Source organism: Streptomyces sp. NPDC056480 (assembly GCF_042795405.1).
Classification (GTDB): Bacteria; Actinomycetota; Actinomycetes; order Streptomycetales; family Streptomycetaceae; genus Streptomyces.
This window is the reverse complement of the sequence record NZ_JBHTSA010000005.1, coordinates 117,633-175,303: the sequence shown is the minus strand read 5'-3', so window position 1 is coordinate 175,303 and position 57,671 is coordinate 117,633. Positions and strand designations below refer to the sequence as shown.

The 57,671-nt window shown below is 72.9% G+C and carries 40 protein-coding genes and 1 riboswitch (1 of these 41 only partly in view); of the genes, 17 read left to right on the top strand and 23 right to left on the bottom strand.

Annotation, left to right across the window (positions count from 1 at the left end; all coding sequences use genetic code 11):
* A protein-coding gene (locus ACFQ79_RS04755; protein ID WP_383579383.1) for an enoyl-CoA hydratase crosses the window boundary here: on the top strand, positions 1–405 show its 3' portion. It extends 381 nt beyond the left edge of the window; the window shows 405 of its 786 coding nt (coding positions 382–786); the start codon falls outside the window, past its left edge; its stop codon occupies positions 403–405.
* Positions 406–461: 56 nt separating this feature from the next.
* Here ACFQ79_RS04755 and metE read toward each other — a convergent pair whose 3' ends face one another.
* From metE to ACFQ79_RS04735, 4 genes are all read right to left on the bottom strand, one after another.
* On the bottom strand, positions 462–2,786 hold the full coding sequence (gene metE, locus ACFQ79_RS04750) for a 5-methyltetrahydropteroyltriglutamate--homocysteine S-methyltransferase (RefSeq protein ID WP_383579382.1): 2,325 nt from the start codon (positions 2,784–2,786) through the stop codon (positions 462–464).
* Between the two features lie 161 nt (positions 2,787–2,947).
* Positions 2,948–3,172, bottom strand: a riboswitch (cobalamin riboswitch).
* 68 nt (positions 3,173–3,240) lie between these two features.
* Positions 3,241–3,594 carry a UBP-type zinc finger domain-containing protein gene (locus tag ACFQ79_RS04745; RefSeq protein ID WP_383579381.1) on the bottom strand — a complete coding sequence of 118 codons (354 nt, stop codon included), beginning with the start codon at positions 3,592–3,594 and terminating at the stop codon, positions 3,241–3,243.
* Positions 3,591–5,054, bottom strand: a complete 1,464-nt coding sequence (locus ACFQ79_RS04740) for an ATP-binding protein (protein WP_383579397.1) — start codon at positions 5,052–5,054, stop codon at positions 3,591–3,593. Before ACFQ79_RS04740 ends, ACFQ79_RS04745 begins: the two co-directional genes overlap by 4 nt.
* A gap of 80 nt (positions 5,055–5,134) precedes the next feature.
* Entirely contained in the window at positions 5,135–6,811 is a 1,677-nt protein-coding gene (locus ACFQ79_RS04735) for an FAD-dependent oxidoreductase (RefSeq protein ID WP_383579380.1), read from the bottom strand.
* A gap of 429 nt (positions 6,812–7,240) precedes the next feature.
* On the opposite strand from ACFQ79_RS04735, the gene ACFQ79_RS04730 reads away from it, so the two are divergent.
* Positions 7,241–9,127, top strand: coding sequence for an AMP-dependent synthetase/ligase (locus tag ACFQ79_RS04730; protein ID WP_383579379.1), 1,887 nt, complete (start codon positions 7,241–7,243; stop codon positions 9,125–9,127).
* An 81-nt stretch (positions 9,128–9,208) separates the two neighbouring features.
* On the opposite strand, the gene ACFQ79_RS04725 is transcribed toward ACFQ79_RS04730, so the two are convergent.
* The 10 genes from ACFQ79_RS04725 to ACFQ79_RS04680 form a co-directional block, all read right to left on the bottom strand.
* Entirely contained in the window at positions 9,209–11,443 is a 2,235-nt protein-coding gene (locus ACFQ79_RS04725) for a hypothetical protein (protein WP_383579378.1), read from the bottom strand.
* 141 nt (positions 11,444–11,584) lie between these two features.
* On the bottom strand, positions 11,585–12,991 hold the full coding sequence (locus tag ACFQ79_RS04720; RefSeq protein WP_383579377.1) for a M1 family metallopeptidase: 1,407 nt from the start codon (positions 12,989–12,991) through the stop codon (positions 11,585–11,587).
* Between the two features lie 44 nt (positions 12,992–13,035).
* Positions 13,036–16,944, bottom strand: coding sequence for a Pls/PosA family non-ribosomal peptide synthetase (locus ACFQ79_RS04715; RefSeq protein WP_383579376.1), 3,909 nt, complete (start codon positions 16,942–16,944; stop codon positions 13,036–13,038).
* A 214-nt stretch (positions 16,945–17,158) separates the two neighbouring features.
* Entirely contained in the window at positions 17,159–17,764 is a 606-nt protein-coding gene (locus ACFQ79_RS04710) for a maleylpyruvate isomerase family mycothiol-dependent enzyme (protein WP_383579396.1), read from the bottom strand.
* Positions 17,765–17,809: 45 nt separating this feature from the next.
* A complete protein-coding gene (locus tag ACFQ79_RS04705) occupies positions 17,810–20,113 on the bottom strand; it encodes an alpha-N-acetylglucosaminidase (protein ID WP_383579375.1) in 2,304 nt (767 codons plus the stop codon).
* 415 nt (positions 20,114–20,528) lie between these two features.
* Entirely contained in the window at positions 20,529–21,794 is a 1,266-nt protein-coding gene (locus ACFQ79_RS04700) for a ThuA domain-containing protein (RefSeq protein ID WP_383579374.1), read from the bottom strand.
* On the bottom strand, positions 21,791–24,067 hold the full coding sequence (locus ACFQ79_RS04695) for an RICIN domain-containing protein (protein ID WP_383579373.1): 2,277 nt from the start codon (positions 24,065–24,067) through the stop codon (positions 21,791–21,793). The genes ACFQ79_RS04700 and ACFQ79_RS04695 overlap by 4 nt, the downstream gene beginning before the upstream one ends.
* A 160-nt stretch (positions 24,068–24,227) precedes the next feature.
* A complete protein-coding gene (locus ACFQ79_RS04690) occupies positions 24,228–25,595 on the bottom strand; it encodes a ricin-type beta-trefoil lectin domain protein (protein WP_383579372.1) in 1,368 nt (455 codons plus the stop codon).
* Between the two features lie 339 nt (positions 25,596–25,934).
* Positions 25,935–27,602: an ADP-ribosyltransferase domain-containing protein gene (locus ACFQ79_RS04685; protein ID WP_383579371.1), complete on the bottom strand. Its 1,668-nt coding sequence runs from the start codon at positions 27,600–27,602 to the stop codon at positions 25,935–25,937.
* 124 nt (positions 27,603–27,726) lie between these two features.
* Positions 27,727–28,395, bottom strand: a complete 669-nt coding sequence (locus ACFQ79_RS04680) for a macro domain-containing protein (RefSeq protein WP_383579370.1) — start codon at positions 28,393–28,395, stop codon at positions 27,727–27,729.
* Between the two features lie 264 nt (positions 28,396–28,659).
* Between ACFQ79_RS04680 and ACFQ79_RS04675 the strand changes: the two genes are divergently transcribed.
* The 3 genes from ACFQ79_RS04675 (at position 28,660) to ACFQ79_RS04665 (ending at position 32,581) form a co-directional block, all read left to right on the top strand.
* A complete protein-coding gene (locus ACFQ79_RS04675; protein ID WP_383579369.1) occupies positions 28,660–31,782 on the top strand; it encodes a phosphocholine-specific phospholipase C in 3,123 nt (1,040 codons plus the stop codon).
* A 107-nt stretch (positions 31,783–31,889) separates the two neighbouring features.
* On the top strand, positions 31,890–32,192 hold the full coding sequence (locus ACFQ79_RS04670) for an ArsR/SmtB family transcription factor (RefSeq protein WP_383579368.1): 303 nt from the start codon (positions 31,890–31,892) through the stop codon (positions 32,190–32,192).
* Positions 32,189–32,581 carry a VOC family protein gene (locus ACFQ79_RS04665; protein ID WP_383579367.1) on the top strand — a complete coding sequence of 131 codons (393 nt, stop codon included), beginning with the start codon at positions 32,189–32,191 and terminating at the stop codon, positions 32,579–32,581. The genes ACFQ79_RS04670 and ACFQ79_RS04665 overlap by 4 nt, the downstream gene beginning before the upstream one ends.
* A 102-nt stretch (positions 32,582–32,683) precedes the next feature.
* Here ACFQ79_RS04665 and ACFQ79_RS04660 read toward each other — a convergent pair whose 3' ends face one another.
* The 5 genes from ACFQ79_RS04660 to ACFQ79_RS04640 all read right to left on the bottom strand — a co-directional run bounded on the left by ACFQ79_RS04660 (position 32,684) and on the right by ACFQ79_RS04640 (position 38,297).
* Positions 32,684–33,559 (bottom strand): sulfite exporter TauE/SafE family protein, encoded by an 876-nt coding sequence (locus ACFQ79_RS04660; protein ID WP_383579366.1) that lies wholly within the window; start codon positions 33,557–33,559, stop codon positions 32,684–32,686.
* Positions 33,556–34,143 carry a rhodanese-like domain-containing protein gene (locus ACFQ79_RS04655; RefSeq protein WP_383579365.1) on the bottom strand — a complete coding sequence of 196 codons (588 nt, stop codon included), beginning with the start codon at positions 34,141–34,143 and terminating at the stop codon, positions 33,556–33,558. Before ACFQ79_RS04655 ends, ACFQ79_RS04660 begins: the two co-directional genes overlap by 4 nt.
* A gap of 112 nt (positions 34,144–34,255) precedes the next feature.
* Complete coding sequence (locus ACFQ79_RS04650) at positions 34,256–35,644, bottom strand: rhodanese-like domain-containing protein (RefSeq protein ID WP_383579364.1); 1,389 nt, start codon at positions 35,642–35,644, stop codon at positions 34,256–34,258.
* Between the two features lie 284 nt (positions 35,645–35,928).
* Entirely contained in the window at positions 35,929–37,365 is a 1,437-nt protein-coding gene (locus tag ACFQ79_RS04645) for a choice-of-anchor A family protein (RefSeq protein ID WP_383579363.1), read from the bottom strand.
* 65 nt (positions 37,366–37,430) lie between these two features.
* Positions 37,431–38,297 (bottom strand): peptidoglycan-binding protein, encoded by an 867-nt coding sequence (locus tag ACFQ79_RS04640; protein ID WP_383579362.1) that lies wholly within the window; start codon positions 38,295–38,297, stop codon positions 37,431–37,433.
* A gap of 723 nt (positions 38,298–39,020) precedes the next feature.
* Between ACFQ79_RS04640 and ACFQ79_RS04635 the strand changes: the two genes are divergently transcribed.
* The 5 genes from ACFQ79_RS04635 to ACFQ79_RS04615 are packed head-to-tail and all read left to right on the top strand — an operon-like array spanning position 39,021 to position 43,154.
* A complete protein-coding gene (locus tag ACFQ79_RS04635; protein WP_383579361.1) occupies positions 39,021–40,334 on the top strand; it encodes an ATP-binding protein in 1,314 nt (437 codons plus the stop codon).
* Position 40,335: 1 nt separating this feature from the next.
* The gene (locus ACFQ79_RS04630) at positions 40,336–40,743 is read left to right on the top strand and encodes a roadblock/LC7 domain-containing protein (protein ID WP_229312772.1); all 408 of its coding nucleotides are present in this window, start codon (positions 40,336–40,338) and stop codon (positions 40,741–40,743) included.
* Entirely contained in the window at positions 40,740–41,096 is a 357-nt protein-coding gene (locus tag ACFQ79_RS04625) for a DUF742 domain-containing protein (protein ID WP_383579360.1), read from the top strand. Before ACFQ79_RS04630 ends, ACFQ79_RS04625 begins: the two co-directional genes overlap by 4 nt.
* Positions 41,077–41,700, top strand: a complete 624-nt coding sequence (locus tag ACFQ79_RS04620; RefSeq protein WP_383579359.1) for an ATP/GTP-binding protein — start codon at positions 41,077–41,079, stop codon at positions 41,698–41,700. Before ACFQ79_RS04625 ends, ACFQ79_RS04620 begins: the two co-directional genes overlap by 20 nt.
* Positions 41,697–43,154 carry a cytochrome P450 gene (locus tag ACFQ79_RS04615; protein ID WP_383579358.1) on the top strand — a complete coding sequence of 486 codons (1,458 nt, stop codon included), beginning with the start codon at positions 41,697–41,699 and terminating at the stop codon, positions 43,152–43,154. Before ACFQ79_RS04620 ends, ACFQ79_RS04615 begins: the two co-directional genes overlap by 4 nt.
* A gap of 74 nt (positions 43,155–43,228) precedes the next feature.
* On the opposite strand, the gene ACFQ79_RS04610 is transcribed toward ACFQ79_RS04615, so the two are convergent.
* Both ACFQ79_RS04610 and ACFQ79_RS04605 read right to left on the bottom strand, forming a co-directional pair.
* A complete protein-coding gene (locus ACFQ79_RS04610) occupies positions 43,229–44,281 on the bottom strand; it encodes a hypothetical protein (protein ID WP_383579357.1) in 1,053 nt (350 codons plus the stop codon).
* A gap of 183 nt (positions 44,282–44,464) precedes the next feature.
* Entirely contained in the window at positions 44,465–46,087 is a 1,623-nt protein-coding gene (locus ACFQ79_RS04605) for an MFS transporter (protein WP_383579356.1), read from the bottom strand.
* Positions 46,088–46,134: 47 nt separating this feature from the next.
* Here ACFQ79_RS04605 and ACFQ79_RS04600 point away from each other — a divergent pair, with 47 nt between their 5' ends.
* The 3 genes from ACFQ79_RS04600 to ACFQ79_RS04590 all read left to right on the top strand — a co-directional run bounded on the left by ACFQ79_RS04600 (position 46,135) and on the right by ACFQ79_RS04590 (position 48,889).
* Positions 46,135–46,716, top strand: a complete 582-nt coding sequence (locus ACFQ79_RS04600) for a helix-turn-helix domain-containing protein (protein ID WP_383579355.1) — start codon at positions 46,135–46,137, stop codon at positions 46,714–46,716.
* A gap of 319 nt (positions 46,717–47,035) precedes the next feature.
* Positions 47,036–48,202, top strand: a complete 1,167-nt coding sequence (locus ACFQ79_RS04595) for an alanine--tRNA ligase-related protein (RefSeq protein ID WP_383579354.1) — start codon at positions 47,036–47,038, stop codon at positions 48,200–48,202.
* Between the two features lie 549 nt (positions 48,203–48,751).
* Entirely contained in the window at positions 48,752–48,889 is a 138-nt protein-coding gene (locus ACFQ79_RS04590) for a hypothetical protein (protein ID WP_383579353.1), read from the top strand.
* A 57-nt stretch (positions 48,890–48,946) separates the two neighbouring features.
* On the opposite strand, the gene ACFQ79_RS04585 is transcribed toward ACFQ79_RS04590, so the two are convergent.
* Both ACFQ79_RS04585 and ACFQ79_RS04580 read right to left on the bottom strand, forming a co-directional pair.
* On the bottom strand, positions 48,947–49,432 hold the full coding sequence (locus tag ACFQ79_RS04585) for a VOC family protein (RefSeq protein WP_383579352.1): 486 nt from the start codon (positions 49,430–49,432) through the stop codon (positions 48,947–48,949).
* Positions 49,433–49,570: 138 nt separating this feature from the next.
* The gene (locus ACFQ79_RS04580; protein WP_383579351.1) at positions 49,571–50,245 is read right to left on the bottom strand and encodes a hypothetical protein; all 675 of its coding nucleotides are present in this window, start codon (positions 50,243–50,245) and stop codon (positions 49,571–49,573) included.
* A gap of 306 nt (positions 50,246–50,551) precedes the next feature.
* Between ACFQ79_RS04580 and ACFQ79_RS04575 the strand changes: the two genes are divergently transcribed.
* The 4 genes from ACFQ79_RS04575 to ACFQ79_RS04560 all read left to right on the top strand — a co-directional run bounded on the left by ACFQ79_RS04575 (position 50,552) and on the right by ACFQ79_RS04560 (position 57,538).
* The gene (locus tag ACFQ79_RS04575; RefSeq protein WP_383579350.1) at positions 50,552–52,963 is read left to right on the top strand and encodes a SpoIIE family protein phosphatase; all 2,412 of its coding nucleotides are present in this window, start codon (positions 50,552–50,554) and stop codon (positions 52,961–52,963) included.
* Between the two features lie 92 nt (positions 52,964–53,055).
* Complete coding sequence (locus tag ACFQ79_RS04570) at positions 53,056–53,739, top strand: transcriptional regulator (protein ID WP_383579349.1); 684 nt, start codon at positions 53,056–53,058, stop codon at positions 53,737–53,739.
* A 245-nt stretch (positions 53,740–53,984) separates the two neighbouring features.
* Complete coding sequence (locus ACFQ79_RS04565) at positions 53,985–57,221, top strand: type 2 lanthipeptide synthetase LanM family protein (protein ID WP_383579348.1); 3,237 nt, start codon at positions 53,985–53,987, stop codon at positions 57,219–57,221.
* 116 nt (positions 57,222–57,337) lie between these two features.
* Positions 57,338–57,538, top strand: a complete 201-nt coding sequence (locus ACFQ79_RS04560; protein WP_383579347.1) for a hypothetical protein — start codon at positions 57,338–57,340, stop codon at positions 57,536–57,538.
* Positions 57,539–57,671: the final 133 nt, after the last annotated feature.

The window sequence follows — 57,671 nt, the reverse complement described above, 5'->3', positions numbered from 1 at the left end:
ACGGCCGTCTTCGGCCAGCCCGAGATCAAGCTGGGCGTGATCCCGGGCATCGGCGGATCCCAGCGGCTCACCCGAGCCGTCGGCAAGGCCAAGGCCATGGAACTCTGCCTGACGGGCCGCACCATGGACGCCGTCGAGGCCGAACGGGCCGGTCTGGTGTCCCGGGTCGTCCCGGCCGACGCGCTCCTCTCCGAGGCCCTCGCTGTCGCCGAGACCGTCGCCGGGATGTCGAAGCCGGTCGCCATGATGGCCAAGGAGGCCGTCGACCGCGCCTTCGAGACCACCTTGGCCGAGGGCGTCCGCTTCGAACGCCGGCTGTTCCACGCGGTGTTCGCGACCGCCGACCAGAAGGAGGGCATGTCCGCCTTCGTGGACAAGCGGCGCCCGGACTTCACCCACCGCTGACGGACGGCCCCGTGCCCGGGCCGGGCGCCGACGGCGCCCGGCCCGGACCCACGGGATCAGGGCCTCCCGGAGGCCAGTTCCGCGCGCACCTCACGGGCGGCCGCGACGAGGTTCTCCAGCGAGGCCCGGGTCTCCGGCCAGCCGCGGGTCTTCAGCCCGCAGTCGGGGTTGACCCAGAGGCGCTCGGCGGGGATGGCCTCAAGTCCCTTGCGGAGAAGGGCGGCCGCCTCCCCGGCGCTCGGGACGCGCGGGGAGTGGATGTCCCAGACGCCGGGTCCGGCCTCGCGGGGGTAGCCGTGCTCGGCGAGTTCGTCGGCGACCTGCATGTGGGAGCGGGCCGCCTCCAGGCTGATGACGTCCGCGTCGAGGTCGTCGATGGCCCGGACGATGTCCCCGAACTCGGCGTAGCACATGTGGGTGTGGATCTGGGTGTCCGGCCGCACGCCGCTGGTGGTGAGGCGGAAGGACTCGGTCGCCCAGGCCAGATAGGCGGCGTGCTCGGCGGTGCGCAGCGGAAGCGTCTCGCGCAGCGCGGGTTCGTCGACCTGGATCACCGAAGTCCCGGCCGCCTCCAGGTCGTTCACCTCGTCGCGCAGCGCGAGCGCCACCTGCCGCGCGGTGTCCCCGAGCGGCTGGTCGTCCCGTACGAAGGACCAGGCGAGCATGGTCACCGGACCGGTCAGCATGCCCTTGACCGGTTTCGACGTCTGCGCCTGTGCGTACGTCGTCCAGCGCACGGTCATCGGCTCGGGGCGGGAGATGTCCCCGGCCAGGACCGGCGGCCGCACGTAGCGGGTGCCGTAGGACTGGACCCAGCCGTGCTCGGTGGCCAGATAGCCGGTGAGCTGCTCGGCGAAGTACTGCACCATGTCGTTGCGTTCGGGCTCGCCGTGCACCAGGACGTCGATCCCCGTCTTCTCCTGGAAGGAGAGGACCTCGCGGATCTCGTCCTTGATCCGCTCCTCGTAACCGGCGGCGTCGATCCGGCCGGCCCGCAGATCGGCCCGCGCGACGCGCAGCTCGCCCGTCTGCGGGAACGAACCGATGGTCGTCGTCGGCAGCAGCGGAAGGCCCAGCTGGGCCCGCTGGGCCACGGTCCGTACCGGGTACGGCTGCGAGCGCCGCCCGTCGGCGTCGGTGATGGCGGCGGCACGGGCCCGCACGGCGGGGTCCCGGGTGAGCGCGGACCCGGCTCGGGACGCCAGATCGGCGCGGTTCGCGGCGAGTTCGGCCGCGACGGCGTCCGTGCCCTGGGCGAGCCCGCGCGCCAGGACGGCGATCTCCGCGGTCTTCTGGCGGGCGAACGCGAGCCAGCGGGCGATCTGCGGATCGATCTCCCGCTCGGCGGCGGCGTCGATCGGCACGTGCAACAGGGAGCAGGAGGCGGCGACGTCCACCCGATCGGCGAGCCCGAGGAGGGTACCGAGGGTCCCCAGGGACTTCTGGTAGTCGTTGATCCAGACGTTGCGTCCATTGACGACACCCGCCACCAGGCGCTTGCCGGGCAGCCCGCCGACGCCGGCGAGGTCGTCCAGGTTGGCGGCGCCCGAGTCCGTGAAGTCGAGGGCGAGCCCTTCGACCGGCGCCTTGGCCAGCACGCCCAGGGCGTCCCCGAGCCGCCCGAAGTAGGAGGCGACGAGCAGCTTCGGTCGGTCGGTGGCGCCGCCCAGTCGACGGTAGGCGCGGGCGACGGCGTCGAGCTCCGCCGGTGTCCGGTCCTGCACCAGCGCGGGCTCGTCCAGCTGCACCCAGGCGGCCCCGGCCGCGCGGAGATCGGCGAGCACCTCCGCGTACACCGGCAGCAGACGGTCCAGCAGGGTCAGCGGCTCGAAGTCCGGAGCCGCGCCCTGCGCGGGCTTGGCGAGCAGCAGGTAGGTGACGGGGCCGACGAGCACCGGCCGGGCGGCATGGCCGAGCGCGAGGGCCTCCTTCAGCTCGGCGACCTGCTTGCGGGAGTCGGCGGTGAACACGGTGTCGGGTCCCAGCTCGGGCACCAGGTAGTGGTAGTTGGTGTCGAACCACTTGGTCATCTCCAGCGGCGCGACGTCCTGGGTGCCGCGGGCCATCGCGAAGTACCCGTCGAGCGCGTCCGTCTCGACGGCCGCACGGTGCCGGTCGGGGACGGCGCCGACCATCACGCTGGTGTCCAGGACGTGGTCGTAGTACGAGAAGTCACCGGTCGGCACCTCGTGGAGACCGGCCTCGGTCAGCTGCCGCCAGTTCGACCGGCGCAGCTCGGCCGCGGTCTCCCGGAGCGCGCCGGCGTCGACACGGCCCTTCCAGTACCCCTCGACGGCCTTCTTCAGCTCACGGTTCTCCCCCTGGCGGGGGTACCCGTACACGGTGGCTCGTACTGCCGCGGCCGCGGGCTTCGGTGTCACGGAACTCTCCTTCGCGAGATGTGTCCTGAGCGCCCCGGAGACGGGACGCGGACGCGAAGGAACGGACAGACCGGCGGACCACGACGCGGGAAGCCGCACGTGCCGCTCGATATGCGCGCCGACCCGCCCACGAGGTCACCGGGATCTCCGCACACGGAATCGTCCGCGCGCGGGCAACGGGCAGGTCTTCGGACTCGCGGGCACGCTCTCCGGATCGACCGGAGGGCACCTACTGGCCGTCGCTTCCCAGACCCGTCCGGGCCCAGTGCGTATGACGGCGGTCGTTCCCGCTCACCGCTGCGGGGCAGTCCCGGATTCCCACCGGGTTCCCTCTTACGACGCATCCCGCCTGGCGGACGGGGCGAACCAGCTGCACGGCCACCTTAGGCGGACGAGGGCCTACCGCACACCCCTGACCGCATGCCGGAACGCGACGACCGCACTTCGGCGGCCTTCATCGGTGGAGGTGTTGCCGCCAGTCCTGCGGGACGCGGTCGGCCGGGCCGGGGGCCGGCTGGCCGGCGGGGTGGCCGTCCGGCGGGGCCAGGGCGGGACCCGCGTCGTACAGGTCGTCGGTGGCGTAGTTCCAGAACCAGCTCTCGCCCGGCTCGAAGCTCTGGACGAGGGGATGCCCGGTGGACTTCCAGTGCGCGGTGGCGTGCTGGGCCGGGGAGGAGTCGCAGCAGCCGATGTGCCCGCACTGGGCGCAGCGCCGAAGGTGGAACCACCAGCCGCCCACCGCGTCGCAGTCCCCGCAGCCGGGGCCGGCGGGCGGGACGCTCGGGTCGATTCCCTCGATCTCGGTCATGAGCGCTCCTCCGCGGTGTCAGTGGTGTCAGGGGTATCCGTAGGGTCGGCGGCGGTCAGGGGCAGCAGTACCTGGAACCGGGTGTCGCCCGGGACGGACTCGACCTGGAGGCTTCCGTGGTGCTTGCTCACGACGATCCGCCAGGAGATGTCGAGGCCGAGACCGGTGCCCTCGCCGACCGGCTTGGTCGTGAAGAAGGGGTCGAAGATGCGGCTGCGGATCTCCTCGGGGACGCCGGGGCCCGTGTCGCGGAACTCCACGAGCAGCCGGTCGCCCTCCCGGGCCGTGCGGACCGTCAGGGTGCCGTCGCCGCCGTCGCTCCCGATGGCGGACACCGCGTTGTCGATGAGGTTGGTCCACACCTGGTTCAGCTCCGCCGGATAGGCGGGCACGTCGGGGAGGGAACGGTCGTAGTCCTTGACGACGCGCACCCGGTTGCCGATCTTGCCGGACAGCATCAGGAGCGTGCTGTCGAGCAGTTCGTGGACGTCGACCTCGCGGTGCGGGGCGCGGTCCAGCTGCGCGTACTGCTTGGCCGCGTCCACCAGGTGGGAGATGCGGTTGGTGGAGTCGTCGATCTCGTCCATCAACAGCTCCGTCTCGACCGTGTAGTTGAGCCAGCCGACGGCCCCGGGCAGCACGTCGTCGGCCACGGTCGCCGCCACCTGCTCCAGCCAGTCCGTGTCCAGACCGGCCTGGACGAAGGTGGGCGCGATGCGCCAGCCCTCCGGGATGCCGTGGTCCTCCAGCCAGTCGGCGAGCTCGTCCTCCCGGTCGGCCGCCTCCAGCGGGCTCAGCACCGGCGCCTTGGCGACCCGCTCCGCGGTGCGCTCCTGGATCTCGATGAGGTCGGCGAGCGCCTCCCGGGAGTAGGGCCCCTTGGCGATGACGGACAGCTTGTGCCGCATCTTGCCGACCCGCTCCCGGAGCGACGCCGTCGCCCGGACGGCCGCCGCGGCGGGGTTGTTCAGCTCGTGGGTGAGTCCGGCGGACAACGAGCCGAGCGCGAGGAGCCGTTCGCGCTGACCGATGGCGCGCTGGGTGTTCTTGGAGCCGAAGAACAGCCCTTCGAGGAGGTGCACCGCCATCGGGAACCACTCGGCCATGATGTCCGCGAACGACTGCGCGGGCATGACGAAGAACCGGGTGGGCTCGGTCACGCGCATGGAGTTGTTGTACGTCTGGGGCACGCGGTCGCCCAGGTACGCCTGCATGGCCCCCGCGTACACGCCGCGCTGCGAGGTGCGGCTCACCTCCACGTCGTCGCCGCCGACCCGGCGGTACAGGACGACGGTTCCCTCGATCATCACGTAGAAGCAGGTGGCCGGGTCGCCCTCGGTGTAGACGGGCCCCGGCCCGAACCGTTCCACCCGTCCCTCGGCGCACAGCCGGGAGAGCTGCTCGGGGGAGAGCTTCTCGAACAGGAACAACGAGCCGATCTCGTGCCGGTCGCAGGGCATGACCTCGCCGCCCGCGTCCGAGCCGCCCGCGCCGTCCATGCCCTGCCCGCCCATGCCCTGCGCGCCCCTGTCCTGTCCGCTCATGACTGCTCCAGATACCGGTGGACGAGCATCACGGCCATGGCGCCCTCGCCCACGGCCGAGGCGACGCGCTTCGCGGACTGGGCGCGCGCGTCGCCCGCCACGAACACACCCGGGACGTTCGTCTCCAGGTGGTACGGCGGCCGGTCGAGGGCCCACTCGGCCGGCGGCCGCCCGTCCGGCGTGAGGTCGGGCCCGGCCAGGATGAACCCGTGCTCGTCGCGCAGCACCGTCCCGTCGAGCCAGTCGGTCAGCGGGGCCGCCCCGATGAAGACGAACATCCACTGGGCGTCCACGACTTCGGTCGCGCCGGTCGCGGCATCACGCAGGGTCAGCCGTTCCAGGTGCTCCTCGCCGTGCGCCGAGTCGACGACCGTCCGGGGCCGCACGGTGATGTTCGGCGCCTCATCGATCTGCTGGATCAGGTAGTACGACATCGACGCCGCCAGCGACTCCCCGCGCACGAGGAGCGTCACCGACTTCGCGCCCCGCGCGAGGAACACCGCGGCCTGACCGGCGGAGTTCGCGCCGCCGACGATGTACACGTCCTGGTCCTCGCAGGAGGACGCCTCGGTGAGGGAGGAGCCGTAGTAGACACCGCGTCCGGTCAGGTCCTCGCAGCCCGGTGCCACGAGCTGCCGGTAGGACACCCCGGTCGCGAGGATGACGCTGTGGGCGGCGACCTCCGTGCCGTCCGAGAAACGGACGACGCGGGCCGCGCCGTTCACCTCCAGACCCGTGACCTCGCGTGCGGTCAGGATCTCGGCACCGAAGCGGGTGGCCTGGCGGCGGGCGCGTTCGGTGAGCTGCCCGCCGGAGACGCCGTCCGGGAAGCCGAGGTAGTTCTCGATCCGGGAGCTCTGACCGGCCTGTCCGCCGGTCGCCGAACGCTCGACCAGCACGGTCCGCAGCCCCTCGGAGGCCCCGTACACCGCCGAACCGAGTCCGGCCGGGCCGCCGCCGATGACGACGAGGTCGTAGAAGTCGGCGGCCGGGGTCGTCGCGAGCCCGACCCGGGCGGCCAGCTCGGGCGCGTCCGGCTCGACGAGTACCGTGCCGTCCGGCGTGATCACCAGGGGCAGCCGCCGGCCGTCGGCGCCGGCCGCGTCGAGGAGGCGCCGGCCCTCGGGCTCGTCGGAGGAGTACCAGCGGTACGGCACCTGGTTGCGGGCCAGGAACTCGCGTACGTACGAGGACCGCGCCGACCATCGGTGACCGACCACCTTGGTCGCGGGCACCGGGCGGTAGTCGCTGGCGCGCCAGGCCGTCAGGAGGTCGTCCACGACGGGGTAGAGCTTCTCCTCCGGCGGGTCCCAGGGCTTGAGCAGGTAGTGGTCGAGGTCCACGACGTTGATCGCGTCGATGGCGGCGCCGGTGTCGGCGTACGCGGTCAGCAGGACGCGCCGGGCCCCCGGGTACACGCCGAGGGCCTGTTCGAGGAACTCGATGCCGTTCATCTGCGGCATGCGGTAGTCGGCGAGGATCACGGCGACGAGATCGCCCCGCAGCTTCAGCTCACGGAGCGCTTCGAGAGCGGACTCGCCGGATTCGGCGCGCACGATACGGTAGCCGCCGCCGTAGCGGCGCCGCAGGTCGCGGGCGATGGCACGGGACACTCCCGGGTCGTCGTCCACCGTCAGGATGACGGTCCGTGCCGCGTCGGTGACCTGTGCCATGCGCCTCCGCCCTGCTCGCCTCGGACGGCCGGCACGGCGGACTGCCGACGCCGGCTCCCGCCCATCGTAAGTTCGATCCCGCGGGACCGCTCCGGATGGCGACGGCCCGTGCACCACCGGCGGCCGTGCGCTACGGGCCTCCGGGGGACGGGGCGGGCGCCCCGCGGCCCGAGCCGCCGCCGGATTCCCCCCCCGAGCCCCCGGCTCCTCCGAGCCGCCCCCAACGCCTCCGAGCCCCCGACTCCTCCAAGCCCCCCGAGTCCCCCGAGCCCCCCGGCTCCTCCGCCTCCCCGAATGCCCGCTGACGCCGTACCTTTCTTCGCCCGCTCCCTTACGCACCGGAGCGTTTCCGCCTAGCCTCACCACAGCTCGCAAGTTACCGGCCGGTCAATCAATCGTTGACGGGCGGTCCGGTCCCGGGGGGTTGAGATGAGTTCCGCGCAGCACCTTCTTGAAAGCCGCCCGCGGTCGGTGGCGCACATCTTCCTCTCACGGGTCGAGGCCACGCCCGACCGCGAGGCCTATCGCTACCCCGTGGCGGCCGAGCACGCCGCCGACGGCGCCGAGGAGTGGCGCTCGCTGACCTGGGCCCAGACCGCCGAGCGCGTGAAGGCGATCGCGGCCGGTCTGCTCACCCTCGGGCTGCGGCCGGAGGAGCGCGTGGCCATCTCCTCCTCGACACGGATCGAGTGGATCCTCGCCGACCTCGGCATGATGTGCGCCGGCGTCGCCGCGACCGCCGTCTACCCGAGCACCAACGCCGAGGAGACGGCGTACATCCTCGCCGACTCCGGCAGCCGGGCGATCTTCGTCGAGAACGTCGAGCAACTGGTCAAGGTGGCCGGCCGCACGGAGGACCTGCCCGGGCTCGGCACCGTGATCGTCTTCGACCCGGAGGCGGACCTGCCCCGGGTCGACGGGCTGGACGTGCTGACCCTCGCCGAGCTGGAGAAGCGTGGCACGGCGCACCTCCAGGAGCATCCGGACGCGGTCGACTCCGCGGTCGGGGCCATCGGGCCGGACCAGCTCGCCACCCTGATCTACACGTCCGGCACGACCGGCCGCCCCAAGGGCGTGCGTCTGGTGCACGACTGCTGGTCCTACCAGGCCGTCGCGCAGGAGGTCAGCGGGCTGCTGCTCCCCGACGACGTGCAGTTCCTGTGGCTGCCGCTGTCCCATGTCTTCGGCAACGCCCTGATCGCCGGTCAGGTGAAGACCGGCAGCGTGATCGCGGTGGACGGCCGCATCGACCGGATCATCACCAACCTGCCCGCCGTCCGGCCCACCGTGATGGCGTCCGCACCGAGGATCTTCGAGAAGGTCTACAACGGCATCGCGGCCAGGTCGAAGGCCGAGGGCGGCGTGAAGCACAAGATCTTCCTGTGGGCGGCGCAGGTCGCCCGCGACTACGCCAGGACCGGGCAGGAGACGACGGTGGCGACGGGACGGCGCACGCTGCCCCTGTGGCTCTCCGTGCAGCACGCCGTCGCCGACCGGCTCGTGTACGGCAGGATCCGGGCGGCCTTCGGCGGCGAACTCCGCGGCAGCGCCTCGGGCAGTGCCGCACTCGCCTCCGACATCGGTTACTTCTTCGCCGGCGCGGGCGTGCCCGTACTGGAGGGCTACGGCCTGACGGAGACCAGCGCCGCCGTCACGGTCAACCCCGCCGAGGACTTCCGGGTGGGCACGGTCGGCAGGCCCCTGCCCGGCACCGAGGTGCGCATCGCCGAGGACGGGGAGATTCTCCTGAAGGGGCCCGGCGTCATGCGCGGGTACCACAACCTCCCCGAGAAGACCGCCGAAGTGCTGGAGAGCGACGGCTGGTTCCACACCGGCGACATCGGCGAGATCGACAAGGACGGCTTCGTCCGGATCACCGACCGCAAGAAGGACCTGTTCAAGACCTCGGGCGGCAAGTACATCGCGCCCACGGAGATCGAGAGCCGCTTCAAGGCCGTCTGCCCGTACGCAAGCAACATCCTGGTCATCGGCAACAACCGCAACTACTGCACCGCTCTGATCACGGTCGAGGAGAGCGTGATCATGCCCTGGGCGGCCTCGCAGGGCCTCGACGGGCGGAGCTACGCGGAGGTGGCCTCCTCGCCGGAGGCGCACGCGCTGATCGACGGCTTCGTCCAGCGCGTGAACGGCGACCTGCAGCGCTGGCAGACGATCAAGAAGTTCGCGGTCCTGCCCCGTGACCTCGACATCGAGCACGGCGAACTCACCCCGAGCCTGAAGGTCAAGCGGCCCGTCGTGGAGCGGCAGTACGCCGATGTCGTCGAGGCCATGTACGAGGGCGCCCGCGAGGCCTGACCCCCGCCCGCGGCCGGCTTCCTCACGGGTCCGGCCCGGGCGCACCGGGTGCTCGACCGGAGCACCCGGTGCCGTGGCCGCCTACGCGATGTGATCGAACCTGCTGCCCTCGCCCGCGTACAGCGAGGTCGTCTGGCGGCTGAACGGGGCCGTGGCGGAGCCCGTCGAGCGGTAGACGTACGTGCCGGCGGCGCCGTACGCGATCAGGTCCGGGCGGCCGTCGCCGGTCACGTCGCCGGCCCCGACGAGCTGGCTGAAGACGCCCCAGCCGCCGCCCACGCGGACGCGGGGGGAGTAGGTGTAGCCGTTGCTCGGGTAGAGCCAGAGGACGCCGTCCTTGTCGCGGGCGACGAGATCGCCGCCCTTGTCGCCGGCGATGTCGCCGACGGCGGTCAGCTGGTTGTAGACGCCCCAGCCGCCGCCCATCCGGATCCGGGGCGCGTACGGCTTCGCCGCGTCGCCGGTGCCGCGGTAGAACCACAGGGACCCCGCGGTGTCGACGGCGAAGAGGTCCGCCCTGCCGTCCGCCGCGAGGTCGGAGCCGCCGGCGAGCCTGGTGTACCCGCCCCAGCCGCCGCCGATCCGGTAGCGGGCGGTGAAGGTGCCGTCCCCCTTGCCCAGGTAGTGCCACAGCGTTCCGGTGCCGTCGAGGGCGACCAGATCGCCGTTCGCGGCGCCGCCGATGTTCCCGGCGGCCTCGATCTGCTTGTACGTGTTCCAGCCCTGGCCGATCCTCGTCCGCTTGGCAGGCTTCGTCTGCCCGTCCACCGGCCAGTCGAAGAGGTCGTCGCTCCACAGCACGCCGGCGGAGTCACGGGCGAGGAGGTCACCGGAGCCGTTGTCGGTGAAGTCGTGGGGGTTGGCCCGGCGGGACACGGTGAAGGCGCCGGAGGCCGTGGCGGGAGTGCCGACGCCGTCGAGCGGGGTGGCGGTCAGCTGCCAGGAGTAGGCGCCGTTCGGGGCGCTCGCCCCGTTCAGGAGCCCGTTCCACGAGAAGGCGAAGCGGGCGGGTGCTCCGGACTCCGTCAGGCGCGTCACCAGCTTCCTGCCCGACCGCTGGTGAGTCAGGGTCAGGTCGACGCGGGCGTTGCCGCGCGACAGCGTCCACTCCATCGCCGTGGCGACCGGCTTCTCCAGGTCGACCGCCGCCGGGACCTTGGATTCCGTCACCTTGACGCCGAGCACCCGGCCGGTGTCGGCGACGGGGGTGACCGTCGGCGTGCCGCCGGGGCCCTCGGTGATCCGGAACAGGCCGTCCGATTCCGTCGTCGCACCCCGCACCAGCAGGCTGCCGTCGGGGGAGTGGGCGACGGAGGAGTAGTTCACCAGGAGCTTGGCGGGCGCGGCGCCCGTGACGACGTTCCGCGCGTAGAGCGGCGTCAGGACGTCCGGCCCGGCGAACGGGTCGCGCCGTGCCGCGTACAGGGCCGTGTCACCGACGATCCCGGCGAGGACCGGCTGCCCCGGGATGTCGCCGAGCGGAATGCTCTTGGCGAGCCCCGAGCCGCGGACGACCAGTTCCTGGCCGCCGGCCGTGCCGCCCTGGATCCAGGCGCGGTACTTCGGAGTGAGCGCGCCCGTCGCAGCCGCGTCCCAGTTCCCGGCGCCTCCGGTCCACTCCTGGAGAATGGGGGTGCCGGTGGTCACGGGGACCCTTGCCTCCCAGGCGTACGGGCTGGGCTCCCCGATGGTGCCGCGGAGCCCCTTGCCGAGGATCAGCACCGTGGGCCTGCCGTCCGCGCCCCTGCCCGCGGCGACGACCTTGTGGGCGGTCTCGGTCTCGTCGCGGTAGGTGTTCGAGAGCTTCGTCTTCCGGACGACGCCGTTCGCGTTCTCCAGCTGCCACAGCTCCCGGCCCACGCCGGTCGTGGGCACGCTCACGTACAGGACGGAGCCGGCCACGCCCACGACCTCGGCGCCGGCGCCGAAGGTGCCGGCGTTGTGGTTGACGTAGGTGGAGGTCGTCGGGTCGTACGCGACGAACCTGCTGCCGTCGCCCGTCACGATGTAGTCGGAGACCGAGTCGTAGCCGTTCGGCCCGCCCAGGAGCGACACCGTGCCGTCGTTCCTGTGCCACTCCAGGGCGGCGGTGCCGTTCTCGTCCGTGCAGGTCGTGACGTACCCGAAGGAGCCGGTGGAGACGATCTCGGCCGCGGCGGGCAGCAGGCCGGGGGCGGTCGGCACGCACCGCCCGTCGGCGGAGGCGGCGGGCGCGGCGACGGCCGGGGCGGTGACGAGCGTCCCCGTCACGGCGGTGACCGTGGTCAGGGTGAGGAGGGCGGCGGCGAGCCGGCGCCCGGACATGCGGTGGTTCACGGTTCCCCCGAGTGAGATCAGTGTGTCCGGTCAGACTCATGATCCGTTCGAGTGGTTGTACGGAGACGCGAACTTCCGTTGCACGGAATCCCGGTGACGTGACGTCACCCGAGCCACGGCTCGCCCCTTCAGCCCGGTGCGCTACGCGGAGGCCCTGCCCAGGCCCCCGGGGCCGCCGTTCGTGGGCGGATACGCGGGCCGCTCCGGTATGGCCGGGGAGCCGTGGGGGGACGGGAGGGGCGGCAGGGACGGCTGCTGCAGCCAGGCCCTGAGCAGGCCGTCGACCGGCTCCGTCGCGTAGCGGGACACATGGGCCGTGAAGGTCGCCGTGGTCACCACGCCGTGGCGGTGCACCGTCGCCCAGTCGCGCAGCATGCGGAAGAAGGCGCCGTCGCCCAGGGCGCAGCGGATCGCGTGCACGGTGAGCCCGCCGCGCTCGTACAGCCGGTCGTCGAACATCAGCTTGCGCCCGGGGTCGGCGAGCTTCAGGTCCTGCGGCTGCGTGGCGAGCAGCCGGTACGCGGTCGCCGCGAGCTCCTGCGCGGTGCGGCCGCCGGAGCGCTCCGACCAGAGCCACTCGGCGTACTTGGCCAGGCCCTCGTTCAGCCAGATGTGCCGCCAGTCGCCGATGGTCACGCTGTTGCCGAACCACTGGTGCGCCAGCTCGTGCGCGACGAGACGCTCCGAACCGCGCGCGCCGTCGACGTGGTTGGCGCCGAAGAGGGACAGCCCCTGGGCCTCCACCGGAACGTCGAGCTCCTCGTCGGCGACGACCACCGCGTACTCGCCGAACGGATACGGCCCGAAGAGCTCCTCGAACAGCTGCATCATCGCGGGCTGCCGGGCGAAGTCACGCGAGAAGCGGGACAGCAGATGCGCCGGGACGTGGGCGCTCTGCGGCACCCCGCCGAGCCCGGGGTCCCCGAGCAGCACCGTCTGGTGCATGCCGATGGAGAGCCCGACCAGATAGCTGGACGTCGGCGCGGACTGCTCGTACACCCAGGTCGTCGTGCTGGCCTTGGTCGTACGGGTGAGCAGCCGGCCGCCCGCCACCACGGTGTACGCGGAGGGCGTGTTGACCGAGATCTGGTACGAGGCCTTGTCGGCGGGCCGGTCGTTGCACGGGTACCAGGAGGGGGCGCCGACGGGCTGGCTCGCGACCAGCGCACCGTCGGTCAGCTCCTCCCAGCCGAGCCCGCCCCACGGGCTGCGCACCGGCTTGGGGTTGCCCGCGTAGTGCACCTCCACGGTGAACGCCGCGCCCGCGGACAGCGGCTTGGCCGGCCGGACGCGGAGCTTGCCGCCGCGGTGGGCGTAGTGCGGCGCACGGCCGTTCACCAGGATCCGGCCGACCTTGAACTCGGAGAGGTTCAGATGGAACTCGGTGAGCGGTGCCCGGCCTGCGATGGCGCTGAGCCGCGCCGTCCCGGCCAGCCGGTTGGGGCCGGGACGGTACTCCAGAGCGAGTTCGTACCGATGCACGCGGTAACGGGAGTCGCCGTGGTCCGGGAAGTACGGGTCCTGTGCCGTTGTCCGCTCGCCGCTCACTGCTGCTCCCGCTCCCTGCCCTGTGCTGTGCTCGTGCTGCCCGTTCAGGCCCGCCACGCCTCGATCGGATTGCCCAGCCAGCGGGTGTCGGCGGGGACGGATTCCCCGGCCATCACGAGAGAGGCGGGACCCAGCGTGCTGCGGGCCCCGACCGAACTGCCGGGCAGGACGATTCCGCCCGGGCCCAGGGTGGCGCCCTCGCGGAGGACCACAGTATCCGTCCTCAAGATCCGGTCGTGGAAGAGGTGAGTCTGCAAGACACAGCCGCGGTTCACGCTGACCGCGTCACCGAGGACGACCAGGTCCGTCTCGGGCAGCCAGTAGCTCTCGCACCACACGCCCCGGCCCACCCGGGCACCGAGCGCGCGCAGCCACAGGTTGAGCAGCGGCGTCCCCGGCACCGATCCGACCAGCCACGGCACGGCGAGGACCTCGACGAACGTGTCGGCCAGCTCGTTGCGCCACACGAAGCCGGACCAGAGCGGGTGCTCGCCCGTCCGGTGCCGGCCCACGAGCAGCCACTTCGCGGCCACCGAGACCAGGCACGCGGCCGCGCCGGCGGCGAGCAGGACCGCCCCGGACAGCAGCGCCGTGCCCCAGACCCCCAGACCGGTCGCCGTGGCCAGGGCGCACAGGGCAGCCACGGTCAGGACGGCGAGGGCGGCCGAGGAGAACACCGGGAGCAGCCGGAAGAGCTCCACCAGGCCGCGCGCCCACAGCAGCCGCGCGGGCGGGTCGTACGTCCGGCTCCGGTCGGAGTCGGACGCGGACCGCGGCAGCCTGACCGGGGGCAGGCCCAGGTACGAGCTGCCCTTCTTCGCCTTCTTCGGCGTCGCCGACAGCACCCCGACCAGCCCGTCGTCCGGCACCGTGCGGCCCGGCGCGGTCATGCCGGAGTTGCCCAGGAACGCCCGGCGGCCGATCTCGGAGTGCCCGATCCGCACCCAGCCGCCGCCCAGCTCGTACGGGGCGGTCAGGGTGTCGTCGGCGAGGAACGCGCCCTCGCCGACCGTGGTGAGGCTCGGCAGCGCGAGCACCGTGGACACCTCGGCGCCCCGGCCGATCTTCATCCCGAGCAGCCGCAGCCAGACCGGGGTGATCAGCCCGGCGTACAGCGGGAACAGCGTCTCCCGCGCCAGGTCCATCAGCTGTGTGACGGTCCACGCCTGCCAGGCGACCCGGCTGTGCGTCGGATGGCTGCCGGTCCGCAGCCCGAGGCTGAGCAGCCGAACCGAGACGAGCACCAGCGTGGCGTACGCGAACCCGTAGGCGAGGGCCCCGGGCACCACGGCGAGCAGCGCACCCCGCAGCGCCTCGGCGAGCCCGGCGTCGGCGGGCACGAAGCGGCTCACCACGAGCAGCGCGGGCAGGGCGGCGAGCACCGGCAGAGCCGTGAGGAGGAAGCCGGTCGCCCCGTAGACGGCCCGCCAGTGGAGCGGCCGCGCCGGCCGCTCCTTGGGCCAGTTCCGCTTGGCCTTGCCGAGCTTGCCCGCGGGCGCACCGGCCCAGCGCTGCCCGGTCGGGATCTGTCCCGCCACGGCGGAGCCGGGGGCCACCTCGGCCCGCTTGCCGACCCGCGCCCCCGGGAACAGCAGGCTGCGGGTGCCGACCACGGCCCCCGCGCCGACCTTCACCGGGCCGATCTCCAGCCGGTCGCCGTCCAGCCAGTAGCCGGAGAGGTCCACCTCGGACTCCACGGCGCAGCCGCGGCCGAGCTTGAGCATGCCCGTGACCGGCGGCAGCGAGTGGAGGTCCACGTCCGGGCCCACCTTGGCGCCGAGCGCCCGCGCGTACCGCTCCAGCCAGGATCCGGTGAGCGAGGTCGCACCGACGAACTCGGCCAGCCGCTCGGCCGTCCACAGCCGCAGATGGACGCTGCCGCCGCGCGGATGGCGTCCGGCCTTCACCCCCCGCAGCAGCAGCCGTGCGCCGCCCGCGGCGATCGCGAGCCGGCCTGGCGGACTGAACAGCAGCGCCGCGCCGGCGGCCACCACCCACCACGAGGCGGTCGGCGCCCACGGATAGGCCCCGAACCGGTGCAGGACGTTGCCCAGGGCGAGCAGCGCCACCGTCCAGCGGAGCCCGATCACGGTGAACAGCGGAAGCAGCAGGACGGTCTGCAGGAGCCCGGCCCGGAACGGCACCGGCGGAATCGTCCGTACGGCCCCGTCGTCCTGGACGGACTTCTCCAGGCGCCGGGCCAGCTTGCGCAGGGTGGGCTGCTGGTAGATGTCGACGACGGCCGCGCTCGGATAGCGGGTGCGCAGCCGGGTGGTGAGCTGGGCGGCGGCGAGGCTGTTGCCGCCGATCGCGAAGAAGTCGTCGGCGGCGCCCGTGACGGCCACACCGAGGGTCTCGCTCCACTGCTCGGCGAGCCAGGCCTCGGTGCCGTACAGCTGCTCGGAGGGGCCGGTGGTCTCCAGATCGGGCAGCGGCCACGGCAGCGCGTCCCGGTCCACCTTGCCCGACGTACGGGTGGGCAGCTCGGCGACGGGCGCGAGGAGCGGCACCAGGGCCGCGGGCAGCTCGGCGCGCAGCCGCTCGACCGCCGCCGCGTGGTCCCAGCCCTCCTGCGTCACGAGATAGCCGACGAGCAGCTGGTTGCCGCTGCGCGCGGTACGGACTGCGGCCGCGGCGCCGGCGACACCGGGCAGGCCCTGGAGGGCGGAGTCCACCTCGCCCAGTTCGATGCGGCGGCCGCCGAGCTTGATCTGCTCGTCGCCGCGGCCGAGGAAGACCAGGCCCTCCGCCTCGGCACGGACGAGGTCGCCGCTGCGGTACGCGCGCTCCCAGCCGAGGGACTCCAGCGGGGCGTACTTCTCCGCGTCCTTCTCGGGGTCGAGGTAGCGGGCGAGACCGACGCCGCCGATCACCAGCTGGCCGCTACCGCCCATCGGCACCGGCTCGCCGGACTCGTCGACCACGGCCAGCTCCCAGCCGTTCAGCGGGAGACCGATCCTGATCGGCTCCTCACCGGTCAGCAGGGAGGCGCAGGCGACGACGGTCGCCTCGGTGGGGCCGTACGTGTTCCACACCTCACGGCCCTCGGTGACCAGGCGCTGGGTCAGCTCGGGCGGGCAGGCCTCGCCGCCGAAGATCAGCAGCCGGACCTCGTCGAGGGTCTCCGGGTCCCAGAGCGCGGCGAGGGTCGGCACGGTGGAGACCACGGTGATCTCCTGCTCCACCAGCCAGGGGCCGAGGTCGGCGCCGCTGCGCACCTGCGACCGGGGGACGGGCACCAGGCAGGCGCCGTAGCGCCAGGCCAGCCACATCTCCTCGCAGGAGGCGTCGAAGGCGACGGAGAGGCCCGCCATGACCCGGTCGCCGGGTCCGATCGGCTCGTCGGCGAGGAACAGCGCGGCCTCGGCGTCCACGAACGCGGCGGCGCTGCGGTGACTGACGGCGACACCCTTGGGCTTGCCCGTGGAGCCCGAGGTGAAGATGATCCACGCGTCGTGTTCGGGCCCGGGGCGCGCGGAGGCGGCACCGTCGCCCTCCCGCCCGGTGACGTCGATCCGCTGCTCGGCGCCGACCACGGCCCGCACACCGGCCTCGCCGAAGACCAGCTCGGCCCGCTCGTCCGGGTCCTCGGCGTCGACCGGCACATAGGCGGCTCCGGCGGCGAGGACGGCGAGGACGGCCGCGTACAGCTCGTTCGTCCCGGACGGCACCCGGACGCCGACCCGGTCGCCGAGCCCCACACCGGCGGCCGCGAGCGCGCGCCTCCGGCGTTCGACCTCCGCGGCCAGCGCCCGGTAGGTCAGCCGGGTGGTGCCGTCGTCCAGGGCGAGCTCGTCGGGGTAGGCCCGTACCGAGGCCTCGAAGATGTCGACGAGGGTGCGCACCGGGGCGGCGGGCCCGGCGGAGAACCGGGCGGACTTCCCGGGCTCCTCCGCCCACGGATCCCCGTCGTGGAGCAGAGTGGTGTCACCGTGCTCTGGTGTGGCTGCCATCGGACCTCGCGTCTCGTTCCCGGCAACGTCCGGGTCGTCGGGTGGAGCCCGGGTCTGCCCGGGTTGTTCCGTTCCGACGCCAAACAGCCCGCCAGTCTAGTGCGTCGGCCAGGATTCTCCGGTCGACACCTTGCGCGTGGCTGGTTGGGGACGGTATTGGAGGCGGATTCCGGGTGACCGTACGGTGCCCGCCAGCCCTCGGGCGCCCGCCGGATCAGCCGCCCGCCGACAGCACGGCCACCCCCGGACCACGGAGGTCGGAGAGCACCGCCGTGCGCCCCGTCACCGCGAGGAGCAGGGACAGCGCGGGGCCCTCGGCCTCCGGCCCGGTTCCGATCGTGAGGTCCGTGTCCGTCGCCGTGATCCGGACCCGGGAGAGGAGTTCCTTCGCTCCGCCGAACGACACCGGGGTGCGCGCCTGGAGCCGGAGGGCCCGGACGACGGCCCGCGGCGGGTAGGAGCGGGTGAGTCCCAGGGGCCGACGGATGTCCTCCCCGTGGACGATCTCCTCGACGAGCCGGCTGTCCAGCGGCGCGGGGGGCGCCGATGTCCTCGACGCCACCCGGCGGAACCGCTCCAGGGTCTCCTGCGGAGTGGTCCCGCGCTCGCGTTCCACCCCGCGGGTGTTCTGCCGGTCGAAGTCGAACCGCGTGACCACCATCTCCTTGAGGAAGCCGAGGCGTGTCGCGCGGGCGTTGTCGACCAAGTGGGCGAGCACGTCGTGCACCGTCCATCCGTCGCAGAGCGACGGCTGCCGCCACCGCTCGTCCTCGAGGTGCGTCAGGTCGCCGATCAGCGCCGCCCGCTCGGCGTGCACCATCGGCCAGACGTCGTCCGTCACGGTTTCTCCCTCATCGGTTCCCGGTCATGTCGCCAGGGCCGCCCGCACCTCGTCCGCCAGGGCGAAGGGGTCGCCCGTGGGCGTCGTCGGGTAGCGCTGGTGGCCGCGCGCCCAGGCGTCGTCGCGCGCGAACCAGTCGACGGCGACCGGCGCGGTGCCGGCCACCAGCGCACGGTCGAGCCCCGCGAAGTAGGCGGTCCATCGCGGCGCGTAGACGTCCTGGACGAGGCCGGACCATTCACGGTTGGCGTAGTCGTGCAGACCAGCCGTCTCGCTCGGCCCCCTGTCGGCCCAGGTGGTGAGGATCGAGCGGGCGTCGTACTCCAGCCGGTCCCGTTCCTCCTGGTCGGCGCCCCAGGAGCGCGCGTCGGCCAGCCAGGGGCCGATCAGGAACCGCCGGTCGGAGCCGACGAGCCGCCCGAGCAGCTCCTGGTGCGCCTGCCAATCCCGCACCAGCGCCCGGAACCCCGTCAGGTCCCGGGCCTCGTACGCGGCCTTGATGCGCGGCAGCAGGACCCGGCCGCGATTGGTGAGCGCCTGACGTGCCACGTCCACGAGGTCGAAGCGGTACGCGTCCGTGGTCCGCAGCCGGGGCGCCACCTGGAGCAGTTCCGCGAGCGCCCGCTCGACGGTCGCGGCGTCGTACCGCATGGCCTTCGGGCTCCATTTCGCGGCGGTGGCCGCCGTCAGACCCGGCCGGGCGGCGAAGAGGCTGTCCTGAGGCTCGCTCCAGGTCCCGGACGCCATGCTGTACGGGCCGAGGCGCAGCTGCTCCCACGCGGCCGCCGCGTGGGGATCCGTACCGCCGTAGCGTCGTGCGGCGTAGTCGGCGAACCAGCTCTTCCGGTCGATCGGAGTGGCCTGCCAGGCGAGTTCGGTGAAGAGGTCGAACGCCGCGGGGCTCGCGCCGGTGGCCTCGGGGAGGTATGCGATGCCGCGCAGCGCGCTGTCCCGCTTGCCGAGCCAGGCGTGGAAGCGGTCCACCCACGCGCCGGTGTTGGCGCCGATGCTGGTGTGGCCGCCGAAGTTGGGGATCGTGCCGAAGGCGTACGGCGTGCCGCCCCACCGGGCCTCGCGGTCGAGCCCGTCGTACCGGTCGGAGAGGCCGTCGACGATCAGGACCCGGCGGCGGTCGACACCGCTCAGGAGGGCGTCGCCGGGGTTGTTCTGCCAGCCGAGCATGACCCAGGTGGCGCCGGGACGCGCGGTGTCCAGCGCCCGCTGGACGGCACCGGCGGCCGCCGCGACGTCGACGGCGCCCGCGATCCCGCCCTCGTGCAGCAGGTCCATCTTGAACATGTCGCTGTCGCCGAACCGCTCCTGCTGGAAGCGGTAGAAGGCGGCGGCGAGCCGGGCGAAGACGGGACCGTTCGGATCCAGCCAGTCAGGCCGGTCGAAGCCCACCCACTTGCCCTGCGGAACGGTGACCGCGCCCTCGTTGCGCGAGGCGAAGCCCGCCGGCACGGTCCCGAAGAAGCCCGGCAGCACGGGCGTCATCCCGAGCGAGCGGAGGTGGTCCGCGATCCGTCCGCCCAGCGTGGCCCGGGCCTCGACGAGCTGTTCGGAGACCGGCCCGCCGAACCCCGACAGGTTCTGCAGGAGCCACCACGCCTGATGGGCCGGGGCGGGGATCCAGGCGCGCAGCTCCGCCGCGCTGTAGCCGAACTCCTGGAGCGCCCGGTAATACGGGTATTCGGCCCCCGTCGGGACGAACACCTCGTTCACGCCGTGCAGCGCCATCAGGTCGATGTCGTGCTGGTAGGAGGCGAAGTCGCGGTAGGCGCCGGAGTACCCCTCGTCGGTGTCGTTGAGGGCGTAGCGGTGGGGCACGGCGGCCGACCGGGTGAGGGGCGCGTCGACCGCGGGGAGGGTGCCGGGCAGCCGGCCGACGCTGGAGCCGGGCCATCCCAGGTCGACCCCGGCGACCCGCTCCAGGTACCAGCCGACACCGGTGAGGAGCGTGGCGGGCGAGGTGCCCCGCACGACGATCGCCCCGGCCGCTCCCGAGACCTCGAAGTAGTCGCCCGAGGCGGGCTCCTCGACGGGGACCAGGGTGAACTGCGCCGCCCGGGAGGGCAGCAGGCGCTCCAGACTCGCCCGGGCGGGCGCGGGGTCGAAGAGGGCGGACGCGGTGTCCGCGGCCGACCGGGTGCCGACGTCCGGCGCGAGCGGCCCGGCGGAGACGGCCCGCGGGCCGGGGGCCGGCGTGGCGGCCGATGCGAGGGCCCCCGACAGCGGCGGCACTCCGGGCGTGCTCGCCGCCGTCACGGTGGCGAACACCGTGGCGACGAGGACGGCACGGCATCGAAGGCTCAGGCGGCGGCCCATCTGGCTCCCTGCTGCGGGTCGAGCGGAAACGCGGGGCGTGCTTCGGGAGGTCCGGCCGAGGAAGACTAGCGAACCCGCGGCCGACAGGGGTGAGGGCGCGCACTTCTGACGGGGCGCCGGTGTGCCGGCGGCGCCGGTCGGCCCGGGGCGTGGGGGAGTACCTGCCATGTACGGATGATCGGTCCGGGCCGCCGGGCGCGCATGCCGATACCGCCGCCCGGGGGGCGGCGGCGGTGCCGGAGTGCCCCGGTGGCCGGGGTGGCGGTGTCGGAAGGTTCCGGGGCCGGGGGTGCGGTGTCGGAAGGCGCCGGTGGACGGGGGTGCGGTGTCGGACGGCCCCGGTGCCACGGCCCGTGCCGCGGCCCCCGGGCACGGGTCGTGCCCGGGGGCCGCGGCGTGGCGTCCTGCGGGACCGTCAGGGCATCGCGGTGGGGCGGAAGCTCTGCGCGGGGGACCCGTCGCAGGGCCGTTGGACGAGGACGACGCCGACCGCGTTCGTGCCCGTCGTGGCGAGGCACTTGCCGCTGTGGCGGGCGACGAGGCGGTACCGGCCGGAGGGCTCGGCCACCGGCAGCCACTGCTGGTTGGTGCCGCCGCCGTAGGCCCACAGCTGCAGCGGCGCCCCGTCGGCCGTCGACCGGTCCGTGACGTCGACGGACTGCTGGGGAGCGGTACGGACACCGATGCGGGTGTAGCCGTCGGCCGTCGGGGTGAAGCGGAACTGCTGGGCCTGGGTGCCGTTGCAGGTGTACTGCTGGACGGGCGTGCCGTTGGCCGTGCCCGCCGCCCTGACGTCGACGCACAGGCCGTTCGCCTCGGCGGCGAGGGTGTACCAGGAGTCCCCGGGGAAGGGACCGGGCGGGGTGGTGCCGGCACCCGCCAGCCACCGGAGGCCGTCGAGGAGGAGACGGTTCTGGGTGGGGCTGGCGAAGGTGGAGGAGAGCCGGGCGCCGGTGGAGTAGTTCATGGCGTTGTGGCCGAAGTTCGCGTACAGCATGCGGTATTGCGTGTTGGTCCAGACGAGCGGGTAGTCACCGCTGTACCAGGACTGGTTCGGGTCGGTGCCCAGCGGGAAGGAGGCCGGATCGACCGAGGCGAGCACCTTGATCGACGGGTTGGACCGCAGGTTGTTCGACCAGCTGTACCACTCGCTGACGGCGGAGGTCCATGTCGTGGGCAGCCCGGCCGCGGCCGGGTGGGAGCCGTTCTCCGTCCGGACGACGGCGGTGGTGGGTCCCCAGGTGTTGGAGCGGAAGTTCCCGCTGCCCAGGAACTGGTTGTAGTACCAGTTCCAGCCGGCGGCGTTCGTCGTGAACGCCGAGACGTGGAAGCCGAGCCAGCCGCCGCCGTTGCGCATGTACCGCTCGAAACCGGCGCGTTGGGCGGCGCTCTGCGGGGCGTCGTCGAGGAAGAGGACGACGTCGTACGCGTCCACACCGCCGTTGGCGAGCAGGTTCCAGTCGGTGGTCGCCGTGTAGGAGAAGTTCTGGGCGGCCGCCGTCCGGGGGAACCAGTCGTTGGCCTCCTTCACGAAGTCGATGTGGGCCGCGTCCCAGGTGCCGTTGTAGAACGCGATCACCCGGAAGTCGGGTGCGTCCGGGGCGGCCTGGGCGGGTCCGACGGCACCGAGGCCGAGGACGAGCGCCATCAGGCCGAGGAGCCGCATCAGGTGTCGGGTCATGGGTAGCTCACCAGGTTCGCCACGTTGGTGGAGGAGTTGGACGGCCCGCCGCGGTCGTTGACGACGTGCCGGATCGTGCCGGTCCCGCCGAGGGAGACGGTCACCATGTTCCGGAAGCGCACGTCGGGACGGTTCGGCGCCTCGATGGCGTGCTCAGCGGTGACGCCGGGATCGACGTTGAAGTAGCAGTAGCTGCCGAGCCCGTACGCCTGGTGGCTGGTGACCGAGTCGGCGACCTTGTAGGCGGCGTAGCCCTGGGTCGAACCGTTCATCCAGGCGGCCTGGTTGGGCGGGTCGTACGGCATCTCGTTCTGGTAGAAGTACGTCCGGCCGCGGTTGCCGTTCCAGACGGTCTGGTGCTTCTGGTAGTGCTCGACGAACAGGCCGTACATGGTGACGTCGTCGCCGTTGACGACGAGGCCGGTGTCGGCCGTGTTGGTGTTCCAGCCGACGCCCGTGCCGTGGTCCGCGCGCCAGACCCACAGGTGGTCGCCGATGACGTGGTCGCTGTTGACGACCAGGCTGGTGGTGGCCTTGCCGACGGCCGCGCCGCCGACGCGGAAGTACACGTCGTGGAGCGAGGTCGGGTCGGCCGCGTGGGACGCGGACGCTCCGGCGGGACCGAGCTCGAGGAGGGTCGGCGAGTTGACCGTACCGGCGTCGAAGAGGACACCCGCGATCTTGACCCCGTCGACGTCCGCGACGGTCATCGCGGTGATGCCGTTGTCGGGGACGAAGGTGGCGAGGCCGAGGCCGAGGACCACGGTGCCGGGGCGGGTGACCCGGAGGGTCTCGCCGAGGTGGTACACGCCGGGGGTGACCAGGAGGTCCTTGCCCGCGGCGAGGGCGGCGTTGATCTGGGCCGCGGTCGCGCCCGGCTTCACGATGTGGAAGCGGTCGATGGGCAGTCGGGTCGCGGCGGGGGTGCCGCCGGCCGCCCACGTGGTGCCCGTGGAGTCGGTGCGCGGGGCGGGCACGACGACCTCGTACGCGCCGGCGGCGTCCACGGTGAGGAAGGGCTTCTCGCGGACGACGGGGGAGCGGTCCACGGTGGTGTAGGGCGGGTTGGGGAAGCTGGTGCCGGGCACGCCCTGGCTGCCGACGAAGACCATGTTCCAGTTCGACCCCGTCCAGGAGCCGAGCTGGGAGTTGCGGGTCAGCCACTGCTGCTGGGTGCCGGAGCGGACCTGGCCGTCGATCTTGGTGTCGGCCATGAATCCGCCGCTGGACCAGCCGCCGTCGCTCAGTTCGAGGTTGCCGCGGACGTGCATCCGGCGGTACGCCGAGGCCTGGGACACGGCCCAGCGGTCGGTGCCGCCGGTCGGGGTGACGGAGAGGTTCTCGGCGCCGCGCCAGAAGTTCTGGGTCGCGTTCTGCGGCGGGAACCAGTCGGCCTCCACGTGCACGGCGCCGTTGATCGTCACGGAGTCGGGCGACTGGCCCAGCCCGAGGACCTGGGTGTAGAAGCCGACGTTGACATCGTTGTTGTACGTGCCCGGCTTGAACAGGACGGCGTACCGCTCCGAACCGAACTGGTTGGTCTCCTGGCGCTGGAAGATCGTGTTCAGCCGGCCCTGCACGGTCGCCGAGGGCATCGACGGGTCGAGGACGAGGACGTTCGGCCCGAGGTCGACCTCGCCGGGCGCGGTGCCGACCGGTGTGACCCGGAAGCGCTGGGCGGCCGTGCCGTTGCAGGCGTACTGGACGAGCCGCACGCTGTCGGCGGTGGACGCGGCGGGGACGTCGAGGCACTTCCCGCTGTTGCGGTTGACGAGGTGGAAGGCGCCGCCTCCCTCGTCTACGGCCCGCCACTGCTGGTTGAGGCCTCCGCCGTAGGTCCACAGGTGGACGGCGGCGTTGTCGGCGGTGGAGACGTCGCTGACGTCGACGACCTGGGCGGGGTCGGTGCGGGCGCCGATCCGGACGTGGCCGTCCGAGGTCGGTGCGACGGTCCACTGCTGGGCGGTGGTGCCGTTGCACGCGTACTGCTGGACGGCGGTGCCGTTGACGGTCGAGGCGGCGCGGGCGTCCAGGCACTTCCCGCTGCCGGCGTTCACGACGGTGACGGTGCCGGTGGGGATCTCGGCCGCGGCCGCGGCCCCGGCTCCTGAGGGGGAGACGGCGGAGGCGGTGGATCCGGGGGAGAGGGCGACGAGCGCCGAGCAGAGCACCGCGCCGGTGGCCAGGACCGCCGCGAGGCGCCGGGGCCGTGGGCGGGCACGGGCGGGGCGCCGGGGTGCGGCGCTCCGCGGTGGGGAGACGGGGGTGGACATGGGGCTCCTTGGTGGGGACGGGAGGAGACGTACGAAGGGCCGTGGGCCCGTGGGCCTGTGGGCTTCTGGCCTCGGGGCTCCGGCCTCGGGGCTCCGGCCTCGGGCCTTGGGCCTCGGGCCTTGGGCCTCCGGCCTTGGGCCTCCGGCCTCGGGCCTCGGGTCAGCCGTTGTAGGCCGCGAGGATCCGGGTGAACTCCCAGGCCTGCTGACCGATCCCGGAGCAGGTGTCGGCGCCGCCGCCGGTGCAGGGACGGTCGCGGTTGACGGACCAGAAGGTCAGCCGGGCCAGGTGCCGCTGCTGCGCGTAGGCGAGGATCGTGCGGAAGTCGGCCTGGGTGATGGTCTCGCCCACGTCCGTGACGCCGTTCATCGAGGAGATGCCGGTGTGGCGGTAGGCCTGGTCGTCGCTGTAGCCGTACGCGTTCTTCACCGCGGTCTTGAGTCCCTCGGCCGCGCGGACGGTCAGGGTGCCCATGTTCTGTCCGTTGCCGCCGAAGTTGAACGGCATGACGGTCCAACTGTCGACCGTGAGGCCGGCCGCCGCGGCCCGGTTGACGAGGCTGGTGTCGGGGCCGTTCTGGCCGGTCCCGAAGGTGACGTACACCTTCAGGCCCGGGTTGTTCGCCTTGACCGTCCTGAGGGCGTCGACCGTGCGCTGCTGGACGGTGGGGCTGTCGTAGGCGGCGGCCTCGATGTCGATGTCGATCGCCTTGAGGCCGTACGCGTTGATGACCTTCTGGTACGCGGCGGCGAGTTCGCCCGCGCTGGAGCAGGAGCTCTCCAGCTTGTTGCCGCTCCAGCCGCCGAAGGACGGTATGACGTCGCCGCCGGCCGCCCTGACCGTGTTCACCGTCTGCTGGTCGACGCCGCCGACGAGGGGGCGGCCCCCGTCCCACTGCGGGTTGCAGTAGCCGTTGCTGAGGACGAAGGCGAGCGTGAACCACTTGACGCCGGTGGCGTTCATGACGGTGGTCGGGCTCGGCGGGCTGCCCCAGCCGTTGTAGAGGTACGGCGCGACCGCCATGTTCCCGCCGGGGGCGGGTCCGGTGCCACCGGCCGGGGGCGCCGTCCACTTCTGGTTGGCGGCGCCGGTGCACGTCCATATCTGCAGCCGGGTGCCGTTGGCCGAGCTGTTGCCCGTGGCGTCAAGACACTTGTCGGCCTGCGGGTTGACGATGTCGCGGGCCGCGGTGACGGTCCAGCGCTGTGCGGCGGAGCCGTTGCACTCCCAGAGCTGGAGCGTCGTTCCGTCGGCCGTGCCTCCCGAGGTCACGTCCAGGCACTTGCCGAGGGCCTTGAGGGTGCCGTCGGAGCCCACGTCCCAGGTCTGGGCGGCGGTGTCGTTGCAGTCGTACAGCTGGACGGGGGTGCCGTTCGCGGGGTTGGCCCCCGCGACGTCGACGCACTTGCCGGCGAGGCCGGTGATCCGGCCGGCGGCGGCCTCTGCGGGGGCGTCGGTGGCGACGGTGAGACCGCCGGCGGCGAGGGCGAGGGCGGCCACGGTGAGTGGCAGACGGGTCCGGTGCATGTGGGGGGTCCTCTCGGGTGGGGGAGGGTTCGCCGGTGGACGGGGCCGGGCGGCGGCGCCCACCGCGGATCTACCGGATCTACCGGATCTACCGGGTCGACCCGGTGGCGGTTCAAGGACATGAACGCCGTTCCACTTTCTGAGCGGCAAAAGTAAAGGTCTGAACCAGGCGCGTCAAGGGGTCGCGCATTCAGGCCTTGAACGCACAACGCCCCCAACAGGAACCCGAGTTGGGTTATGTCGGGGGCTGGTGTGAAGTGTTGACGACGGAGATCGTCCGGCGTGTTCTGCGGACACCACAGAGCCTCGGCCGACGTGTCGGCCGAGGCTCTGTCCGAGCTAGGACACCAGGCCCTCACCCTCCAGCTCGGTCAGCCGCACGGTGCAGAGCCCGCCCCGCTCGGCCTTCACCTCCGTCACCTTCAGCCGGGTGCCCGGCGCGAGGATGAACTCCTCCTCGCCCGTGAACGCGGAGAACCGCCGGATCGCCACCGCCCGCGCCGGCGTGACCTCGAACAGGGTCCGCCGACCGCGGCTCCCGAGGAACGCCTTGGCCACGCCCAGCTCGGACGTGCAGGACGACACGCCCCACCAGGTGACCGTCTGCCCCAGCGGATACTGCGACCGCAGGTCCAGTGCCACACCGCGCCACAGCGGCCGGGTCTGCGCGGGCAGCGACTCCACTGCGGAGAACAGCAGCCGCAGATAGGGCAGGTAGGGGACCAGCCGCTCCCGGTCCGGGGACCGCAGGACGGCGTTGATCTCGCGGTAGAACGCCGACTCGCAGGTGTAGAGGTGCAGCGCCGAGATCGCGTCGGCGGAGAGACCCTCGCCGAAGGCGGACTGCCCGGACGCGGACTCTCCGAGCGCCGCCTCGGCGGCCTTCGACTCGCCGAACGCGCTCGACCGCTCGATGTGCCGGTCCAGCCGGGCGAGCACCCGCGACACCGGCTCGACGGCCTTGCGGAAGTCCATCAGCGGCGTGTCGAACACCCCGGTGATGGCCGGGAGGACGAGGCCCTCGTCCTTGACGCTCGTGAGGCGCTCCAGATAGAGCTGATGGAGCTCCATCGTCGAGGCGATGAACGCCCCCATCCGCTCCGCGACGTCACCGCCCTCCGCACCGCCCGCGCCCGCCGGCCTCCGGTCCCAGCCCTTGCTCGGCAGCCAGTCGACCGGCTCGGCGCCCACCGCGGCCAGGGCGTCGTTCACCTGGGCGAAGTGGTCGCCGTCGCAGAAGATGTCACCCTGGGCGGCCGGGTTCGCGTGGTCGAGGTGCCGGACCTCGACCTCCGGGTACTTCTTCTCCAGTCGCTGGACGACCCTCTTCAGGCTCCGGGCGTGCGCGCCCCACCAGGCGAACACCACACCCCGGTCCTCCTCGGCGGCGTCCTGCTTCGCCCGGAGGATCTCCTCGACGATCTGCTCGGCCACCGGCCGCCAGAAGTGGGTGTGACGATCCGTCGGCACCGCCCCGTCCGCACTCGCCGTGAGAGAGGCGTTGAGCAGCAGCACACCCTGCGTCAGCATCGCCTGGAACCACTCCGGCGGCGCGACCGTGTCCTCCTTCCTCAGCAGCGCGCGGACGTCGGCGATCGGGGTCTTCTTGACGATGCCGTACTTCCACATCGCGGCCGCCTTGATGATGCAGCGGATGCTGACCACACGGCCGAACTGGCTGTCCTTCCAGTCGTTGAAGGTGTTGTCGAACATCGCGATGCCGGTCGCGCTCTCCGCCCGCGGATACGGGTTCTGCCCGAAGGCGACCACCTTCCACTTGTGCGGCGGGTGAGGCTTCAAGGCCTGAAACGTCAGCTCGCGCACCGGAACCACCTCCGGACTGCGCTTCGGGCCGATGAAGCCGGCGGCCCCCGGCTGCGCCTCGATCACCGGAGCCAGCAGCGGAAGCCACGGCTCACCGCCCCCGGTGAACAGACCGGCGAGATCCAGGGGGTCCCCGGCGGAGGGACTCGCGCCGCCGGCGGCCGTCACGTCGACATCGTTCACGAGGACAGAACTCCCATGCTGTACGGATTCGGATTCGGGTGCGGATGCGGATGCGGATTCGGATGCCGTGAGATCGCCGTCGGCGTCCCCGCCCGGTGCGCTGCCGGCCTGCGGAACCTTCGCGTCAGTGGCGAAAGGAAGGTCGCTGCGGGACGTTGATCCGGACCCGCCGCGCGGACCCCGCTCCCTCGATGTCGTCGAGCTGCCCGAGCACCGCGGCCCGCAACTCGTCGTAATCCGTGAACCCGTGGTCGTGGAAGAGCGCGTACCCCGTCCACATCAGATTGGCGCACACTCCCGCCGGCACCCGGCCCGTCTGCGCGCCCATCCCCACGAGCGCCACCGACCTGATGCTGCCGGGCTTCACCCGGTTCTGCAGGTGCACCGCCTGGAACGCCGCCGCGCACGCCAGCGCCACGTTCATCGTCTCGCTGACGTTCTGCGAGGACTGCCGCATGGTCGGCGTCGAGATCAGATACCGCGGTACGGCCGCCCCGGACGGGACGCACACCGCGCTGCCCACCGGCAGGCTCCCGCCGAACCGGTCGCGGATCGCCCGCTGGACCCTCACCTGGATCCCCGCGCCGAGGTGCCGCTTGACGACGGCGTCGACGCCACCGTCCATCCGGCCCCGCGCGTTGGTGGGGGACACCCACGCGTCGACATCCACGTCGAGCAGGGATCCGCGCCGGATCTCCACCTCGGGCGTGTCCGCGAACGCGGACCGCCAGGCCGCCACCACCTCGTCGTTGACATCGACCAGAACGACCCTCAACGCACGTTCGACACCCACGAATTCGCCCCTCTCGCGCAACCTCTCGAACAAGATCGAAGCTATCGCGAGGCACTGACAACGGGCTCGTGGCGAGGGCTTCCACGGCCCGCGCGCAGCGGTGGCCGGCCCCTGTGTCCCGATCCGGGCGGAGTGCGGCGGTTCGGCGGCGGTGTTCGTCTCGCGTTCACCGGCAGCCCCCGTCCGGGACTCCATGATCTCCTAGACATAACGGGTCTGGACCACAGCGGTTCCCGACGCGAAAGACCCAAGGAGTCCCCCGTCATGCCTCCCTCCCCCGACGTCTCCCGCCGCGCGCTGCTCGGCGGTGCCGCCGGCGCCGCCGTGCTCGCCTCGCTGCCGCTCAGCGTGCGCGAGGCCCTCGCCGCGCCCGCCCGCCCCGGCCGGCTGGAAGACATCGAGCATGTCGTCGTCCTGATGCAGGAGAATCGTTCCTTCGATCACTACTTCGGGACCCTGCCCGGCGTCCGCGGCCTCGGCGACCGTACCGCCGTCCGCGGCGTCAACGGCAGGTCGGTCTTCCACCAGCCCGACCCCTCCCGCCCCGAGGGCCACCTCGTCCCCTTCGCGATGAACGCGGCCCACACCAACGCCTACCGCAACGGCGCCCCCGCCTTCGGCTTCGTCGACTCCTTCCCGCTCTGGAACGACGGGCGGGCCGACGGCTACGTCACCGGCCGCAGCAGCGGCTGGCTCGGCCACGGCTTCTACGAGCCCGCCGACATGCCGTTCTACAACGCGCTCGCGGGCACCTTCACGGTCTGCGACCAGTACCACGCGTCGGTCCAGTGCAACACCAACACCAACCGCGACCACTTCATGACCGGCACCAGCGGTGGCACGGTCAACGACACCGTCGTCTACAACAACAGCTACGTTCCCGGCGGTTACACCTGGACCACCTACGCCGAGCGGCTCCAGAACGCCGGTGTCAGCTGGAAGACGTACCAGGCCCGGGACAACTACGACGACAACGCCCTCGCCTGGTTCCGGCCGTTCCAGCAGGCCAAGCCCGGCGAGCCGCTCCACGACCGGGGCATGGCGATGGTCGGCGCCGCCGCCGACCAGGGCGACGGCCACAAGATGGGCGACGCGCTCGTCGAGGCGTTCCGCGCCGACGTGGCCGCCGACCGTCTGCCGCAGGTGTCCTGGATCGTCGCCCCGGAGGCGCTCTCCGAGCACGCCAGCTGGCCGCCGCCGTTCGGCGAGGACCTCACCGCGCGACTGATCGAGGCGCTCGCGGACCACCCCCAGGTGTGGGCCAAGACCGTCTTCATCCTCAACTACGACGAGCACGGCGGCTTCTTCGACCACTGCATGCCGCCCGTGCCGCCGCTCTCGGCCGACCGCGGCAAGGCCACCATGTCCGTGGACGGCGAGGTCGTCGTCCGGGTGAGGCAGGCCGACGGGGCCGTCGCGATGCGGGTCGTCTCCCAGGACGGCCGCTACCGGGTCCGTGCCGCCGACGGCGGCCTGACCTGGTCGGACACCCTGCCCGCCGGGGAGACCCTGGTCTCGGGACCGCACGCCATGGGCCTCGGCCTCCGGGTGCCGATGCTCGTCGTGTCCCCGTGGACCCGTGGCGGCGTCGTCGACTCCACGGTCCTCGACCACACCTCCGTCATCCGCTTCCTGGAGCGCCGCTTCGGCGTGCGCGAGCCCAACATCAGCCCCTGGCGCCGCTCCGTCTCCGGAGACCTGACGTCCGTGTTCGACTTCTCCGGCGAGGACATCGTCTGGCCCGAACTGCCCGACACCAGCGGCAACGTGGCGAAGGGCGACGCCGCCTCCGGGAAGCCGTCCATCGCCGTACCCTCGCCGCAGTTCTTCCCGCGCCAGCAGCGCGGCACCCGGCCCGCCCGCCCCGTGCCGTACGCCCTGTCGCTGCGCTCCAGGGTCCGTGACGGCAAGGTCGAACTGGACCTCCGCAACAAGGGCCGCCAGGCCGCCGTCTTCCAGGTGTACGCGGAGCCCGGCAGCACCCCCGACTTCTACACCGTCGGTGCCGACGAGCGGCTCTCCGGCTCCCGCGCGCTCCAGGGCGACGCCTACGACCTGCGGGTCCACGGCCCCAACGGATCCCTGTGGGTGCTGCGCGGCGACGCCGACGACGCGCTGGAGGCCCGCCTCAAGGAGGAGTCCGACGGCGACCGCGCGTACGTGGAGATCGAGATCGAGAACCGCGGCCGGCGCTCCCGTACCGTGCTCGTCGGCGATCTCGCCTACGGCGGCGGGGTCCGCGAGGTCCGGATCGGCGCGCGCGACGAGCGCACCGTGAAGCTGCGGGTACCGGCCGAGCGCTGGTACGACATCGCCGTGAGCGCCGCCGACGACCCGCGGTTCCTGCGCCGCTTCGCCGGCCGTTTCGCCGACCGGAACCAGGACCGCCACCACGGCGGCCGGGACCTGGGCCGGACCCGTGGTGTCACCGACCCCGCGATGGGCCTCCCCGACGCCCTCGCCGTCGAGGTCACCACGGCCGCCGGTGACGAGCCGGTCGTCGCGGGCGGGACCACGGCCCGGTTCACCGCCACCGTGACCAACCGCGGCCCCGTCGAGCTCCACGACGTGGCCCTCGCCTTCACGGTGCCCTCCGGATGGACGGCGAAGCCGGTCGCGGACACCCCGCCGCGGACCCTGCCCGCCGGTTCCTCGACCGTCGCGAGCTGGGACGTCACCGCGCCCGCCGACGCCCCCGCGTACGGCTCCGCCCGGCTGCTCGCGGTCGCCCGCGGCCGCGCGGCGGACGGACTGCGCCTCGCCGACGGCGAGATCCAGGCCCGGATCGCCCCGTCCATGAGCGGGCACCTGCTCGCGGAGGACTTCCAGTCGCTGGCCGGGAAGCTGGTCAAGCGAGGTCAGGTGCAGGGCTGGACGGCGACGGCGCCGGACGGCTGGTCGGTCGTCAACGCGGCCGCGATGCCGCAGGGCACCCCGATGTTCCAGGGCTGGACCTTCCACACCCGCCGCGCCTGGTCGGCCGGCGCCCAGAACCGGCCCAACTTCACCCGGGGCCTCGGCATCGTCGCGGTCGCCGACCCGGACGACTGGGACGACACCGGCGCGCCCGCGAGCAAGGGCCGCTTCGACTCGACCCTGGTCTCACCGGCCGTTCCGATCCCGGCCGGCCGTACGAGCCTCCGGGTGGACTTCGACTCCCACTACCGGCAGGAGGGCAACCAGAAGGCCGAGGTCCGCGCGGTCTTCGACTCCGGTGAGGAGCAGATCGTGCTGCAGTACGGCCCCGGCTCGCCGGACGCCGAGAACACGGCGGTCGGCAAGGACCTCACGGTCCCGGCGGGCGCCCGTGCGGTGACCCTCCGCTTCCGGATGTACGACGCCGGAAACAACTGGTACTGGGCGGTGGACCACATCCGTCTGGGCTGACGCGGGTGCGGGTGGAGCCCTCGGGAGCCGGTCGCTTCGGCGGCCCCGGCCCCCGGGGGCTCCTCCTCGACTTGATAGGCAAGTGAATGCTTGCCTATTCTGGGGTGGTGGCCGACGACCTCTTCAAAGCATTGGCCGACCCCACCCGCCGCACCATCCTCGACGAGCTGACGCAGAAGTCCGGACAGACGCTGTTCGAGATCTGCGCCCGGCTGAGCATGAAGCACCAGCTCGGCATCTCGCGCCAGGGCGTCTCCCAGCATCTTGCCGTGCTGGAGGCCGCCGGGCTCGTCGAGACCAGACGGGAGGGGCGCTACAAGTTCCACGACCTGAACACGGCCCCGTTGCGGCAGATCGCCGACCGGTGGCTCGTGCCCCACCCGTCCGGACCGGAGGAGAACACCCCATGAAGATCCACCTGACCAGCGTCTTCGTCGACGACCAGGCCGAGGCCGAGCGCTTCTACACCGAGATCCTCGGCTTCGTGAAGAAGCACGACGTTCCGCTCGGCGAGACGGACCGCTGGCTGACCGTCGTCTCGCCCGACGAGCTCGGCGGCACCGAACTCCTCCTGGAGCCCGCCGGCCACCCGGCCGTCAAGCCGTACCGCGACGCCCTCGTCCAGGACGGCATCCCGCTCGCCCAGTTCGCCGTGGACGACGTGCGGGCGGAGTTCGAGCGTCTGACCGGCCTCGGGGTCCGGTTCACCCAGGAGCCCCTGGAGATGGGTCCCGTCACCACCGCCGTCTTCGACGACACCTGCGGCAACCTGATCCAGATCGCGACCAAGCCGCAGTAGGACGGACGGTCCGCCGCGCCACACGCGCTCGGCGCGGGCACGCGGACGTACGGCGACGGCACACGCGCGACCGGGCGCGCCGCGACGGCCCCGCGGGCCCCTTCAGGGGTGCCGCGGGGCGCGCCGTACGAGCGAGGCGACCACGGCCGTGGTGCCGCTTCCGAATCCGGTGCCGAGCACCGCCCACGTGGCGGGGTGCGTCCAGGCGGCAGGGGGGAGCTGCTGTGCCAGGACGAGGACCCCCATGACGACGACGAACCAGCCGAAGGCCGCCCGCAGGGTGTCCTGGGGGATGCGGCCCGCCAGTCGCGCGCCGGCCGTACCGCCGATCACGGCGGCCGCGGTGACCGTGAGGGCGAGGCCCCATTCGATCGTGACGCCCGCGAGGTGACCGGCGAGCCCGGCGAACGAGTTCATCGCGATGACGAGGAGCGAGGTCCCGACCGCGAGACCCATCGGCAGTCCGCCGAGGACCGCCAGGGCCGGGACGACGAGAAAGCCGCCGCCGGAGCCGACGAGCCCCGTCACGGCACCCACGGCGAGGCCCTTGGCGGCGAGGCCCGCGAGAGCGGGACGACCGCCCTGCTCGGACCGGGCAGGCCCGGGCCGGCCCGGCTCGCGCCCGTGCCGCGGGCGGAGCATCGCCACCGCCGTGGCCAGCATCATCAGAGCGAAGCCGACGAGGAGCACCGTGCCGGGCACGTGCTCCGCGAGCCGCCCGCCCCCGTACGCCCCGGCCATGCTGAACGCGCCGAAGAGCAGGCCGGTCCGCCATCGGACCCGCCGCGCCCGCGCGTGCGGGACCAGGGCGGCCAGACTGGTGACACCCACGACGAACAGCGAGGCGGCGATCGCCTCCTTCGTGCCCTGACCCGCCAGGTACACCAGGATCGGCACCGTCAGGATCGAGCCGCCGCCCCCGAGCACGCCCAGGCTGACGCCGATGAGCAGGGAGGCGGCGACGACGAGCACGGTCACGGCGTGCTCCGCAGCTCCGCGATCACCGAGCGGATGTCGGGGCGGGGGCCGCGGTTGTACGGCAGCCTCGAGAGCAGGACGCCCATCAGACAGGAGTTGCTGAGGGCCGCGTAGGTCAGTCCCGCGCCGATCGCCGTCCCGATCAGATGGACGCCCGGCACCAGGACGCCGACGAGACCGGTGGTCAGCACGACGGAGCCCGCGACGAGGCGCACCTGGCGCTCCATGTCCCAGCGCTCGGGGCCGCGGTTCACGGGCGCGCCGGCCGCCTCCCAGGCGTTGATGCCGCCGTCGAGGACGCGGAGGTTCGGCAGCCCCGCCCCGGCGAGTGCCTGCTCGGCCCGCGCGGCCCGGGCCCCCGACCGGCAGACCAGGACGACGTCCTCGTCGAGGTGGGAGAGGAGCTCGGCGCGGTGCTCCCGCAGGGTGTCCAGGGGGACGTTGTACGAGCCCGGGATGTGGACGGTACGGAACTCGCCGGGCGTGCGGACGTCGAGGAGGCGAGGGGCGCGCCCCTCCCGGACGAGCCGGTGCAGGTCGACGGGGGTGAGGGAGGGCGGGGCGGTCGGGGGCGTGGCGCTCATGGGTGGCTCCGGGTGAAGGAACGGATGGATGACGAGTGATACCCCTGGGGGTATTTCAGAGGGTGTGGGGGCCGCCGTCTCGGAGCGGCGAGGGGTCCTGAACGCCGACAGGTCAGACGGCGGCAGGGGGCGTGGCCGAGGCCAGGGCCGCGTGGCCGCCCAGGATGTCGGAGACGTCCTGGAACCCGTGGTGGCGCAGCAGGCTCGCCGCGATGGAGGAGCGGTGACCGCCGGCGCAGTGCACGACCAGGGGCCGGTCGGTGGGCAGCTCGTCCGTGCGCCGCGGAAGCTCGCTCAGGGGGATGTGCAGGGCGTCCTCGAGGAAGCCGTCCGCCTCGCGCTCACCGCAGGTGCGGACGTCCACGACGACCGGCGGCCGCCGGCCCGCGAGCGCGGACCTGAGCTGGGCGGCGGTCAGCCGGCTCGCCGGGGTGACCTCGTCGGCCAGCTCCTCCAGGGCGCCTTCGGGGTCGCGCAGGTAGCCCGCCACGCGGTCGAAGCCGACCCGGGCGAGGCGGGTGACGACCTCCTCCTCGCGGTTCTCCGGCGCGATGACGACCAGGTCGGCGACGGGGTCCAGGACGGTGCCCGCCTGCTCGGCGAACCGCCCGTCGGCGGGTACGTTCACCGCGCCGGACAGGTGGCCCGCCGCGAAGTCCTGGGGTGAGCGCGCGTCGACGACGACCGCGCCCGAGTGCCGCAGCTCGGCGAACTCGGCCCGGGAGAGCGAGCGCGCCGCCGCGGTGGCGTCGTACCGGTCCCGGTTCCTGCGGTTGAGGTCGGCGTCGTAGGCGAAGTATCCCGGCGCGGCGGGCTGCCCGGCGGTGACCAGCGCGACGAAGGCGTCGCGGCTCATCGGCGCGCAGGCGTAGTTGGTGGCGCGCTGCGCCCCGATCGTGGACTGCTTCTCGGTGGAGAGGCTCTTGCCGCAGGCGGAGCCGGCCCCGTGCGCGGGGTAGACCCGCACCTCGTCGGGAAGGGCCATCAGCTTGTGCTGGACGCTGTCGTGGAGCATCGCGCCGAGCTCCCCGGCGGTGACGCCCACGGAGGCGAGCAGATCGGGGCGGCCGACGTCGCCGATGAAGAGCGCGTCGCCGGTGAGGACGCCGTACGGGACGGCGTCGGCACCGTGCTCGTACACCAGGACGCTGATCGACTCCGGGGTGTGCCCGGGCGTCTCCATGATCTCCAGGGTGACGTCGCCGAGGGCGATCCGTTCGCCCTCGGCGAGCTTGCGGATCGGGTACTCGGTCTCGGCCCGGCGGCCGTAGCCGATCCAGGCGCCGGTGCTGTCGGCCAGCTCCAGATGGCCGGCGACGAAGTCGGCGTGGAAGTGGGTGTTGACGACGCCGACGACGGTCAGGCCGTGGTCGGCGGCGTCGGTGAGGTAATCGGAGACGTCGCGGCGCGGGTCGACGACCACGGCCTGGCCGGTCCGCTCGTCGGCGATCATGTAGGACGCCTGGGAGAGGCAGTCGAGGTAGTACTGGGCGAAGAACACGGCCATCCTTTCGTGCGGTGTGCACGCACCGGGGTACCCCTTGGTTTCTGATACCCCCCTGGGTATCTGCGAGCTCGACCGTAAGGGGATCCGTCGCAGCAAGTCAAATACCCCCCTAGGTATCCGTCGGGCATCGGGTGGGACGCCGGGGGAGCGAAACCGTACAGAGCCGCCCTCCGGCGGGATGACGTCCCGGCCGGAGGGCGGCTCTGTGGAGTGTGCGGTCGTGGCCCGCCCGCGGGCGGGCGTGCCTTCAGGTCACCGGTGCGTGCGCCGGCACCGGCTCAGTGCCGGACGCCCGCGCGGCGTCGACGGGCGAGCACGAGGATCGCGGCACCGGCCGCACCCAGGGCCGCGGCGCCGACGGCGTACGGCGTGAGCTGCGCACCCGTGGTCGCGAGGGAGCTGTCGCCGGGCTCGGTGACGGACGGCGAGGGCGGCGTCGTACCGGGCGCGGCGGGCGCGGAGCTGCTCTCGGTGGGAGGTGCGGAGCCCTCGGGTGCCGTCGTCTCCGGAGTGCCCGGGGTCCCCGGGGTCTCCTCCGCGGGCTGCGAGGTGGAGGGGGTCGGCGACGAGGTCGCGGGCGTCGTGGAGGAGGGGGTCGGCGTGGGGGTGGCGCTCGGTCCCCCGGGCGTGGGCTTGCAGGTGAACGTCGAGGAGCCGGTCCACGGGTAGTTGTGGGTCTCGTTCCCCGTGCCGTGGGTGCGCAGGTCGCCGCCGACGTAGACCCGGCCGTTCGTGCTGGCCGTCAGGTCGGCGGACGCCTCGGGGGCGAGGATCGACCCCATGAAGTTCCCTCCGCCGCCGAGGGTGAGCGACGGGGACGCCTCGAAGTTGTAGAGGATCCGCGAGGCGGCCTCGCCGAAGTGCGCGGAGCTGTACGCGTCGACGCGGTCGCCGTTGAAGCCGACGGACAGGGGGGAGATGCCCACTGCCTGACGTCCCGTCACGTTCACCACGACGGACGCCCGTTCGGGGATCGACCGGAAGTCGAAGGACGAGGCGCCGTCGAGCTCCTTGGCGGCGATCTCGAACACCTGCGGGCCGGAGCCCGCCTTGCCGCCCTCGAAGGTGACGGTGTCGCCCCGGCGCACGCTCGTGCCCGTGGGCTTCAGCGACCCGAGGGACGCCGACTCGTCCCGTACGGTGCCGGCGAACGCGTCGTACGGCGTGAGGGCGTCGCGCGCGCCCAGGCCCGCCGAGCGGCTCCCGCCGTTCGTCTCCAGCCTGCCCTTCTCGTCGATGGCGCCGCCGACGCGGACGGCACCGCCGTAGCCGGACGCGGAGGTGAGGCCGTGGCCGACGTCGACCGTCGTCCCGCCGGCTATCGCCAGGTTCCCGCCCACGGCCAGCATGACCGACCCGGCCGGCGGCACGATGCCGGAGCCCGCGCCGGCGCGGCCGACGTTGAACACGCCGCCGGAGGCCTTGGCGAAGGTGGCGTTCCCGCCGACGACCAGCAGGCCCTCGGCCTCGGCGGACGCGCCGTCGGCGGTGTAGTCGCCGCCGGCGAACAGGGCCACGTTGGTGTCGGTGAACCGCGGTTCGTGGCCGATGCCGGGTTCCTCACCGGGAGCCGGGCAGGTCCGGGTGCTTCCCGGAGCGGGGGCGGCGGGGGCGAGGGGCGCGGCGAGGGCGGGGCCCGAGGCGGTGACGCCGAGGACGACGCCGAGTGCCACGGCGCTGCTCAGCCGAAGGCCCGTTCTTCCGGTGGTGCTCATGTGCTGGTCCTTTTCTGGGTTTCCGCGAGGGGGTGGGGCGAGCTGGGGCGGGGCGGTGCCTGGACTCAGTCGGTCTCGGCCCGCAGGGCGGAGCGGGTGAGGGGGCCGTAGACGCCGGGCCTCTCCGGGATGTTCCGGGCGATCTGGAAGCGGCTCAGGGCCTCACCGACGTGCTCGGTGAACACCCCGTCGGCCGAACCGAGATAGAGGTAGAGCTGTTGGAGCCGCCGCTGGAGATCGGCGACTTCGGGGCCGGTGCTGCCCGGGGAGAGGTCGCTCGACGCGGGCCGCGCGGGCCGCTGGGGGCGGTGCGAGGAGGGCGGCGACGGGGGCGTCGTCGCGGGGACGACGGGGGCCGTGGGTGAGGGCGTGCGGGAGGGGGTGGCCGAGGGCGCGGGTGCGGCGGACGCCGGGGGAGGGGTCGCCTGCCCGCTACGGGCGCGAGCGCTCTGCTCGGCCGAGGGGTGTGCGTCGGCCGTGGGGGTGCCGTCGCTCGTGGCGTTTCCGTCGGTCGAGGGTGCCGCGGGCCGGGCCGGGGCCGTCGCGAGGTCGGGGAGCGGGAGCGAGAGGGACGGGAGCGACGGCGGCGCGGGCTCGGGGCCCGCGGAGAGCCAGACCGTCAGCGCGCCGGCGAGGCCCGCCGAGAGCGCGCCCGCGACCATCAGGGGAAGCGGCATGGACCGCCACGTGAGGGGCGCCGTGTGGGCGGGCCGGGACCTGCGCGAGCTGGGGGAGGAGCTCGCGGCCTGGTCCTGCGCGTTCGGCAGTCGCAGGGCGGCGTCGAAGAGCTCGACGTCCTGTCCGCGTACGCCCGCACCGCTGGGGTCGAGCCGGGCGACCTTCCCGAAGACGCGATCGGACGGGTGCTCCGGGCGCGCCGTTTCCCGGGTGACGGGAGTGACTGCTGTGGTCAGGGCAGCCCTGTTGCGCATCGAGTGCTCCAGATGAGGTGAAGCCGAGTGAGGTGTGGCGAACTCGTGGAGATCTTGACCATCGTTCAAAGGGGGCGTCAACTAACCGCAATGCATATGAAATCGGTAGCTTCCCGGCCTTGTTCCTTAAAGGACTTTTAAGGCGTGACGCACGTCACAGGAGATGGGGTGGCGGTGAGGCGCGGGGAGGGTTCGCGATTGCGGCGTGTGTGGCATCTCGCGGGCGGTCGTCTGTTCGGGTGCCGCGAAATCTGATGAATGGACGCCAGAATGCGATCGGTTCATTGCATTTTCCGTGCAGTGATTGGTCGCTTTATGGGTTGAGAGTGACCACTGGAGGCAGCCCTTCCAGCACGGTCACATGGCGAACCCGAACTGACTATGCTCCCCCGTGTGTTGCGCTGCGGTCACAGCGAGTCATGAACGCTGTGGTGCCGAGCGGACGGAACGCGGCAATCGCCCGAAAGAGGCCCGATTCGTTCCAGTCGGTGCATCGCTTCACCTCAGTCCGTTCATTCCAGACTGATTAGGGACCCCTTGATGGTTCGTGCAGGTTCAATTTCCAGAGCCCGGCCACCCGCGGTCGATCGCGTCTGGCTCCTCCCCCCTGGAGTTCTGGCCGGAGCCTTTGCCATAGCGTTTCTCTTCTCCTCTGCACAGATACGGACACCGGTCGCCTGGTGCGGTCTCGCCGCGGTCGCGCTGACGGCCCTCACGTCCGCCGTGACCGCGCGCCGACTGCGGTCGGGGGCAGTGGTGCGCTACGAGCGGGCGGTCGCCGACGCGCAGGAGTACTACGCGCAACGCGAGTCCGCGCTGCTCGGACGGCTGGCCGATCAGCGCGCCACCACCGTGTGGCTCGCCGAGGAGCTGCTCCCGGCCGCGGTCGCCCGGATGAAGAAGGGCGACCCCGCCTCGGAGATCCTGCGGACCGTCGACTTCGGCGAACACCTCGACGAGGAGTTCACCGAGGCGGTCCGGGGCGCGCTGCAGACGCTCCTGGAAGCGGTGGAGGCCGAGGAGTACACCAGGGACGCCTCCCAGCGGGCACTCGTCGCCGTCGCGCGCCGCGTCCAGGCGATCGTGCACCAGCTGGCCAAGGACCTGCACCAGATGCAGATCATCCACGGCACCGATCTCGTGGTCTCCCGCGGCCTCCAGGGCGTCGACCACCGCACCGCCCTGATCGGCCGCCTCGCGGCCAGCATCGCCGTCCTCGGCGACGCCCGCCCCGGACGGCAGTGGTCGAAGGCGATCCCGCTCTACGACGTGCTGCGCGGAGCCATGTCGCGCATCGTCGACTTCCCCCGGGTGAAGCTGCAGTCGGTGACCGCCGTCGCCGTCGTCGGCCCCGGAGCCGAGCCCCTCATGCACCTCCTCGCCGAACTGCTCGACAACGCCACCACGTTCTCGCCGCCGCACACCCCGGTGGAGGTGTCCGCGAGCGAGGTGCCCTCCGGCATCGCCATCGAGATCGAGGACCGCGGAGTCGGACTCACCGAAGAGGTCCGCACGCGCGTCGAGCGCATCATGGCCCAGTCGGCGTCCGGCATCCACCTGGCCGGACTCGGCGAGGTGACGCAGCTCGGCCTGCCCGTCGTCAGCCGGCTGGCCCGCGAGCACGGCTGCGAGGTCGACCTGCGCACCTCCGCCTACGGAGGCGTACGGGCCGTGGTGCTGGTTCCCAGGAATCTGATCACCACCGTGCCGCAGTCCGCCGTGCGGTATCCACAGCCGCCGGCCCGACGGCGCACGGGAGGCCCGATCCTGCCCCGGCCGACACCCCCTGGCGACGCCCCGAAGGAATCCGCGGAGGTCGGGAAGACCGTCAACGGACTCCCGCAACGGCGACGCGAGACACCCGTCCAGACGCCGATCGTCCAGGTGGGCCCCACGCCCCCCGCTCCGGCCGCCACCCGGGGATCCTCCGGCACGACCCGTCAGCCGGGTCTGATGTGGGAGGCCTTCAACGGCGACAAGCGCGCGGCCGCCGAACCTTCCCCTTCACTCAGCGAGCCTTCAGATGAGGTCGAGTAACATGCTGCCACTGCCGAACATGGACTGGATGCTCAAGGAGCTCGTGGGCGGCGTCCCGTACGTACGGCACGTCGTCGTGCTGTCGGCGGACGGCCTGTGCATCGGGCAGTCGAACACGGAGCCCGACACGGCCGACGCGATCGCCGCGGCCTGCTCCGGCATCCAGAGCCTGGCGAGGGCCATCGCCCAGCGGTTCCCCGAGGGGGACGGCTCGACGCGGATGGTCGGGATCGAGGCCGACGGCGGTTACTTCTCCCTGATGGCGGCGGGCCCCGGCGCCTACCTCGCGGTGCTCGCCGACGACCAGGTGGACGCGGGCCTGCTCGGCGACCGCATGAGGACGCTCGTGGTCAGGATCGGACAGCACATGACCAGCCCTCCTCGTGAGGACGTCGGGCAGGCGATGTGACATCGGAGAACCAGGACCCCTGGAATGAAACCGATCCCGTTCCGCTCTACGTCATTACCGGGGGCACGGGTTCCGCGGCGAACACCTTCAACCTGGTCACCCTCATCGCGACGCGCTCCGAGCCGGACGCCGCGATGCAGCCCGAGCAGGCGGCCATCCTCACGATGTGCTCCTACCCGCTCTCGGTGGCCGAGGTGTCCGCGTACCTCAGCCTTCCCTTCAGCGTCGTCACCACGCTGCTCTCCCAACTCGTCGAGGACGAACGGGTCGAGGCCATCGCACCCGTGCCCGTCGCGGCATTCCCCGAACGCGGCCTGCTGGAGGCGGTGATCCATGGACTACGCAAGCTCTGACGTACGTGATGCCGGCCCACGCGGCACGGACATGCGGCTGCCCCACAGTGCCAGGGGCGTCAAGGTCGTGATCGTCGGCGGCTTCGGCGTCGGCAAGACGACCATGGTCGGAGCGGTCAGCGAGATCCCGCCGCTGACCACCGAGGAGACCATGACGCAGGCGGGCGTGGGCATCGACCACAACCCCGGCGCCCACGGCAAGAACACCACGACCGTCGCCATGGACTTCGGACGGATCAGCATCAACGAGGAGCTGATCCTCTATCTGTTCGGGACGCCGGGACAGGAGCGCTTCTGGTTCCTGTGGAACGGCATCTTCGAAGGCGCGCTCGGCGCCGTCGTCCTCGTCGACACCCGCAGGATCGAAGTCTGCTTCGAAGTCATCACCCGCCTCGAGGACCGCCGCGTCCCGTTCGTCGTGGCCGTCAACACGTTCCCGGAGGCTCCGTACCACCCCGTAGAAGACCTGCGCGCTGCTCTGGCCCTCAGCGAATCCGTGCCCATGGTCACCTGTGACGCACGTGACCGGGCGTCCTGCCGTGACGCCCTGCTGTCGCTGATGGTCTACCTGCGCACCCTCGCCGCCGCCCAGGAGACCGCATGACCCTCCCGCCCGCCGAACACACCACCGCCATGCCCGGGGCGATCCCCCCTCCCGGCTGCCCGGCCCACGTCGCCACCGGACCCGGCGGAGCGACCCGTCTCTACGGCGGCGCCGCCGAGACGGACCCCATGGGCCTGTACGAGGAACTGCGCGCCAAGCACGGCCCGGTGGCGCCCGTACTGCTCGACGGCGACGTACGCGCCTGGCTCGTCCTCGGCTACCTCGAGAACCGCGACGTGGCCAGCCGGCCCACCCAGTTCTCCCGCGACCCCCGCGTCTGGCACGGCTGGCGCAGCGGAGAGATCGACCCCGCCACCTCGCCGCTGGTGCCGATGATCGGCTGGCGCCCCGACTGCGTCTGCGCGGACGGCGAGGAGCACCAGCGCCTGCGCGGCGCCGTCACGGCCGGCCTCAGCCAGTTCGACCACCGCGGCATCCGCCGCCACATCACCCGCTTCGCCCACCAGGTGATCGACACGTTCTGCGAGGACGGCGAGGCCGAACTGGTCGGCCAGTTCACCGAGCACGTCCCCATGCTCACGCTGACCCACCTGCTCGGCATGTCGGACGAGGCGGGCCCCCGGCTCGTCCACGCCGCCCGTGACCTCTTCAAGGCCACCGAGACCTCGCTCGCCAGCAACGCCTACGTCCTGGAGAGCCTCGCCCAGCTCGTCGACGCCAAGCGGGTCCGCCCCGGGCAGGACATCGCGTCCGCGCTGATGGCCCACCCCGCGAACCTGTCGGACGAGGAGGTGCAGCACCACCTGCGCCTCATCCTCCTCGCCGGGTACGAGACGACCGCCAACCTCATGTCCAACGTCCTGCGCATGGTGGTCACCGACCCCCGGTTCCGCGGGTCGCTGGCCGGCGGTCAGATGACCCTGCCGGAGGCGGTGGAGCAGGTGCTCTGGGACGAGCCCCCGCTGATGGTGTGCCCCGGCCGCTGGGCCAACGGCGACACCACCCTGGGCGGACAGCAGATCAAGGCGGGGGACATGCTCCTGCTCGGTCTCGCCGCAGGAAACGTCGACGAGGCGATCCGCCCGGATCCCGCGACGCCGGTGCACCACAACCGCGCGCACCTGTCCTTCAGCGCCGGCACCCACGAGTGCCCCGGCCAGGACATCGGCCGCATCATCGCCGACACCGGCATCGACATCCTGCTCACCCGGCTTCCCGACATCGCGCTGTCGATCCCCGAGGAGGACCTCACCTGGCGCTCCTCCACCTGGGCCCGGCACCTGACGGCCCTGCCCGTGAGCTTCGCCGCACGCGCCCCCCAGGACTTCGACGTCCCGAGCCCGCTGCCGGCCCCGCCGGCCCCGAGCACCGGAACGCCGGCGGCGCCGCCGTGGCGGACGGCCGCGCCGGAGCCCGCGCCCGAGCCGGAGAGCCGGCCCGAGCCGCGCCCCTCGTGGCGGACGCGGCTCAAGCGCCTGCTGCGGTTGGGGTAGGCCGCAGGAACACGCGGTCACAAGCCGGTCGAGGGGGCTGCCGACGCCCGTCCGTCGGTATCCCCCTCACCGGATCAGGACCGCTGCCGCTGCTCGGGTACGGAGAGGTCCGTGGCGGCGTACCGGGGCGCTCCCGTGTACCAGGCGTGGAGGCCGGACAGGAAGCCGCAGGCGCCCTGGAGCCAGGTCTCCAGTTCGGCCCGCTCGTCGTGGTCGAGGCCCGATCGCCGTACCAGCTGCGGCAGTTCGCTCTGCCGGAGGTGCTCGAAGTCCCGCAGCCGGGTGTTCACCAGGTTCAGGGCGGCGGGTACGGCGTCGTGGAGGGCGATGCCCAGGGACGTGCCGAGCACCACGACCAGGTTGTTGACGTCGTGTTCCTCGTTGACCTCGCGTTCGTACGAGGCGAGGTCGTTGGCCAGCCCCATGTAGTCCATGAAGGCGTCGAGCAGGGCCCGTACGGTGCGGCTGTGCCGTATCTGCTCGGGTATGCGCGCGCCGGTCGCCAGCTCGACGGAGTACGGGGCGGTGTGGGCGGCGAAGCTCTCGCGCCGGAACGGGGCGTACTCGATCAGGTGGGGGACCCGGCCGCCGCGGCTGTTGACCAGCTCCTCGACTCCCGCGTCGACGTAGCGCACCAGGGCCCGGTTGAACTCGTGGCGCCAGTGCGCCAGTCGAAGCGGGAAGAGGTGCCGCTGCAGATCGGCGATGCCCCGCTCGACCGGGTTGGACGGCTCGGGCGAGCGGGCGCCGTTGCCGAGGTCCGGTCGCAGGAACTCGTGGAGCCGGGCGGTGAAGGCCACGGCGCCGGGCAGGTCACCGGTCTGCTTGAACGCGGTCGCGAAGTAGTCGTCCCAGGCCAACGCCCAGATGTTGAAACGGTGGTTGAGCCGGAGGTCGGCGAACGAGGCGTCGGGCAGGGCCCAGGCGGTCAACTGGTCGACCGTCATGGCATGGAACTGCGACCGGGTCCATATGGGGGGATGGCCCGACGGTCCTTCCGCGCCGTCCAGCATTCCCATCGCGCGCGCCCACGTCTCGCTCTCCTCGTGCAGGGCCGACAGATACGGATTCACCCGCAGCGGATAGGGCATCCACAGCCGGGGCTGCTCGAGAGCACGCACTGTCATGGGGACCAACCTCCTTCTTCGTTCGGCCGCGGAGGGACGCGGTTGGGCTGTGTGCACTCCCGCACGTGGTGACGGCCGCACTGCCGTGACGCCGGACGATGCCCGGCTCGCGGCCCTCCAAACCTGCCCGCCACCAGCGATCGTCAACCCCTCAACTGTTCCTGACCAGTATTCAGAACAGCTTCATGCGGAAGGAAACGATCCTTCTGGAGAACGTTCCGTAATTCCGCGCAATCTGTCGTCATCCTTCACGGATGTCTTCGGCCGGGCGTCCTTCGGGCCACGGACGAGTATGCAGAGGAGGAGGGCGGCCATCACGACGACCCCCGCCCACATGGCCTGCTGCCAGCCGTCGACGAAGGACTCCTGCGCCGCGCGGATCAGCGCCCGCCCGTGGGGGCCGGCTCCGCCCGCCGCCCCGACGGCGTTCGCGACGCCTTCGCGGGCGGTGTCGGCCACCTCCTGGGGGACCCCGTCGAGCCGGGTGTCGATGGCGCCGCGGTAACCGGCGGAGACCAGCGCGCCGAGCGGGGCGACGCCGAGCGCGGTGCCGAACTCGCGCGTGACGTCGTTGAGCGCGGAGGCGACGCCCTGACGCTCACGCGGCAGGGAGCCGGTGATGGCCTCGGTCGAGGGGGTCATGGCCAGACCCATGCCGGTCCCCATGGCGAGCATGCCGGGGAGCACCGAGGGATAACCGCCGTCGACGGAGACGGACGTGGCCATCAGGGCCAGACCGGCACCGGCCAGCAGGATGCCCGTCGCCATCGTCGAACGGGCACCGGTCCGCCCCGCGAGCTTCGGAGCGAGACCCGAGGACGCCATCATGGCCACGGCCATCGGCATGAGCGCGAGCGTGGACAGCAGACCGGACCAGCCCGACACGGCCTGGAAGAACGGGAAGAGAACCACGAAGACACCCGCCTGGACGCCGAAGAGCACCAGGAGCGTGAGCGAACCGGCCGCCGCCGACCGCCGGCCGAAGACGCGCAGGTCCAGGAGCGCCGCATCCCGGCGGCCCAGCTCCCGTACGACGAAACCGACCGCGGCGACGACACCGACGGCGCCGCCGAGCAGGGTCGCCGGGGCGGTCCAGCCCCGCTCCGGGCCCTCCTGGAGGACGAAGATCAGGCCGGCCACGGCGACGGCGGAGGCCAGGGCGCCGACCGTGTCGAAGGGGTGCCCCGTGGCCTCGCGGGAGTCGGGGACGGACCGCAGCGTCATCGCGAAGGCCACGACGGCGAGCACGACGGGCAGCGCGAAAAGCCACCGCCAGTTCGCCGCGTCGACCAGCGCGGCGGAGAGGAACATGCCCAGGACGCCCCCACCACCGGCCACGCCGGTCCACACGCCGATCGCCCGGCCCCGCTCCTCCTCGGGGAAGGTCGTGGTGATCACGGCCAGGGTGATCGGCATGATCATCGCGGCTCCCGCACCGCTGAGCAGACGCGCGGCGAGCATGACCTCCGCGGAGGGCGCGAGCGCGGCGGCCACTCCCGCCACCCCGAAGACGGCAAGGCCGCCGAGCAGCATGGGCTTGCGGCCGAGCCGGTCGCCGATCGCGCCGAGCGGCAGCAGGAGGGCGGCCAGGGTGAGCGTGTAGATGTTGATGATCCACAGGATCGTGCTCTGGGAGGCGCCGAAGGTGACGGCGAGGTCGGGCTGGGCCACGTTCAGACCGGACACGGAGGCGATGACGGCCATGAGGGCGACGCAGACGGCGATCAGGACGGTGCGACGCCGACGCGCGTCGGCTGCGTCCGGGTCGGTGGCGGTGCTCACCTGGGCAGGCTTGTTCGTATGCATGCCCCGACGGTAGGCACGCATTGCGAATGCGGCATACATTGATGCCTATGACGCAAGAAGATGGTGAGCTGGACAGCCTGGTGCGCAAGCGGATCCGCGCCCTGCGGGTCGCTCAGGGCTGGTCCCTCGAAGAACTGGCCACCCGCGCGAACCTCAGCCAGTCCTCCCTCAGCCGCATCGAGAACGGCCGGCGCCGCCTCGCGCTGGACCAGCTCGTCACCCTCGCCCGGGCCCTGGACACCTCCCTCGACCAGCTGGTCGAGACGGCCACCGACGACGTCGTCACCAGCCCGATGATCGACGGTGCCCACGGGCTCATGCGCTGGCCCATCAAGGCGGAACCGGGCATGACCGTCGTACGCCAGCGGATGACGGAACCCCCGCCGGACAACCCCGCGCGCCTGCGTGCTCACCCGGGCCGCGAGTGGCTCGTCGTCCTCTCCGGAACGGCCGTCCTGCTGCTCGGGAACAGGCGCATCCGTGTGGAGACCAACCAGGCCGCCGAGTTCCCCACGATGCTGCCCCACGCCATCGGCGCCGAGGGCGGCCCGTGCGAGATCCTCGGCATCTTCGACCGCGACGCCCGCCGCGGCCACCGGACGGAGAAGGACCCGAGCGGAACGCCGTAGCCGGTGGCTCGGGACGTGGGTGACCCGGGACCTGGGTGACCGGGGACTCGGGTGACCCGGGACCCGGTGGCTCGGGACCCCAAAAAGGGCGTGCCCGAACGGCGGCGGCGCGTTACCGTCGCCCGTATGAACGTCACCGGCCGAAGCCTCACCGCGACCGCGCGAGCGACCAGCTCGCCGGTTGCCGCCGCCTGACCTTCCCCTCCCACCGGCGACCGGAAACGGCCCGCCGGTGGTTCCATGGCTCCTCCGCCCGCTGCGACGACCCCGCCGGCCCGTTCTCCGGTGCCTCCCTTGCCGTCCGCGAAGGAGTCGTCCCATGAAGACCGAGCACCTCGTCCGCACGTTCGTCGAGTACTTCGAGGAGCGCGGCCACCGCCGCATCACCGGATCGACACTGCTGCCACCGCCGGGCGACCCGGTCCTGTTCACCACCTCCGGCATGCACCCGCTCACCCCCTACCTGGAGGGGCGTCCCCACCCGATGGGCCGGCGCCTCGTCAACGTACAGCGCTGTCTGCGCACCACGGATCTGGAGGAGGTCGGCGACGCCACCCATCTGACCGTCTTCGAGATGCTCGGGACCTGGTCGCTGGGCGACTACGAGGGCACCCGGAGCCTCGAATGGGGATACGACCTGCTCACCGAGGGCCTCGGCATCGACCCGGGCCTCCTCCACGCCACGGTGCACGCCGGCGACGAGCAGACCGGACAGGACAGCGCCTCGCTGGAACTCTGGCAGAACCGCGGTGTCCCCGTGGAGCTCACCGTCACCGACAACTGGTGGTCCAACGGACCGGCCGGCCCCTGCGGCCCCGACTCGGAGATCTTCCTGTGGAGCGGGGACACCCCGCCCCGCTCGACACCCACCGGGGACGACCGCTGGGTGGAGGTGTGGAACCACGTGATGATGCGTCACCGCCGCCTCGACGACGGCTCCCTCGTCCCGCTTCCCCAGCGCAACATCGACACCGGGCTCGGCCTGGAGCGGCTCGCCTCGCTGCTCCAGGGCAAGCCGTCCGTGTTCGACTGCGACGTCTTCGACCCCTGGCGCCGCCTCGTCCCGCCGGTCTGGACGCTGGACGAACCGACCCGGCGGCTCGTCCACGACCATCTCCGCTCGGCCGTCGTGGTGAGCGGCGACGGGGTGCGCCCCGGCAGCACCGGACGGGGATACGTGCTGCGCCGCCTGGTCCGCCGGGTGCTCACCGTGCTGTGGCGGGACGATCCGACGCGCGGTCTGGGCGACCTGCCCTCCGAGCTGATCGAGCACACCCTGGACCACTTCCGGCAGGACACGGACCCGGGCGAGGTGCGCCGGATGCTCCTCGACGAGGAACGCCGGTTCCGAAGGCTCCTCGAACGCGGCCGCCGGGTGCTCGCCCGCCCGCGGTTCCAGCGCCCACTGGACGAGGAGGACCTCCATTACCTCCACGACACGCATGGTCTGCCCCGGGACCTGGTGAGAACTCTGCGCGAGGAATGAGGATCCCGCTCCGCGCGACCGGGTTCACCCGTGACGGTGGACCCGGTCCGTGCCGCCCGCGCGCCCAGGGCCGGTTCGGGCACGGTGATCACCATGCACCCCCGCCGTACGACGTTCCTCCTGCTCTCCGTACTCCTCACGGCCGGCTGTGTGGCCGTTCCCCACCCGCCGCCGCCCCCGCCCCGGCCCGCGCCCGAGGGGCCGGCGCCGGCCGCCGACCGGCCTCCGACACCGATCTCGACGCCGGTCACCGCATGGCCGGTACCCGCGCAGCCCGTTCCTCACGAGGAGATCGCCGACACGGAACCGCTCCCCGGCACGCCGGCCGGGAGGCCGGGGGGAGGGCCGGTCGCCCGGGAGGTGGTTGGGGCCGGTGTTCCCGACGCCGGGAGGTCACCGCAGCGGCGGACGTCGACCCCACCGGCGCGCAGAGGCACGACGGCCACGCGGAAGGCGGCGAAGCCGGCGAAGGCGAGCGCCGGGAAGACCCGTCCACGGACGGAACCCCGCGCGGCGGTGCCGCCCGGGCGGGGGACGTCACGTCCCGCAGTGCCGTCCGCCACGCGCGGTGGCCCGCAGCCGACGAACGCGGGGACTCCGGCGATGCGCCGACTGTGCCGCCAGGCCCAGGACATCGACGCTCCCATGGGCGCGGCCGATCTGTGCCGCGGCATGTACGGCCGCTGACCGTGAGCACGCGCGGCGGGGGATCACGCACGGCCGGGGATCACGCACGGCCGGGGATCAGGCTCCGTTCGACCCGGAGTCCAAGGACTCGAGCGCTTCCGCGGCCCGCTTGCCCATCTGCTCGGCCGGGACGTCCTCGATGTGCGAGGCCACGTTCCAGCGGTGCCCGAAGGGGTCCTCGAACTGGCCGGTGCGGTCGCCGTAGAACTCGTCCTTGACCGCCGACAGTTCCTTCGCGCCCTGCGCGAGCGCCCGTGCGAAGACCGCGTCGACGTCCGCCACGTACACGTGCAGGGTGATCGGCGTGCCGCCGATCGCCCTGGGGGAGCGGAACCCGATCTCCGGGAACTCGTCCGCGAGCATGATCACCGAGTTCCCCACGGCCAGTTCCGCGTGACCGATCTTGCCGCCCGGGGCCGGCATTCGCATGCGCTCCTCGGCGCCGAGGACGGCCACGTAGAAGTCGATCGCGGCCGCGGCTCCGTCGACACAGAGGTACGGCGTGACCCGCGGGTACCCCTCGGGGATGGGTTGTACGGTCACGGTCTCCGCCTTTCCCGACAGGACGGTCGCCGTCGACCGCCACCTCCGCCCACTGATATCCCGGCCCCCGTACCGCGCATCGAAGCCGCGCTGCGGGCGACCGCGGGATGCCCCGAAGAGCGGCAGCGGCGACGTGCTTCAGCGGCCGCCGCCGTACAGCCGCAGGTCGCGGCGGCGGGCGACATGACCGCGCCAGCCGGCGAGGAGCACCAGCACCGTCCAGGCGACGAGGCCGCCGACGAGCCCGCTCAGCCGGCCGGCCGCGTCGACCTGGTCGGCCTGTTCCATGGGCACCTTGCCGCGTGAGTCGCGCACGACGGCGAGGCGTTCGCCGACGGCCGGGGCGCCGCTGCCGCGATAGACGAACCGCTCGGCCAGCTCCCGGCCGTCGGAGCCGCGCAGGGTCAGCTCGTGGTTCTTGCCGCCGGTGCCGGCGGCGCTGTCGGCGACCACGACGACGTTCTCGCGGATCCCATACCGTTCGAGAGCCAGTTCGGGCGCGTACTGGACCGCGCCGACCAGCACGAACAGCGCCGGCGCCGCCGCGAGCAACACCAGCCAGACGCCCCGGTGCAACAGGTGCAGCAGCACCCCGAAGGCCACGCACAGCACCACTCCCGTGGCGATGGCCACCCACTCCGCGCTCGGGACGAGGAACGAGACGCCCGCGACGGCAGCGGCGGACCCCCAGACGAACAGCACCAGGGCGAGGGTGCGACCCACCGCCGTCCGCGGTCGGGCGGAGCGGCGCACGGAGGCGGGCGGATTGCCGGCGCCGGGTGCTGCCGCACTGCCGTGTATGGCCTCTGACATGCACGTACTCCTGATTCTGGCCGCCCCTGACACGTGGGGCGTCCGGCGACGGTGCACGATAGCGGACGGGCGGGCGGAACCCCTGGGCCCCGTCTCCGCCCCGTCCCCCTCGGGTCCCCGTTCCCGCCTCCGTCGCGCGGGCGTCGGACGCGCGACGTATCGTCCGAATATGCGTGACGAGCGCGTATCCCGCCGACGACCGCGCTCCGGGCCGCCGGGCCCGGACACGTGGTCCGGTGGGGCCTGCCGCCCTTCGCGCCCGGACCCGCGCGGTGCCGTCCCGGCCGCCGCGGGACGGTGAGACCCTTGGGCGGGAGCGCGGGCAGCGGGACCGAGGACGTCTTCGCCGACGGCCGGATGGCCGCCGTGCTCACCGGTCTCATGCGGGACACCGAAGCCTCGGCGGGTCTCGTCTACCTCTTGATCCCGGGCGACCGGATGCTGCGCCTGGTGCTCATCTCGGGCCTGTCCCGGCAGATCGCCGCGCCGTGGGTGCGGATCCCGGTCGACGCCCCGATCCCCGTCGCCGACGCCATCCGCGAGCGGAGGCTCGTGTGGCTGAACGGCCTGCAGGACATCGCCCACCGCTACCCGCGGATCGGGATCGTGCTGCCGTACGACTTCATGCTCGCGGCCGTCCCCGTCCTCGACGACACGACGGTGTGGGGCGGTGTCGCCCTGCTGTGGCCGGTCTCGCACGCGCCGGAGCTCGACGCGCGCGAACACGAGACGCTCGACGCCCACTGCCGTCTGGCGGCCCGGCTGCTGCGGCGGGCCGCCGACCAGGATCCCCCGCCGCCTCACCCCACCGAACCGTTCGTCGTCCACCCGGAGCGCCCCTCCGAGGCCGACCCGGCCCTCGCGGCGGCCGCACTCGACCTCGCGGAGCGGCTGCCGGTGGGGTGCTGCGCCCTGGACCTCGACGGACGCATCACCTTCATCAACACGGCCGGCGCCGAGCTGGTGAACGCCGATGGGGCCGCGCTCCTCGGGAAGCGGCCCTGGGAGGCGCTGCCGTGGCTGAACGACCCCGCCTTCGAGGACCGCTACCGGGCCGCGGCCGTCGCCCGGCGGCCGACGTCGTTCACGGTCCTGCGGCGGCCGGCGACGTCGTTGCTGTTCGAGCTCTACCCGGACGCGACCGGGATCAGCGTGCTCATCATCCCGAAGGCGGACGGGCCGCTGCCCCACGGCGGGCCGCCCGGGCCGCAGGACGGGCCCGTCCCCTATGAGGGCTCCGCCCCCGCGGCCGCGACGGCTGCCGGGGCCGCCCCCGGGGCCGCGACCGCTCCCGCCTCCGGGGCTGCCCCCGGGGCCGCGACCGCCCCCGCCTCCGGGGCTGCCCCCTGGGCTGCGACCGTCCCCGCCTCCGCGACCGCCCCCGAGCCCCGGACCGGTCCGGACTCCGCGACCGCCCCCGGCCCGGCCGCGGCGACCGTGCCCCTGCCTCCCGCCGCCCCCGCGTTCCCCTCCGTCCCGACGCTGCCGAACCGCCCCGGCGAGCCGGTCGGCGCGACCGCCGTCTACCAGCTGATGCACCTCGCGGCGTCCCTGGCCGAGGCGGCCGGTGTGCGCGAGGTCGTCGACCTGGCCGCCGACCAGATCGTGCCCGCGTTCGGCCCGGAAGGCCTCGTCCTCATGAGCGTCGACGACGGGCGGCTGCGCGTCATCGGCCACCGCGGCTACAGCGACGAGTTCATCGAGCACTTCGACGGAAAACCGCTCACGGCGCCGGTCGCCGACGCCCAGGTCCTCTCCACCGGTGTCCCCGTCTTCTTCCCCACGTACGAGGACCTCCGCCGCGCCCACCCCAGGGCCCCGCGCTACGAGGGCCGCAACGCCTGGGCGTTCCTGCCCCTGATCGCCTCCGGCCGTCCCGTGGGCTCGCTGGTCCTCTCGTACGGACAGCCGCGCCCCTTCCCGTCGGCGGAGCGCGCGCTGCTCACCTCGCTGGCCGGGCTCATCGCCCAGGCCCTGGACAGGGCCCGGCTGTACGACGCCAACCGCTCCCTCGCGCGGAGCCTCCAGAACGTTCTGCTGCCGCACCGTCTGACCTCTCTCCCGGGTCTCGACGTCGCCGCCCGCTATCTGCCGGCGGGTCACGGCATGGACATCGGCGGGGACTTCTACGACCTCGTCCGCGCGACGCCCGTCTCCGTCGTCGCCGTCATCGGCGACGTGCAGGGACACAACACGACCGCCGCGGCGCTCATGGGGCAGGTGAGGACCGCCGTCCACGCCCACGCGACGGCGGGTGCGTCGCCCGGCGACATCCTGGCGCGCACGAACCGGCTGCTCGACGACCTCGACGCCGACCGGTTCACGAGCTGTCTGATCGCCGAGTTCGACCTCGCCCACCACCGGTTGCGACTGGCGAGCGCGGGCCATCCGCCACCCCTCCTGCGCCGGGCGGACGGCAGCTCCGAGGTGCTCGAGGTCCCGCCGGGGCTGCTCCTGGGGATCGCGACGGACGTCACGTACGAGACCATGGAACTGCCCTGGGAGCCCGGCTCCGTCCTCGCCCTGTACACCGACGGCCTCGTCGAGGCGCCGGGCCTCGACATCGGTACGGCCATGGCGGACCTGGCGGAGCGGCTCGGGGCCTCGGGCGCAGCCGATCTGGACCGGCTCGCGGACGAACTGACCCTGCACGTCAGGGACGCCGCGCACCGGACCGACGACGTGGCCCTCCTCCTGGTACGCAGACCACCGCGATAACCGACGCGCCGCCCTCCCACCGGCTCGCCTCCCGCGCCTTCGTGCCGTACGCGCAGGGCTCCGCCCCGACCCGGCGACCTATGCTCTGACGTGTGGCGAACCCCAGCGATCTCCAGGACTTCTCGGCCGGCCCCGTCGTCTCGGCCCCCGAGCTGCTCGCCCTGCACGCCGTGCGGCTCAAGGGCGTGGCGGACGACGGCGAGGCGGCGGCGCGCTACGGGCTCGACCCCGAGCTCGTGAAGGAGGCGCTGCTCGACCACGAGGCGAGGGGCTGGGTGACCCGGCGGGCGTTCGCCGGGACCCGGGGGTGGACCCTGACCGACTCGGGCCGGGCCGAGGGGGAGCGACAGCTCGCCGGAGAGCTGGCGAAGGCGGGGATCGGATCCTACGTCCGGGAGCGGTACGAGACGTTCCTCGCCCACAACGCCCGTTGCCTCCGGGCGTGCACCGACTGGCAGGTGCGACCGGACGGCGCGGGTCGGCTCGCCGTCAACGACCACGGGGACCCGGTGTGGGACGGGCGGGTGCTCGACGAACTCACCGAACTGGGCGGGGTCATCGACCTGCTCTCGGACGAGCTGGGGACACGGATCGCCCGCCTCGGCGGGTACGGCCCCCGCTTCACGGGCGCGCTGGCACGGGTCCGGCGCGGCGAACTGTCGTGGGTGGACCGGGTCAAGGAGGACTCGTGCCACACGGTGTGGATGGAACTCCACGAGGACCTGCTCGCGACCCTCGGCATCCCGCGGGGCGAGGAGCCTGCGGCGCGCGCCTAGGAGATCGGTCGGCCCGGCACGTGCCGCGGGAGCGAAGCCCGCACCCATGGGCCCAGGTCGTGTGGTGCGCACGGCCCGCCCCGGAACCGCACCTCGACGCCCGACCCCCGTGCCGCCGTACGCCCCCGTCGCCGTCGGGCGGAAAACATGGGGGGATGTTCCCCATGCCCCGCGGGCCCACCCCGTACCAGGATCGGACACGGCCCGGAGCGGTGGGCCGGGCCGGATCGGTTCGAGGAGGGGCGATGGCGGTGAGAGCCGGGCAGGAGCGGGCGGCGACGTCGCTGTCGGCGATCGGACGGTGGTGGGACAGCGGGCTGGTCCGGGACGACGGGGACGCGGAACGGCCGGACTGGGCCGAGCTGGCCGAGCAGGCCGTGGCCGCCGCCCCTCCGATGCCCGAATCCACGGCCCCCGCCGGGGAGTTGCCCGGTCTCAGCGGATTCGAGTGGGTCCTGCGGACGTTCACCGCCCGCGCCGGGGAGCGGTTGGAGCGGCGACTGTCGGGCCGGGCGCGCGGACTCGTGGACATGGCCGCCGTACGGGGCGACCTGGAGCGGCAGCTCAGCGGCCGGCTGGCGCGGGCGGCGGCGCGGACGCTGGTCCTCGAACTGCACGAGGCACGCGGCGCCGGGCGGCTCCAAGGGGACGACCCGCGGGCCCGGTTCGCGGACTTCCTGGCACGTACCGCTTCCCGGCGCGGACTCTCCGACCTGCTGGCCGGGCGTCCCGTCCTCGCGCGGATCCTCGGGAGGGCGGTGCTCGACGCGGCGGACGCGACGGCGGAGGCGCTGGAGCGGCTCGCGGACGACCGCGCCCTCCTGACGGCCTCCGGCCCGCTCGCGGAGTCCGGCGGCGACCCGGGGCCGCTCGTGGGCATCGAGCCCGGTGCCGGTGACGGCCACCGGGGCGGGCGAAGCGTGATGCTGCTGCGCTTCGCCGACGGCACGCGGTGGGTGTACAAGCCGCGCCCCCTCGCCGTACACCGCCACTTCAACGAGCTCGTCGCCTGGTTCAACCGGCTCCCCGGCACCGTGGATCTGCGGACTCTGCGGCTGCTCGACCGGGGCGCGTACGGATGGGTGGAGTTCGTCGCCGCCCGGCCCTGCGCCTCGGCGGCGGAGGTCGAGACGTTCTACCGCCGCCAGGGCGCGCTGCTCGCGCTGCTGCACCTGCTCGACGGGACCGACCTGCACCACGAGAACCTGATCGCCGTCGGGGCCCACCCGGTCCTCGTCGACGTGGAGACCCTCTTCCATCCGCCGCTGCCGGGCTCCGGCACGCCCGACCCCGCGGCCCGCGCGCTCCACGACTCGGTGTACCGGGTCGGGCTGCTGCCGCAGCTCCTGGTCGGCGACCACAGCGCTCTGGACGTGTCCGCGGTCGGAGGCGGCCGCGAGGGCGTGTCGCCCGTCGAACGCGCGGACTTCGCCGACGCCGGTACCGACCGGATGCGACTGGTGCGCAAGGCCGGGACGTTCGGCGAATCCGCCAACCGGCCACGGACGGCGGACGGCGAGGCCGTGGACCCGGGTGCCCACATCGACGCGCTCTGCGCCGGGTTCCGGGCCGGATACACGGCCATCGGCGATGCGATGGGCGAACTGCGGGGACCGGGCGGCCTGTTGACGCCGTTCGCGGACGACGAGGTGCGGGTGGTCGTGCGCCCGACCTGGGTGTACTCGCTGCTGCTCGACGAGTCGACGCACCCCGACCTCCTGAAGGACGCGAACGCACGGCAGCGGGTCCTGGAGACCCTGCGGACCGAGCAGTTCGGGCCGCTCCTCGCGCCCGCCGTGATCGACGAGGAGATCGCCCAACTCTGGGCAGGAGACGTACCGTTGTTCACTGCCAGGCCCGGTCACGCCGACCTCCGGGGCGCACCGGGACGACCCCCGGCGGACCGTACGGACCTGTCGGGCATCGCCCGCGTCACCGCGAAACTCGACGCCCTGGACACCGTCGACCGGCAGGACCAGGAGTGGATCGTACGGGCCGCGATGGCGACGACGTCCCGCGTCCCCGCACACCGCCCGGTCGCGGGGCGGCGCACCCCTGCCGCGGGCCGGGCCCCCGAGCCGGAGCGGCTGCTCTCGGCCGCCCGGTCCGTCGGGGACCAGCTGGTCTCCCTCGCGTACCGCGCAGGGCCGCGCAGCAACTGGATCGGCCTGGAGCTTCTCGACGACCGCTACTGGCGGATCGGCCCGATGGCGGCCGACCTGGCCGACGGCTACACCGGACCGGCGCTGTTCCTGGCCCAGTTGGCGGCCCTCACCGGTGCGGGACACTACGCCGAGGCCGCCCGTACGGCCCTGACGCCGATGCCCGGCCTGCTCGAAGCGCTGCGTGCCAGGCCCGAGGAGCTCGGCGCGGTGGGCTCGGGAGCCTTCTCCGGCCTCGGCGGCATCGCCTACGCCCTCGCCGAGACGGCACGGCTGCTGGACGATCCGGAGGTCGGTGCCTGGGCGTCGGGCGCGCTGCGGCTGGCCGCCGCGGCGACCGCGGCAGAGCCGGAGTACGGGGTGGGCGCGGGGCTTGCCGGCGGTCTTGTGGCGCTGTCGGCCGCGCGCGGCGGTGGCGCGGAAAGTGGTCTGGGCGCGGGTGGGAGCGCGCGTGCGGGCGCGGGTTCGGGGGGCGGCCCGAGTGCTGATCCGGAGATCGCGCGCGCCGCGCGAGCCTGCGCGGACCGGCTGGTCGTCGCCGTCCGATCCGCCGCCCGCTCCGCCGCCGACGGTCCCGCGGATGCCGAACTCGCGCCGCTCGGGCGGGGCTTCACCGAAGGGGCCGTCGGGATGGGATGGGCCCTGCTGCGGTTCGCCGAGGCCGAGGCGGCCGTCGGGGCGGGGCGCCAGGCCGCCGAGCGCTACCGGCTCGCGGGACTGTCCGCGATCCGGGCGGCCGTCGGCGCCGACGCGCCGGGCGGCGGCCAGGAACCGGGCGGAGGCCGGGGATCCGGCAGCGGGTGGGGATCGGGCGGAGGCCGGGGACCGGGCAGCGGGCAGGGGCCGGGCGGAGGCCGCAGGGGAGTCTCCGCCCCCGCCCGGGACGCCGGACTCGCGCGAACGGCCAGGGACTCGGCCTGGTGCCGGGGAGACGCCGGCATCGCACTCGCCGTGCTGGACGCGCCGGGCGCCCTGGCCGACCCGCACCTCGCGGCCTGGGCACGGGGGACCGCCGGGCGACTGGGGCAGAACGGGGCGGCGCCCGACGACAGCCTGTGCCACGGCGAGGCCGGCCTGTGCGAACTCCTCGGCCATACCGCGCTCCCCGAGGCGCGACCGCACTGGCTCCGCCGGGCGGGGGCGCTCCTCGCCTCGGTCGAGGAGAACGACGCCAGGAGCGGCGCCCCGGAGGGAGTCCCGCATCCCGGTCTTCTGACGGGGCTCGCGGGGATCGGCCACGGGCTCCTCCGGGCCGGATTCCCGGAGCGCGTACCGTCGCTCCTCCTCCTGCGCACCACGGAGGGGTACCAGGACCGCTGAGCCGCACCACGCACGACCGCACCACGTACGACCCGCACCACATGCGAGCGCACCACGTACGACCGCACCATCCACGGCACCACCACTCCCGCGGACCCGAAGGACGAGTGAGGACCATGCAGATCAGCGACTCGGTGACGTACCTCAACGGCGGTGCCGGCACGGAGGCCGCGGCCCAGGACGACCCGGTGGGCGAGGTCACCCTCGGCGCCGGCGGCATGCTGGGGCGGCGCGGCCGGCTGCTCAGGACGGCCGATCTGGACACGGTCGCCACGTGGGACATGCCCTACACCACGGGCACCATCACGGTGTCCTGACGCGCGAGCGGACGTGGGGCGGGGGGGCCCCCGCCCCCAGCCCGGCGCCAAAAAGATGAAATAGACAGCGGACCAGCGGGGGACGGCGGCGGGGAACGGGGGGGGGGGGGCCGCGAAAGAGTTAAACGACCCG

Coding starts and splice junctions, on each gene's coding strand:
- ACFQ79_RS04745 (WP_383579381.1), bottom strand. CDS start 3,594: ATGACCGAGATCGAGGGAATCGACCCGAGCGTCCCGCCCGCCGGCCCC.
- ACFQ79_RS04740 (WP_383579397.1), bottom strand. CDS start 5,054: ATGCCCTGCGACCGGCACGAGATCGGCTCGTTGTTCCTGTTCGAGAAG.
- ACFQ79_RS04735 (WP_383579380.1), bottom strand. CDS start 6,811: ATGGCACAGGTCACCGACGCGGCACGGACCGTCATCCTGACGGTGGAC.
- ACFQ79_RS04730 (WP_383579379.1), top strand. CDS start 7,241: ATGAGTTCCGCGCAGCACCTTCTTGAAAGCCGCCCGCGGTCGGTGGCG.
- ACFQ79_RS04715 (WP_383579376.1), bottom strand. CDS start 16,944: ATGGCAGCCACACCAGAGCACGGTGACACCACTCTGCTCCACGACGGG.
- ACFQ79_RS04710 (WP_383579396.1), bottom strand. CDS start 17,764: ATGGTGCACGCCGAGCGGGCGGCGCTGATCGGCGACCTGACGCACCTC.
- ACFQ79_RS04705 (WP_383579375.1), bottom strand. CDS start 20,113: ATGGGCCGCCGCCTGAGCCTTCGATGCCGTGCCGTCCTCGTCGCCACG.
- ACFQ79_RS04700 (WP_383579374.1), bottom strand. CDS start 21,794: ATGACCCGACACCTGATGCGGCTCCTCGGCCTGATGGCGCTCGTCCTC.
- ACFQ79_RS04695 (WP_383579373.1), bottom strand. CDS start 24,067: ATGTCCACCCCCGTCTCCCCACCGCGGAGCGCCGCACCCCGGCGCCCC.
- ACFQ79_RS04690 (WP_383579372.1), bottom strand. CDS start 25,595: ATGCACCGGACCCGTCTGCCACTCACCGTGGCCGCCCTCGCCCTCGCC.
- ACFQ79_RS04675 (WP_383579369.1), top strand. CDS start 28,660: ATGCCTCCCTCCCCCGACGTCTCCCGCCGCGCGCTGCTCGGCGGTGCC.
- ACFQ79_RS04665 (WP_383579367.1), top strand. CDS start 32,189: ATGAAGATCCACCTGACCAGCGTCTTCGTCGACGACCAGGCCGAGGCC.
- ACFQ79_RS04655 (WP_383579365.1), bottom strand. CDS start 34,143: ATGAGCGCCACGCCCCCGACCGCCCCGCCCTCCCTCACCCCCGTCGAC.
- ACFQ79_RS04645 (WP_383579363.1), bottom strand. CDS start 37,365: ATGAGCACCACCGGAAGAACGGGCCTTCGGCTGAGCAGCGCCGTGGCA.
- ACFQ79_RS04640 (WP_383579362.1), bottom strand. CDS start 38,297: ATGCGCAACAGGGCTGCCCTGACCACAGCAGTCACTCCCGTCACCCGG.
- ACFQ79_RS04630 (WP_229312772.1), top strand. CDS start 40,336: ATGCTGCCACTGCCGAACATGGACTGGATGCTCAAGGAGCTCGTGGGC.
- ACFQ79_RS04620 (WP_383579359.1), top strand. CDS start 41,077: ATGGACTACGCAAGCTCTGACGTACGTGATGCCGGCCCACGCGGCACG.
- ACFQ79_RS04615 (WP_383579358.1), top strand. CDS start 41,697: ATGACCCTCCCGCCCGCCGAACACACCACCGCCATGCCCGGGGCGATC.
- ACFQ79_RS04610 (WP_383579357.1), bottom strand. CDS start 44,281: ATGACAGTGCGTGCTCTCGAGCAGCCCCGGCTGTGGATGCCCTATCCG.
- ACFQ79_RS04605 (WP_383579356.1), bottom strand. CDS start 46,087: ATGCATACGAACAAGCCTGCCCAGGTGAGCACCGCCACCGACCCGGAC.
- ACFQ79_RS04600 (WP_383579355.1), top strand. CDS start 46,135: ATGACGCAAGAAGATGGTGAGCTGGACAGCCTGGTGCGCAAGCGGATC.
- ACFQ79_RS04595 (WP_383579354.1), top strand. CDS start 47,036: ATGAAGACCGAGCACCTCGTCCGCACGTTCGTCGAGTACTTCGAGGAG.
- ACFQ79_RS04580 (WP_383579351.1), bottom strand. CDS start 50,245: ATGTCAGAGGCCATACACGGCAGTGCGGCAGCACCCGGCGCCGGCAAT.
- ACFQ79_RS04565 (WP_383579348.1), top strand. CDS start 53,985: ATGGCGGTGAGAGCCGGGCAGGAGCGGGCGGCGACGTCGCTGTCGGCG.
- ACFQ79_RS04560 (WP_383579347.1), top strand. CDS start 57,338: ATGCAGATCAGCGACTCGGTGACGTACCTCAACGGCGGTGCCGGCACG.